Below are 57,347 nucleotides of genomic sequence, written 5' to 3' on the forward strand. Positions count from 1 at the left end.
GTCGCTAACCCACTTACCGGAGACCGCGCTCCTTTTCGATCACCGCCACACCGACGAACGGCCACCAGCCCGGCGGCTTACCAAACACGCCTTAGGCCCGCGTTCTTCCAGTTGCGACCGGCACTTCACCGACGACGAGAGCGAGCACCGATGGGCGCCCTGAAACCGTGGCATCTGCTGATCATGTGCGGTCTGTGCACCACCGTCACGATCGCCGTGGTCGTGCTGGTCGTCCTGCTCGTCAGGCGCCGCCGGTAGGTGGCGGTCAGGCCGGTGGCAGGGTGACGGCGATCTCGTCGCCGAGGGTGGCGCCGTGCAGGAGGTCGAGGTCGTCGCCGCTCCAGAACTTGCCGGGGTCGTACCAGTTGGCGCGGCGGCCCGTGGGGAGCAGACCCATCTCCTCGTACGTGACGGCGACGACCTCCGCGCAGTAGGCCGTCTCGAGGGACGAGTCGTTGCGCTTGCGGATGTTCGGCACACGGCCCTGGAACCAGCGGCCGGCGAGCCGGGCGGTCGACGGGAACGGGGTGCCGTCGAGGCGGGCGATGGTGCGCAGGACCGCCTCCTCCATCGCGGGGGTGACGTCGTGGTGCAGCTGGCGGAGCCAGGGGCGCTGGCCGTACCGGCGGCCCCACACGAGCACGGCGTCGCGCAGGTCGTGCAGCTGGACCCCGCGCTGATGGCCCCCTGTCCACATGTCGGGAAGGGATCTGCCCAGCTCGGCGTGCCACATGAGCGGCGGGAGGTCGTCGAGGACGACGGCCATGCCGACGTGGTTGACGGGGCTGTTGGTCAGCGTCTGGATCGCCCGGTCGGCCTTGGAACGGCCCCGGAACACCCAGAGGTCGCCCGTACGGGTCATGCGGACGGCGTCGTCGAGATCGATAGGTCCCTGCACGACCAGTACCCTAGAGGCCCATGAAGGCGAAGTGGTGGAAGGTCCTCGGCCTGGCCGGTGTCGTGGGTGTCGCGGCGACCGGGGTGGTCGTCGCGCGGGCGGAGCGCCGGCGGCGCGCGTACACGCCGGAGGAGATCCGGGCGAAGCTGCAGGAGCGGCACGCGGTCGCACAGGGCGGGACGAGTCGCGGGTCACGTACCAGTGACACGTGAGGTCACTTAGGGTAGGTGGGGTGCAGTCATTGACATCCCAGAGCGACCCCGTGCGGGTCCTGTTCCTCGAAAACATCCACCCCGTCGCGGTCGAGCGGATGCGGTCCGAGGGATATGAGGTAGAGACCCTCGGGCGCGCGCTCGACGAGGACGAGCTGATCGCCAAGCTCGACGGGGTCCACCTGCTGGGCATCCGGTCCAAGACGCAGGTGAGCGCCGCCGCCCTGGCCGCGGCGCCGCACCTGCGGGCGATCGGCGCGTTCTGCATCGGCACCGACCAGATCGACCTGCGCGCGGCGGCGGAGTCCGGGATCGCGGTCTTCAACGCGCCCTTCTCCAACACGCGCAGCGTCGTCGAGCTCGCCGTCGCGGAGATCATCGCGCTGACCCGGCGGCTGACGGAGAAGAACGCCGGCATGCACGCGGGCGTGTGGGACAAGGACGCCACGGGCAGTCACGAGGTGCGCGGCCGCTCGATCGGCATCGTCGGCTACGGCAACATCGGCACGCAGCTGTCTGTCCTCGCCGAGAACCTCGGCCTCAAGGTGTATTTCTACGACACCGCCGACCGGCTCGCCCTCGGCAACGCGCAGCGCTGCGACACGCTCGACGAGCTGCTGGAGAAGTCCGACATCGTCACCCTGCACGTCGACGGCCGCCCGGGCAACAGCGGCTTCTTCGGCGAGGAGCAGTTCGGCAAGATGCGCCCCCGCAGCATCTTCCTCAACCTGAGCCGCGGCTTCGTCATCGACCACGAGGCGCTGCGCAAGCACCTGGAGAACGGACACCTGTCCGGCGCCGCCGTCGACGTGTTCCCGAAGGAGCCGAAGGCGAAGGGCGACGAGTTCCAGTCCGCGCTGCGCGGCCTGCCCAACGTCATCCTGACCCCGCACATCGGCGGCTCCACCGAGGAGGCGCAGTCCGACATCGGCTCGTTCGTGGCGGAGAAGCTGCACAAGTACGTGCAGGAGGGCTCCACCACGCTCAGCGTCAACCTGCCGTCGCTCAACCTGCAGCAGGCCCCCGACACCCACCGCATCGCCCTGCTGCACCACAACGTCCCGGGCGTCCTCGCCGACGTCAACAGCATCCTGGCCGGGCACAAGGTCAACGTCGAGGGGCAGATCCTCGCGACCCGCGGCGAGTTCGGCTACCTGCTGTCCGACATCGCCATCGACTACCCGGCGGAGATCCTCGCCCAGCTCTCCAACATGGCGACCACGGTCCAGCTCCGCGTCCTGTCGTAGCGGCGGGTCTCAGCTCGTGACAGCGGCCCGCCGGCTCATGCCGGCGGGCCGTTCTCGCGCCGGGTGACGGCACCGCTCCGGAGCCGGGCGACCGCGCCGGTCTCCAGCGCGGTCCAGACGGCGCCGTCGGGGGCGACGGTGAGGCCGTGCGGTTCGGCGGACGGGACCGGCAGGTCGTGACCGGTGATGTCGCCGGACGGGCTGACGTGGCCGACGCGGTTGCCGCCCCATTCGGTGAACCAGCAGCCGCCCGCCGGGTCCGCGGCGATGGCGTGCGGGCGGGCGGCGCGGTCCGGCAGGGGGAACTCGGTGACCGTGCCGTCGGGGGTGAGGCGGCCGACCTGCCCGGCGGCGATCTCCACGAACCAGACGGCCCCGTCGGTGCCGGTGGTGATGCCGACCGGCGCGGCGTCCGGGGTCGGCAGCGGGTGGACGGTGAGCTCGCCGGACGGGTCGAGCCGGGCGACCGCGTGGGCCTGGTTCAGCGTGCACCACACGGAGCCGTCGGCGGTGGTCGTCAGCATCGACGGCATGGAGCCCTCCGGCAGCGGCACGACCGAGACGGACCCGTCCGCGGACAACCGGCCGATGTGTGCCGGTTGCATCGAGGTGTACCAGATGTCGCCGTCCCGGCCGGCGGCGATGCCGTAGGTGCCCTGGGTGTCCGGCACCGGGGTGAGCGCCGCCGCGCCGGACGGGTCGAGCCGCGCCAGGGCGCCGGTCCGCAGCAGTGAGCACCACAGCGCGTCACCGGCGGCGGTGATCAGGGCCGGTCCCGAGCCGGGCAGGTCGAAGCGGGTCGCGGTGCCGTCGGAGGCGATCCTGGCCACCGCGCCGGCGTGCACCAGCGTGCACCACAACGCGCCGTCCGGGCCGGTCGTGATGCCGTACGGGCCGTCACCGGGTGCCGCGATCGTGAACAGGTCCATGAGATCCACTTTATGCCACAGCGTGTGAAAAATTCTTCGCAATCGACGTGCGTCATACCTCGCGGGAAGTTTCGAGGTGGTTAAAACGTCGTCCGGGATTGAAGTGTGTCGTGACGACCCGCTACGGTGCTGTGCGGACTTGGACACGGACTGCATTCGCGGGGGCTGACTGTGCGGCACAAGTGGGAATGGCACGCGGTTGCTTGCTGACCACGCGCGCCGGGAGCCGATCGCCGACGACTTCTTCCGGCTCTGTCACGATGACCGCAGCGGCACACTGCGGCTTTCCGAGGACGCCACCCGCATCGGACTGGCGTCCGCATTGATCGGCGAACTGGGCTGGGCCGGCATCCTCGATGTCGAGAACGGCCTGCTGTACGTCCGCGGCGGATCCACGCCCGCGGATGCCGCCGCGCATGCGGTCCTGGACGACATCCGCGGCGAGCGCACGCCCCGCGACGTGCGCACCTGGCTCACATATCTGTCGATGGAGGCCTATGAAAGGGTCGCCCGTCGGCTGGTGTCGGCGAATCATGTGATTCCCCAGGAAGGGCGGCGGATGCTGCGCCGCTTCACCTTCTATCAGCCCACCGACACGAACGATTTCGTGTGGCCGAAGGTGCGGCTCGGCACCGCGCTGGCGCAACGCCGGCCGCTTGATCAGACGGACGTGCATCTGCTCGGAATCGCCGATGCGACCGGTCTCCTGCCGAGCATTCTCGACGGCGGCGGGCAGGCCGCGGCCGCGTACTTCGAGCACCTCGTCCAGCAGTCCCACACGGATGTGCGGACCCTCATCGAGGAAACGAGGGTCGTCATCGGCAACAAGGTGATGAACCGACGCTGAAACACCTCCCACCCCTTCCCCGGAGGATGTCATGCCTGTCTCCACCGCGCCGCCGGCAGGCGGTTACGTCAGCAAGGTCGACTCTGCCCTGGACCAGAACAAATTGACGGTCCTCACGGTCATTCTGATGGTGATCGCGGCCGCCGCGCCGTTCACCGTCATCGCCGGCGGCGCGACCGCCGGCTGGGCCGTCACCGGCGTGCTCGGCATCCCCGTCGCGTACGTCGCGATGGCCGTCGTCCTGGGCGTCTTCAGCGTCGGGTACACGGAGATGTCCCGGCACATCGTGAACTCCGGCGCGTTCTACGCCTACGTCGCCCAGGGGCTGGGCCGGGTGACCGGTCTCGGCGCCGCCGGGGTCGCCGTGCTCGCCTACAACTTCATGCAGATCGGCCTGTACGGCGGCTTCGGCCCGGTGCTCAGCGGCCTGCTCAAGACCCAGTGGAACATCGAGCTCAAGTGGTGGGTGTGCGCGTTCATCGCGTGGGCCGTGATCGGCGTCCTGGGCGTGCTGAGCATCGAGTTCAGCGGCATCCTGCTCGGCGTGCTGCTCGGCGCCGAGGTCGTCATCGCGCTGATCTTCTCGGTGGTGGAGCTGGCGCACCCGGCCGGCGGCACCGTCACGTTCGACACCGTCAACCCCGCGCAGCTGTTCAGCGCCGGCACCGGCGCGGCGCTCGCCACGGCCGTGGCCGGGTTCGTCGGCTTCGAGTCCACCGCCGTCTACAGCGAGGAGACCCGCAACGCGAAGCGGAACATCCCCCGCGCCACCTACCTGTCGCTGATCATCATCGGCCTGCTGTACGCCTTCTGCTCGTGGGCGATGTCGGTCGCCGCCGGGCCGGACAACATCATCGCCCTGTCCACCGACAACTCCAGCGAGACGATGTTCGTGCTGGTGAGCCCGCACCTCGCGGAGATCTGGCTGACCCTGGGCCACGTGCTGTTCGTGACGAGCCTGTTCGCCGCGCTGCTCGCGTTCCACAACACCGCGGCCCGCTACACGTTCGCGCTCGGCCGGGAGCGGGTCCTGTTCAGCTGGTTCGGCGCCACCGGCCGGCGCTTCCGGGCGCCGCTGTGGGGCTCGATCACGCAGTCGATCCTGGCCGCCGTGGTCCTGGCGGTGTTCGCCGCGAGCGACGGCCTCGACCCGTTCGTGCACCTGTTCTTCTGGTGGACCGTGACCGGCGGCTTCGGCGTGCTCATCCTGATGACCGTCACGTCGGTGGCGGTGCTGGCGTTCTTCCTGCGCAACCGCTCCGGCGAGATCGCCGAGGTGTCGCAGTGGCGCCGGTTCATCGCCCCGGCGATCGGCGCGGTGCTGCTCGCGGCGGTCCTGGTCGTGACCGTCCTGGAGTTCGACACGCTGCTCGGCGTCGCGCCGACCGGGCTGCCGCGGTTCCTGTTCCCGGGGCTGTTCCTCGCGGTGGCGCTCGTCGGTGCCGCGTGGGCGGCCGTCCTGCGGTCGGGCAGTCCCGAGACGTACCGTGGCATCGGCCAGGGCGTGAACGCGGCGCTGCTCACGGTCCAGCCCGACGAGACCGCCGCCCACCGGGCGGGTCCGACCCGATGACCCTAGAAACTCCAGCAGCCGGTGCGCTGCGAGACGCCGGGCCCGACCCGATGAGTTTCGCCTCCACGGTCCCGGCGGTGCGTGCCGCCGGGGCCGGTGACGCCGGCACGGTCGCGGCGGTGCTCGCGGCGGCGCTGGACGACACCGACATCGCCCACTGGCTGGTGCCCGACCGCGAGGAGCGGGTCGAGGTGTACCGGCGCTACTTCGACCTCGTGACGCCGTGGTTCGTCGAGCACGGCACGGTCCACATGACGGCGGACGGGTCGGCGGTGGCGGCGTGGGTGCGCCTCGACGGGAAGTTCGAGCCGGACATCGCCGACTACGACCGCCGGCTGGCGGCGGCGTGCGGGGCGGCGACCGGCCGCTTCGTCCAGCTCGACGAGGACATGCTGGCCGCGCACCCCGACGGGCTCACGCACGACTACCTCGCGTTCCTCGGCGTCGTCCCGGCCGCGCAGAACCGGGGGCTCGGCAGCCGCCTGCTGCGCGAGCGCCACCGGGTCACCGACGCCGACGGGCTGCCCGCCTACCTGGAGGCGACCGGGCGGCGCAACGCCGCGCTGTACGCCCGCCACGGCTACGCGGACACCCGGCCGGTCCACATCGGCGACGGCCCGCCGCTCTACGCGATGCTCAGGAAACCCCCATCGCGGTGACGTCCCACATGCCGTAGTACTGGTTCACGAACACGTTGGTGAGTTTCGGGTTGCGGTAGTTGAGCACCTTGTCGTAGGTCAGCGGCAGCATCGTCGCGGACTCCATGACGGCGGCGTCGACCTGCGACCACAGCTTCGCCCCCTCGGCCGGGTCCGTGGTGCCACGGGCCCGGTCGATCAGGGCGTCGATCGCGGTGTCGGACAGCTCCGCGTAGTTGTTGTTGCCGCTGGGCAGGATGAGCCGCCCGTCGACGAGCGTCGGGAAGAAGCCGTACCCGGTGGGGAAGTCCGCCGACCAGGCGCCCATGATCAGCCCGTACCCCCTGGAGTGCACGTTCGACGGGGAGCCGACGACCGAGCGGGCGTAGAGCGACGGGTCGGACGCGTCGATGCGGGCCTTGATGCCCACCGCGGCGAGGGACGCCTGGATCGCCTCCGCGGTCTTCGACGCCTTCGGGCTGTCGGTGGTCGCGATCACCGTCTCGAAGCCGTCCGGCTTGCCGCACGCGGTGAGCTCCTCCTTGGCCTTCGCCGGCTGCGGCTTGCCGCCCTTCGTCTGGAACGGGTCGAGCGCCGAGTCGTGCCCGGGGATGCCCGGCGGCAGCATCGACCCGGCGATGTCACCGCCGGCGTCCGGGCCGCCGCGGGCGGTCTGCACGCTGGTCTTGTCGATCGCGTACTGCACGGCCCGCCGGCAGTGCACGTCGTCGAACGGCGGCACCTTCGTGCTCATCGCCGCGTACTGGGTGAACCCGGTCGTCGGCTCGTCGGCGCGGGCCTTCAGCGCGGCGTCGAGCAGGACCTTCGGCTGGGTGGCGGTCTGCACCCCGCCCTGCCCGGCGTCGGCGTGCAGCTCACCGTCCAGCAGCTGCTGGTCGATCTCGTTCGGGTCGGTGCCGATGACCAGCTCGATGCGGTCCGGCAGCGCCCGGCGCACGGTGTCGGTGGCGCGGTCCCACTGCTCGTTGCGCACCAGGACGGCCTTCTTGCCCGCCTCGATCGACTCGAACCTGTACGGCCCGGAGGAGATTGGCTTGTCGCCGTACTTCGCGCCCGTGTCCTTCGCCACCGGTACCGGCGCGGCGACACCCATCGCGAGCAGGTACGGGAAGTCCGCGAACGGCTCCGCCAGCTTGAACGCGATCGTCGTGTCGTCGGGCGTCGTGATGCTCTTGAGCCCGGACTTGGCCGCCCACGGGCCGGGGTAGTGCTGGCCCTGGTCGAGCTGGTCGATCAGGTAGGTGGGCCCGCCGCTGAGCTCCTCCTGGGCGAAGAGCCGCTCGATGCCCTGCCGCACGTCCTTCGACGTCACCGGCGAGCCGTCCTCGAACTTCACCCCGCCGCGCAGCTTGAACGTGTACGTGAGCCCGTCGGCGGAGATCTCCGGCGCCGCCGCGGCGAGGTCCGGCACCAGCTTCAGCCCGTCCGCGCCCGGTTTGGCGTCCGGCGTCAGCAACGTCCGCGTGTACAGCCGTTGCAGGTTGTACACCGCCGTCACGTACGACCTGGTCGGGTCCCACGAGTCGACGTCGTGCGCGCTGGCGAGCTTCAGCGTCCCGCCCGCCTCGGTCGACGGGTTGACGACCCCGGTGAGCCCGGCGTTGAACCCACCGGTGGCGGTGCCCTCGCCACCCGGCTCGTCCTTCTTGGCGCACGCGCCGACGGTGAGGCTCAGACTGAGGGCCAGCAGACAGCGAGTGATCTTCACTTAACGCAGCGTAGCCGTCTTTGGTTGCGCCGCGCGGGCGATGCGGGCTAGTGGGCGATCAGGACCGCGGCCAGGGCGAGGGCGCCCGGGAGGGCCTGGAGGAGCAGGATGCGGCGGCTCGCGGTGGCGGCGCCGTAGAGGCCGGCGACGATCACGCAGGCCAGGAAGAACACGCGCAGCGCGAAGCCGACCGGGTCCGCGGCGAGCATGCCGTAGACCAGGCCGGCCGCGAGGAAGCCGTTGTAGAGGCCCTGGTTGGCGGCGAGCGCCTTGCTGGCCTCGGCGAACTCGGCCGTGGTGCCGAAGGCCGCCCGGGTCCGTGGTGCGGTCCACAGGAACATCTCCAGCACCAGGAAGTAGGCGTGGAGCGCGGCGACGAGACCGACGAGGACCAGGGCGGCGATGTTCACGGGGGCCACCCTATCGGCAGCCGGCGATCAGCTGGTCTGGACCCGGACCACGACCTGGGAGTCGGTGACGCTCTGCACGGTGATGTCGAAGCCCTCGGCCTGGGCGCTGCCGTCGACGGGCACGCTCACGGTGGTGCCGCCGACGTCGACCTTCACCACGCCGTTGTCGACGCCGATGAGCTTGACGTCGACGCCGAGGACCTTGGACTCGGCCTCCACCCCGCGGTCGAAGGTGACGGTGCACGCGCTGGTCGAGCACGTCACGTTGTCAGAGCTGCACGCGGTCAGCGCGCCCATCCCGATGACCAGGGCGGCGGCGACCGTGGCGAGGCGGTGGGTCAAGGTCGTCATGACTGGCGAGTGTAACCGGCCCGCGCACGCCACCGATGAGTCTCGCCCGCGGTCCTCGTACACCTTGCGGACCCTTCGAAGGAGGAAGCGCGTGAGGTTGCAGGTCGAGGCAGAGCGGGCGGAGCTGGCCGAGGTGTATTCGGGGCTGACGCCCGAGCAGTGGGACGCGCCGTCGTTGTGTGCGGGCTGGCGGGTACGGGAGGTCCTCGCGCACACGACGATGCCGTTCCGGATGGGTTTCGGCGGGTTCGTGTGGGAGATGGCGCGTTCCGGCGGGCGGTTCAACCCGATGGCGGACCGGGTCGCCCGCCGCGACGCGGCCAGGATGCCGGCCGGGGAGCTGCTGCGGTCGCTGCGGGACAACGTGGCGCATCCGTGGTCGCCGCCGGGCGGCGGTGCGGTGGGGGCGCTGTCGCACGAGGTGATCCACGGCCTGGACAGCACGGTCGCGCTCGGCCTGGACCGGCGGGTGCCCGCGGACCGGCTCATGATCGTCATGGGTTCGATGCGGCCGCGCAACGTGGCGTACTTCGGTGCCGGGCTCGACGGTGTGCGTCTCGAGGCGACCGACCTGGACTGGGCGTACGGTGCCGGCGAGCCGCTGCGCGGGCTGGCCCAGGACCTGCTGCTCGTCGTCTGCGGCCGGAAGCTGCCGCCGGGTCACCTGTCGGGCGCGCCCGCGGCCCGGTTCACCGGCTGACCGTCCGCCGGCGGCGCGTCGAACAGGGCGAGCTCCTCGGCGGTCGGCGGCTGGAAGTACGGCAGGTACACGTCGAGGAGCTCGCGGCTGATCGGCACCGCGCCCGGCTCGCCCGCCGCGAACCGGGCCTCGATCCGCCGGGCCAGCTCCTCGACCGGTGCCGTGAGGTACCGCAGCTCCACGTGGACGCCGAGCGCGCGGGCGGCGAGCCGCTTCTCGTCGCGCTCGGCCCTGGACCAGAACCCGGACTCGAGGACCACCGTCTGCCCCAGCCCGAGCAGGTCCCGCGCGTGCACCCAGAACCGGCGCTCCAGGCGGTCCCGGGTCGCCTCGTCGAACAGGTCGATCCCGAGGTCCGCCAGCCACTCGTCGGGGCACAGGCGCACGGCTGGCAGCTCGGCCGCCAGCCGCCGGGCGAGGGTCGTCTTGCCGGCGCCGGGCAGGCCGCAGATGAGGATCAGACGGGGCACAGCGCTCGATCATCACATACGGTCGTCGGCCGTTCGCCGGATGGTCACCGCCGCCGGCCATTCATAGACTCCTGTGCGAGGGAGTGTGGTCGGCGTGGGGCTCTTCGACACCGCACTGCGCATCGACGCGCCGGGGCCGTCCGGCGTGCCGATCGTCAACAACTTCAAGCTGATCCGCGACTCGGCCCGCTTCCTGCTCGGCCGGGTCGCCCCGTTCGAGCAGCCGGTCGTGCCGGTCACGGCCGCCAACGGATCCGTCGTCGTGGTCCGCGGCCGCGAGGGCGTGCGGCAGGTGTTCACCGACAACGCCGCGTTCCACCGCGCCGACGGGCTGTTCGACCTGCCGCCCGGCCGGCCGTGGTCGGGGATGTTCGACGCGGTCGTCACCGCCAACGGCGCCGAGCACACCCGGCGGCGCAAGCTGCTCATGCCGGCCGTGCACCGCACCGCGATGGCGCACTACCGGGCGGTGTTCGCCGACACGTTCGAGCGGTCCCGGTTCGCGTCCACGGATCCCGAGCCGTTCGACCTGACCCGCGAGTGCCTGCGCATCTCGAAGACCAACCTGATGCGCTGCCTGCTCGGCCTCGACGACACCGTGGACGGCTCCGCCGGCCTCGGGGCGTTCGCCGACCGGATCGTGACGCTGGCCACCGAGGCGTCCGACCCGCGGGTGCTGCTGTTCAAGCGGGACCTGCCGTGGACGCCGTACGGGCGATGGCTGCGCCGCGTCGCCGGCGCTTACGAGCGGCTCGCCGACCTCATCGCCCGCCGCCGCGCCGGCGAGCCGCGGCCCGACGCGCTGTCGATCCTGTGCCACGCCGTCGACGAGGACGGCGACCGGCTCAGCACCGAGGAGATCGCGGGGGAGCTGCACAGTTTCTTCGCCGCCGGGTTCGAGACGACCGCGATGACGATGAGCCTCGCCCTCATCACCCTGCTCGGCAGCCCCGACCCCGGCGCCGCGCCGCCGGACGTGGGCACGGAGGACGACCTGGCGGTGGTGCTGAAGGAGTCGCAGCGGCTGCTGCCCGCGGTGCCGATCACGCTGCCCCGCCGGGTGACGCGGACGGTCGAGATCGCCGGGTCGCCGCCGGTGCCGAAGGGGGCGCTGCTGTTCATGTCCCCGCTGCTCGAGCACCGCGATCCGCTCGTGTACCCGTCCCCGCAGGTCTTCCGCCCGCAGCGCTGGCACGGCACGGGACCCCGGCAGTACGAGTTCATCCCGTTCGGTCTCGGGCCGCGCCGCTGCCTGGGTGCCGAGTTCGCCGACCTCCAGGTCCGCACGACCCTGTCGCTCATGCTGGAGCGCGGGCTGCCCGGCCTGGCCGCCTCCCGCGTCGACTACGGCATGGTCAACGGTGTCACGGCCGGCCCCCGCGGCCCGGTCCCGGTGCACGCCGGCCGTCCGAAGTGGACGGTCCTCACCGGCCCGGTCACCGCCCTCTGGAAACCGGCCGGCTGAGCGGGTCACCGGCCGTCTCCGGCTCCTGTTCCGGGGCGGGCGGCGGATCGGCCGGCGCCGGTGCGGCGCGACGCCGGTGCAGGATCAGGGCCGTCAGGGCACCGGCGACGAGCCCCCAGAAGGCGGAGCCGATGTTGAGGATCGTCATGCCCGAGGCGGTCACCACGAACGTCACCACCGCCGCCTCGCGGCCGTCGGGTGCGGTGACCGCGCTGGCGAGTGAGGCGCCCAGGGCGGACAGCAGCGCCAGGCCGGCGACGGCGACGACCAGGACGGGCGGGGACAGCAAAACGAGGGCCATCGCGAGGCCCGCGCCGAGACCGAGGGTCAGCTGGCCGAAGCCCAGCGCGGCCGTCGCCACCCAGCGGCGGCGCGGGTCGGGGTGGGTGTCGGGGCCGGCGGTGAGGGCCGCGGTGATCGCCGCCAGGTTCAGGGCGTGCCCGCCGAACGGGGCGGCGAGGGCGCTGGCCAGGCCGGTGGTGACGAGGACGCCGCGCAGGGGCGGGGTGTAGCCGTACGTCGCCATGACGGCCATGCCGGGGACGTTCTGCGCGGCCATGGTGACGAGGAACAGCGGGACGGCGATGCTGATCAGCGCCGGCAGGTTGAACGCCGGTGTCACGAGGACCAGCGACGGCGCGACGGAGACGCCGGTGAGGTGCACGCCTCGGACGGCGATCGCGACGACCGCGGCGAGCAGGGCGCCCGGCACGGCCCACTGGCGGGCGAAGCGGGTCAGCAGCGCCCAGGTCAGCACGACCGGGACGGCGAGGGCGGGCACGTCGACGACGGCCCGGACCGGGGCGGTGCACAGGCTGAGGATGACGCCGGCGAGCATGGCGCCGGCGATCGGGCCCGGGATGGCGGCGATCGCGCGGGCGAGCCACGGCGACAGGCCCGCGACGACGATGAGCGCGGCCGACACGATGAACGCGCCGACGGCGGCCGGCCAGCCGCCCTGCACGTGGCCGGTGGCGATGAGCAGCGCCGCGCCCGGCGTGGACCAGGCGATGCTGATCGGCATGCGGTGCCGCAGGGCGAGGAACACGGCGGTGCACGCGATGCCGGTGCACAGCGCCAGCAGCCCCGACGCGGCCTGGGCCGGGGTGGCGCCGACGGCGCGGAGGCCGGCGAGCACGACCGTGAACGAGCTCGCGTAGCCGACGACCGCGCTGACGAGCCCGGCCAGGATCGGCTGGGCGGCGTCGAACCGCCGCATGGGACACCCCCTCAGGTCGGCGTTCCGTATACGGAACGCAGTAGGAGGATGTCACCATAGCGGCGTGGAGACAAGTCTCGGGGACCGGCTGCGGGAGCTGCGGGCCGCGCGCGGGATGTCGCTGTCGGAGCTGGCGCGGGCCGCCGGCATCGGCAAGGCCACCCTGTCCGGGCTCGAGCACGGCACCAGGAACCCGACGCTGGAGACGCTCTACGCGGTCGCGGGGGCGTTGGGCGTACCGCTGACGGCGCTGGTCAGGGAGCAGCACGGCGAACCCGTCCGCGGGTCGGCGGTCACCGCGACGCTCCTGGAGGTGTTCGACGAGCCGGGGGTGACGTTCGAGCTGCTGCGGATGCGCGTCCGGCCCGGCGTGGTGCAGCACTCACCGCCGCACGCGCCCGGTGTCACCGAGCACGTCACGGTGTCCGAGGGTGTCCTGCGGGCGGGACCCGCCGGCGAGCCGCTGGTCGCGGGGCCCGGCGAGCACATCGCGTGGGCGGCGGACGTGCCGCACGTCTACGGCACCGTGGGTCCCGACGAGGTCGTCGCCACCCTGCTGATCAGGTCGCCGCGGGGCTGAGCGGCTATTCGGCCGTGGTCTCCTCGGTGTCCTGGTCCCTGTCGTGGCTGTGCCCGGTGATCCCGTCCACGATCGCGTCGATGGGCTGCCCGATGTAGTCGAAGTCCGGCACCGCGATCCGCTCCGCCTCGTCGCGGATGGTGTCGAGGTCCACGCTCTTGTCGACGTGCGGGACGCCGTGCCTGTTGTCGGTGTTGGTCATACTGCAGAGGTTTCCGGGCGGGGTCGCGGCCAAACCCGGACCGTGGCATATTCACCCCGGTGAAGGTCCGCGAAGCCCTCGCCGAGGACGCCGGCGACCTCGTCAGGCTGCACCAGGTGGCCCGCCGCACGTATTACGGCGACCTGGACATCCCCGACGACACGGCGCGGCTGCGCGAGGCGTACACCGTCAGCATCCAGGCGGCGGACCGCCTCGTGCTGTGCGTGGACGCCGAGGACGGGCGGCCGGCCGGGTTCCTGTCGCTGGGCCCGCCCGCGCGGCTGGTCGGCCTGTACGTCGACCCGGCGCACTGGACCCGCGGCATCGGCGGCGCCCTGCACGACGCGGGGGTCGCCGCCTGGCGCGCCGCCGGGGTCACCGAGGGCACCCTGGAGGTCTGGGCCGGCAACGAGCGCGCGAAGGCGTTCTACCTGCGGCGCGGCTGGCGGCCGGACGGCGAGCGCCGCGAGGGCCCGCTGGGGCGTGACTTCGTCGACCTGCGGCTTACCATCCAGGGGTGATCGAGGCCCTGCGATCGGTGTGGCGCGAGCCCCGTCCCCCGGGCACGCCCGCGCTGGACCGGGTGGCCACGGCCCTTCTCGTGCCGCTCGCGGTGCTCGAAGGGCTGCTGCGCCCCGACCTGCCGATGCGGGTGCCGTCGGTGCTCGCCGTCCTCGCGGTCGCCGCCGTGCTGCCGTGGCGCCGCCGGCAGCCTCTCGTGGCGGTCGCGGTGGCGTTCGGCGCGACCGGCCTGCTGCCGCTGGTCACGGGCGAGGCGATGGGCAACTACGCCGCCGTCGCGGTGCTGCTGACGGTGTACGCCCTGACGCGGTGGGGCTCCGGCCGCGAGATCCTGCTGGGCGGGGCCGTCGTCGCCGTGAAGATCGGTGTGGCGGACCAGGTCGTCCACGTCCCCGCCGGTGACACCGTCGCCGGGCTGGCCGTGCTGTCCAGCGGGCTCGCGCTCGGGTTGACGCTGCGGTACCGCGCGGGAGCCCGCCGCCGGGAGCTTGCGGGCATCCGCGCGCTGGAGCGGGAACGCCTCGCCCGCGACCTGCACGACACCGTCGCCCACCACGTGTCGGCGATGGCGATCCGGGCCCAGGCCGGGATCGCGACCGCGGCCCTGCACCCGTCCGCGGCGACCGACGCACTGCGCGTCATCGAGGCCGAGGCGACCCAGGCCCTCGCCGAGATGCGGGCCATGGTCAGGGTCCTGCGCGGCGACGAGCCGGCGGCCAGGACGCCGAGCCCGTCCATCGGCGACCTGGCGGCCCTCGCGGAGGACGGCGAGCGGACCGGCCCGCCGGTCGACGTCGGGCTCACCGGCGACCTCGACGGCATCCCGCCACCGGTCGGCGCCGCCATCTACCGCCTCGCCCAGGAGTCGGTCACCAACGCCCGGCGGCACGCGCGGCACGCGACCAGGATCGAGGTCCGCGTGCACGCCGACGACACGTGCGTGCGGCTGCGGGTCAGCGACGACGGCTCCGGCCCGGCCCGCCCCGCCGCGCCCGCCGGGTACGGCCTCCTCGGCATGATCGAACGCGCCGGCCTCCTCGGCGGCACCTGCTCGGCGGGCCCGACCCGGGACGGCTGGACCGTCACCGCCGTCCTGCCACGCACCGGGATCCCGCAGTGACCGTCCGCGTGGTCGTGGCCGACGACCAGGAGATCGTCCGGACCGGACTGACGATGATCCTCAACGCGCAGCCGGGGATCGAGGTCACCGGCGTCGCCGGCGACGGCCACCGCGCCGTGGAGCTCGCCCGGCGGCTGCGCCCCGACGTGTGCCTGTTCGACATCCGCATGCCCGGACTCGACGGCATCGAGGCGACCCGCGCCCTCGCCGGCCCCGGCGTCGAGGACCCCCTCGCGGTCGTCGTCATCACCACGTTCGACCTCGACGAATACGTGTACGCGGCGCTGCGCGCGGGCGCCCGCGGCTTCCTGCTCAAGGACGCCGGGCCGGCACTGCTCGCGCAGGCCGTGCACGCCGCAGCCAACGGCGAGGCGCTGATCGCCCCGGCGGTCACCGCACGGCTGCTGCACGCCTTCGCCGGCGCCGGCCCCACCCCCGCCCGGCGGCAGCCCGTCGAGGCGCTCACCGACCGGGAGGAACAGGTCCTCGCGAAGGTCGCCGCCGGCCGCAGCAACGCCGAGATCGCCACCGACCTGCACATCACCCTCAGCACCGTGAAGACACACGTCGCCAGCCTCATGACGAAACTCGGCGCCCGCAACCGGGTCGAGATCGCGATCTGGGCCTACGAGACCGGCCGGGGTCGTAGTACTTAAGCACGGCTCGCGGCTCGGTCAGAGTATCGATGTGCCACCCCGGGGATTGCCCGACGATCGACGCATGACCAAGGCCACCTGGCTCGTCCCCACCGGGCTCATCGCGATCAGCTTCGTCCCCATGGTCGCCGGTGCCGTGCGCCTCGCCGAACTGGGCGGCGGCGGGACCCGCACCCCCGACAACGCCCGCTTCTTCGACCAGCCGCTCCCGGTCGTCCTGCACATCCTCAGCGCCACCGTCTTCCTCCTCCTCGGCGCCTTCCAGTTCTCCCCGGGCTTCCGCCGCACCCGGATCCGCTGGCACCGCGCCGCCGGCCGGATCCTGATCCCCTGCGGCATCGTCGCGGCACTCACCGGCCTGTGGATGTCCGTCGCGTACGACCTCCCGCCCTTCGACGGCACCCTGGTCATGCTGGAGCGCCTCCTCTTCGGCACCGGCATGGCCGTGTCCCTGGCACTCGGGTTCACGGCCGCCCGCCGCCGCGACATCCCCGCCCACAGCGCATGGGTGACCCGCGGCTACGCGATCGGCCTCGCCGCCGGCACCCAGGCCTTCACCCACGCCCCGTGGTTCCTGTTCGCCGGCGACCCCGGCCCGTCCGCGAGAGCCTTCCTGATGGGCGCCGGCTGGGTCATCAACCTGGCTGTCGCGGAATGGGTGATCCACCGCCGTCGCCGCACCCCCGCCCCAACCCGCCAGCCGGTAGCCGCCCACCCGTGACAGTTTCCCGCCCGCCTGCCATGTGCTCCGAATGGTCGGCGGCGCGCCCCTGGCGAAGCCCGCTCCAGCCATCCGCCGTGCCAGTCCGGCACCCGGTGCTTGTTGATACGCCGCGGCCCACCCGGCGGCCGGACCTGCAGTGGCGCAGGAGGTGTTGGTGCTCCGCCCGGTCGGCGGCGCGCCAGTGGTGGAAGCCCGGTTCAGGTGGTCCCGCACCGGAGCGTCGCGGACGACGGGGCACCGGCGGCCGGACCGGCGGTGGCGCAGGAGTGTTGGTGCTTCGCCCGGTCGGCGGCGTGCCAGTGGCGGAAGGTCGGTTCAGGCATCCGCGTAGGTGGTGCGGCCCCCGGTTGTGTCGGGGCGCACCCGGCACGCCGTCGGCAGGTCGGCGGCGCGCCTCTGGCGGAAGCCCGGTTCAGGTGGTCCGGCACCGGAGCGTCGCGGACAACGGGGCACCGGCGGCCGGACCGGCGGTGGCGCAGGAGTGTTGGTGCTTCGCCCGGTCGGCGGCGTGCCAGGTGCCGGAAGGCCGGTTCAGGCGTCCGCGTGGGTGGTGCGGCCCAGAGCGGCCGTAGTGCTCGATCTGGGCGACGACGACCTCGGGGTCGTCGGTGTCGCGGACGAGTGGCGTTGTGGACACACCGGCGGCCAGCGGCGCGCCTCTGGCGGCAGGCCGACTCAGGCGCCCACGCGTTCGCGCACCATCCAGTAGGGCCTCGCGGACTCGGCGGCATGGTCGGACGGTGGCGCAGAGGCCATGGCCCGTCGTCTGGTCATCGGCGAGACAGCGACGGAGGGCCGGTTCAGGCGTTCGCGCAGGTGGTGCGGCGCCCGGTGGCGTCGGGGCGCACCTGGCACGCCGGCGGCGCGCCACTGGCGGTGGACCGACTCAGGCACCCGCGTGCTCGCGCACCATCCAGTGGGCTGTGCGGTTCCGGAGAGCGCGGCCGGGCGGAAGGGGCCATGGTCCGTCGTCCGGTCGTCGGCGGCGGGCCGGTTCAGGCATCTGCGCGCTGGTGCGGCACCCGGGTGGCGTTGTGGACGCACTGGCACGCCAGCGGCTGGTCGGCGGCGTGCCTCTGGCGGAGGCCCGACTGGGGCACCTGTGCGCTCGCGCACCATCCGGTGGGGCTTTGCGGACCCCGCGGTCCGGCGGCCCGGCCGGATGGTGGGGCAGTGGGCCATGGTCGGGCCGTCGGGCCGTCGGGTCGGCGGCGCGCCGGCGGGCGAAGGGTCGGTTCTGGCGCTCGCGCAGGTGGTGCGGCACCTGATGGCCTTGTGGGCCCGTCGGTGCGGTATCGGCGGATGCCTTGTGCAAGCAGAGGACCGGCCGGGATCCGCCACCGCCGCGCAACTCGCCGCCGACAAAGTGTTGGTCCGGGCAAAGCGCCGGGTGCGGGTGCGGGTCGGGGACCCTGTCGCGGGGACCCGCCGCGCCGGCCACAGCACCGGGGAATCACTCTGGCGGCCGCGATCGGCACGAGGGCCGATCCACCCGCAGGCGCCGAGCCGGATCCTGTTTGCGCCCGGCCGCCGGTGGACCCCGATCCTGAGGCACTGTATTCCCATAGGTCGCGCGCGAGTCTGAGGTGCACGACGGCAGGCGCGAGCTCGGCGAGGAGCCGCCGGTTGAGACAGGTGACCGGCCGGATCCGAGCCAACTTCGAGGCCCTGCAACAGAAGCGCGTCGCGCAGGCGGTACGGACGCTCATCACCCGGCGCATGCGGACCTCATGACCGCGGCCGGGCCGGCCTTGGCCGTGAACGGTGCGCTCGCAGCCGCTTGCTCTCCCCGCGATGGCAGCGACCCGGCCCGGAGTGGCATCACAGAGGCGCCGTAACACCAGCCGTGGAGCACGCGGACCACACGCTCGCGGACCGTCCTCGCCGTTCGGTGAGGAACTTCGTTGTTATCGCGACCCGTCTGACGCGGCAAGGACGACGAGACGACGGCATGCCGATCGCCCGGGTCGCCCCACGCTTGCCTGGCCTCGGGTCGGCCGGCCCCGGCCGCTGCACCGCATCCGGGGTCGGGGGCGGGTCACCCATGATCCGGAAAACATTTCGTCGTCCTGGCGACAACAACTCTTCCGGATCATGAGGAACACCGCGATGGCCGGGGCCCTCGGGACAGCGGATCGGGTCGCGCAGGATGGCCGGGCCCGGCGGGGCGTGAGAAGGGGGATGCCGACGATGTGCCGCTGCGTCCAGGGGGTGCGCGGGGGAAACGGCTCGCAGCCGCGAGGCAATGACCGGGGCGGCAAGAACGGCCATGCGCGGTGGCATCGATCCGGGCCGGGGCGCGAGCAAGAAGGCCGCAGAGCGGTTCTGGGTGCTGCGCCTGGGCGGGCAGGGCCGGAGATCGGGTGAGTCGGTCAGGGCGGCGGGAAACGATCGATGCGGGAAGTGAGTGGTGCCGCCGGAAGTGATGGCGCGGCTGGAAGTGATGGTGCCGCCGGAAGTGGTGGTGCGACTGGAAGTGGTGGTGCGGCGTTGTGCCTGGGGATGAGCGGTCGGGCGGTCCGGCGCTGGGCGTGGATGGTGAGCACGGCGACGGAACAGATGGCGCCGTGGAGTGCTGCGCAGCGGGTGGTAGCGCGGAATTGGCCTGGCGCAACAAGGAAGCCTATCGAGTCGTGACGCTGTGGCGAGGATGGTCCGCCTCGAATCCGTCGCCGACAGACACGATCATCGGCCCCGCCAGCGCCGAACCCAGGGTTCGACGCGGCACGCGACATCGGGTGGAAGTGGTGGTGCGGCGTTGTGCCTGGGGATGAGCGGTCGGGCGGTCCGGCGCTGAGCGTGGAAGGTGAGCACGGCGACGGAACAGATGGCGCCGTGGAGTGCTGCGCAGCGGGTGGCAACGCGGAATTCGGCCTGGCGCAGCAAGGAAGCCTGTCGAGCCGTGGCGCTGTGCCGACGAAGGCTCACCTCGGCCAGCCGCCCGCGTCGGGCTCGCGGGGTGGAGAAGGATCGGCAGGCGTCACTGAGGTGAGGAACGCGGCGCCGTGACAAGAGGCCCAGCGCCGCCCCCTGGGCCGTTGCGGTGCTTCCGGGCGGAGCTTGTCCACAAGTGAACCGGCGGCCGGCGGCAGGTCCGGCCGCAGGCGGGTCGGTCAGTCCAGGTACCAGGCGTGCATGGCCGCTCCGAGCGTCGTGTGGTGGGCGGCGAACACCGCGGCGGCGGCGAAGCCGACCACGAGAAGGCGGCCGCGCTGCCAGGGGGTGAGGCTGCGCCCCCACAGGCCGAGCCCGACGGCGACCGTGCCGAGCAGGGCGGCCCCGTATCCGGGGTCGGCGTGGAAGAGAGGTTGCCCGGCGGCGGTCACGGCGAGCAGCGAGACCATCGCGAGCAGCAGCCCGGCGACCGTGAGCCGGAGGTGCCTGAGGCGGAGGCCGACGACGGTGCCGGCCAGGCCGACCGAGGCGGCGAGGAGCCAGCCGCCGGCCAGGGCCACATAGGCGCCGAGTGTCAGCGAGAGGATCAGCGGGAGCAGGATCCAGAACAGCGCGCCGGAGGGCCAGAGGCTCTTGGGGTCGACGAGGCCGCCGCCGGTGGCGGCGATGCGGCCCGGGATGTCGAACAGGAAGTAGGGCAGCGGCACGATCAGGAGCCAGGACAGCACGGGCCAGCCGAGCCCGGCGGTGAGGACCCTGGCGGGGGCGGTGAGCGCGCCCGGGACCGTGACCGGGGCGTGGTGCAGGCCGGCGCGCCGGGCGGCGGCGTGCAGCGCGGGCAGGGTGCGGGCGGCGCCGGACATGTAGCGCCAGCGGCCGGAGGGCAGTGCCATCAGGTCGGCGGTCCACTCGCCCCGCTGCCGGGCGCGGAACCCGGCCGGCAGCAGCAGCGTGAGCACCGCGACGGCGAGGCGCAGCGGCGCGGACAGGGCGGCCGGGGCCGTGCCGGTCACCATGCGAGGCGTCCGATCCGGGAGGAGGAGCGGCGGGCGAGCGCGGCGCGGGCGGCGGTCACGCCGTCGGCGGTCAGCAGGTAATAGCGCCGGCGGGGGCGGCCCGCGGCGTGCACGTCGATCTCCTCCTCGCGGCTGGACAGCCAGCCGGCGCCCTCGAAGGCGACGAGGATCGGATAGATCGTGCCGGGCTCGAGGCCCGCCTCCGTGGCCAGGTCGAGGCCGTAGCGCTCGCGCCCCGGGTCGTCGAGCAACGCCCTGAGCACGAGCAGCCGCGGTGTGGTCAAACGCAGCGCACCCATGGCCGAACTCTACACAGCTATTCCTAGTTCTGCATAGGGTCGGAGGCCAGGATGCTCATCAGGTACATGTCGAACCACTCCCCGTCGCGGCGGAAGCACTGGCGGGCGCGGCCCTCCTCGATGAAGCCGGCCTTCTCGTAGACCCGGCGGGCGGCGACGTTCTCGGTCACCACCCACAGGTGGATGGAGTGCAGGCGCATGTCCTCGAAGCCGTAGCGGCACATGAGGCGGGTGGCCTCGGTGGCGTACCCGTGCCCCCAGCTGTCCTTCTCGCCGAGGTAGATGTCCAGCTCGGCGCGCCCGATCTCGGGTTCGGCGCCGCTGAGCCGCACCAGGCCGACCAGCCGCGGCGACGCCAGGGTCTCGATGCCGAAGAGGACGTCGGCGTACGTGTTGGGCCCCCGCTCCTCCCCGCGGGCGGTGTACCGCGCCAGGGTCTGCCGGTAGCCGTCGTTCATCCAGCGCATCACCTCGCGGTCGTTGTTCCACCGCCACAGGGCCTCCCACTCGGCCGGCTCGATCGTCCGCAGCCGTACGAGGTGTCCAGTCGTCATCGCCGCAGGCTAATCGTCGGCGGCCGATCTGTGCGGCCGATTGAAGGACCCGGCACGAAACAGTAAACTGCAAACGGTGTTCGCAGATTTTGGGGAGGGTGCGATGCTGGCCGAGAAGCTCAGCGAGGGCGTCACGGTGTATTCGATCGGTGCCGGGCCGGGCGTGGTGATCCTGCACGGCGGCGGCGCCCAGGTGCGCGACTACCACCGGCTGGCGAAGGCCCTGTCGCGGCGGTGCGCCGTCCACCTGTACAACCGGCGCGGCCGCCGCGACTCGGCGCCGCTGACCGGCACGGAGACGGTCGGCACGGACCTCGCCGACCTCGCCGCAGTCCTGGAGCACACCGGCGCCCGCGGGATCTTCGGCCACAGCGGCGGCGGGTTCACCGCGCTCCGGGCCGCCCTGAGCCCGGGGATGGTCGACAGGGTGGCGGTGTACGACCCGGCGGTGGCCCTCGAAGGCCGGCCGTCGGGGGAGTTCGTGGAGGAGTTCGCCCGGCTCGTGGCGGCCGGTGACCACGCCCGTGCCATGACGGTGATGGCGCGCGCGACCTACCCCGACGGCCTCGCCGCGAAGATGCCCTTCGGGGCGGCGCAGGCGATCACGAAGCTGTTCCTGCGCACCGGCATCGGCAAGCGGTTCGTCGAGCTGATGCCGACGATCCCGCCGGAGGTCCGCCGCATCCACGAGCACGACGGCCCGGCGGGCGACTACGCCGGCATCACCGCCGAGCTGCTCCTCGCGGCCGGTGGCCGCAGCCCGCGGTACTTCACGCGGAACTGCGAGGCGATCGCCGCCGTCACCCCGAAGGGCCGGGCGATCGTCATCCCCGGCACGTCGCACAACGCCGCGAACATCGCCCGGCCGTCGTTCGTGCGCCCGTTCGCCGACTTCTTCGCGGGCTCGCCCGGATAAGGCGAAGGGCCGCCCCGAACCCGGGGCGGCCCTTCGGAAAGAAGCGTCAGTGCACGATCACCGGCGTCGCGGCGCCGGTCTGGCTCTCGTCGCCCGCCGTCTTCGGGTCCTTCTTGCGCGGCAGGAAGGCGATCGGGATGAAGGTCAGCAGGACCAGCGCGAAGCCGACCCAGAACGTCGTGGCGAACGACTCCGCGACGAAGTCCAGGCCCTTCTCGAACAGCGGCGGCGGCACCTGCGCCTTGATCTGGTCGGAGTGCTGCGCCGCGATGGCCAGCTGGGCCTCGGTGACCGGCGGGTTGGAGCCCGGCACCAGGTCCGACTCGTTGAGCTGCCTGGTCAGGATCACCGACATGACGGCGCCGCCGATGGAGCCGCCGATCTGCTGGAGGATGTTGACCAGCGTGGAGCCGCGGGCGACCTCGGCGTGGCCGAGCGTCTTGAGCGCCGACGTCATGATCGGCATCATCGTGCCGCCCATGCCGAGGCCCATGACGAACAGCGAGCCGCACAGCAGCCAATACGACGTGTCGGCGGTGACCTGCGTGAACGTGAAGAAGCCGGCGGCGATGAGCGCCATCGCGAACGGCACCGTCCGGCCGACCGGGACCTTGTCGGCGAGCATGCCGGCGATCGGCATGGTCAGCATCGCGCCGATGCCCTGCGGCGCCATCAGCAGACCGGCGTGCAGCGTGGACTCGCCGCCGACCTGCAGGAAGTAGCTCGGGAACAGCAGGCCGGCGCCCATGAACGCGATGATGAACACGAACAGCGTGATCGTCGCGACCGTCAGCTTGCGGTTGCGGAACAGCCGCAGGTCCAGCAGCGGGTGCGCCGGTTTGAACGAGTAGAAGACGAAGCCGACGACGAGCAGCCCGCCGATGAGCATCGGCAGCCACACCTTCGTCGCGGAGAACGTGCCGGCCTCCGGCCACGACGACACGCCGAACAGGAACAGCGCGAGGCCCGGGGACAGCATCAGCATGCCGAGGAAGTCGAAGGACTCCGACGGGTGCGCCTCGTCCTTCGGCAGCGCGAGCGCGGCGTAGACCAGCGCGATGGCACCGATCGGCAGGTTGATCAGGAAGATCCAGTGCCAGCTGTAGTCGTCGATGAGCCAGCCGCCGAGGATCGGGCCGGTGATCGGGCCGAGCAGCATCGGGATGCCGAGGATGGCCATGAGCCGGCCGATCCGCTCCGGGCCGGCGGCCCGGGTCAGCATCGTCATGCCCAGCGGCATGAGCATGCCGCCGCCGAGGCCCTGCACGACCCGCCAGCCGATGAGCTGGCCGATGGAGTCGGCCGTGGCGCACAGGCCGGAGCCGATCGTGAAGAGCGCGAGCGCGACCATGTACAGCCGCTTGGTGCCGAAGCGGTCCGCCGCCCAGCCCGTGAGCGGGATGACGGTGGCGAGGGCGAGGGTGTAGCCGGTCATCGTCCAGGCGACCGTCGCGTATGACGCGTTGAATTCGGTCTGGAAGGTCGGCAGCGCGACGCTGACGACGGTGATGTCGAGAATCGACATGATCGCACCGAGGACCACGACCCCCGCGATCTTCAGTACCGCGGCGTCGATCTTGGTCGATGCCGTGGCCGTTGGATTCGTCACTAAACCCCTCCTGATCGAGGTCACCGTCCGTGAAAAGGCCGGTGACCAGCCTACGCGGCCTCGTTACAAGTCGAGCACACGTTCGATTGCCGCTTTGGACAGGGGTGCGGCTACGCGAGCTGCCGCAGGTCCAGGGCGTGCCATTTGTCCGGATCTGGGCTGCCCGTCGACCACCAGACGAGACCGCCACGCGCTGTGACCACCCCCACATCACCCGCGAGGACGATCGTGCGGCCCGTCGGCAGGTCGTACGCGAGCAGCCGCAGCGACTCGCCCCGCACGCCCGTGAGGAGCTCGAACCGGTCCAGCAGCCCGGTGTCCACGCCGATCGTGTTGAGGTCGGCGGGGATGCGCCTGCGGCCGCTGCCGTCGGCGTGCATCACGTCGATCAGGCTGCGCCCGCCGGCGGTCTCCGCGATCGCCCGGCACCACTCCGGCGTGCACAACACCTGCTCGGCGGCGGTGGCCGGCACCTGCCGGCGCTGCCCGTCGGTCCGGTTCAGCAGCACCGCCGCGCCCGGGTCGACGCTGACCAGCCACGGCCACGACGTCCACCGGAACCGGCCCTCGATGACCTCCGTCGATACGGCACCGCCGGTGAGGGCGACGGACCGCACCTCGGTCTTCGGCGCGTCGTCGGGCGTCGCCGCGACCCAGTGCACCCGGTCCTCGGCGACGACCAGATCGTGTTGTGAGTCGAAGAACACAATCGCGCCCGTGTCGGCCGTCAGCGCGACCGCGGCACCCCCGGCGACCGGCGCGCGCCACACCCGGGTCTCGTACGGACCGGCGGCGGTCGCCACCGACTCGGCCCAGTACAGGACGCCGTCCGCGGCGGTCAGCCCGAGCCACTGCGGGAAGCGCTCCCTCGGCAGGCTGCGCAGCTCGCGCGGCGCCCCGGCACCGCGCAGCAGCAACCGCTCCGTCTTGCCGTCCGGCGTCGGCGCGGTGCCGACCGAGGTGCCCGCGTCCAGGTACAGCAGCGGCGTGTAGACCGCGCCGTCGGCGAGCCGCGCGGGCATCTCACCGGGCTGCAGCGTCGCCGTCACCGTCCCGGCACCAGAGGGGGCGACCGTCGGCTGCGGCGTGTCGTGCGCGGACGGCGAGAACAGCAGCCAGCCGCCGACGGCGAGCGCGGCGGCGAGAGCGATCAGCGGTCGGGCCCGTCTCACGGGGCCCAACCTTACGCAACAGTCCCGCCGGTGCCGGCCATAGTGCTGTGTGACCACCGAACTGCGCGACACGGACGAGGCCGGCGACACGGCGGCGTTCGGCCGGCTCTTCGACCGCCACCACCGTGCCGTGTACAACCACGCGTTCCGGCTGACCGGGTCGTGGTCGCAGGCCGAGGACGTCACCCAGGCCACCTTCCTGGTGGTGTGGCGCCGCCGGGAGCACGAGCGGGACCTGCCGTGGCTGCTGGTGACCGCAGGCAACATCGTGCGCACCGAGTGGCGGTCGGCCCGCCGCTGGCGGGCCCTGCTGCACCGGCTCCGCCCCGGCGAGGACATCGAGCCCGACCCGGCCGACGACGTGGCGGGCCGGCTCGACGACGAGGTGCGGATGCGGCGTTTGATCGCGCTGGTACGACGGCTGCCGCCGGCCGAGCGCGAAGCGGTCGCGCTGTGCCTGTGGTCCGGTGTCGGCTACCCGGAGGCCGCCGCCGCGCTCGGGGTCACGGAGGCGGCGGTCCGGTCCCGGGTCAGCCGCGCCAGGGCCCGGCTCGCCAGGATGATCGAGGAGGATCACGCATGAACGAGCTCGTTCCTGCAGAGCGGGACCTGCCCCCGGGCCGTGCGGCGGACATGCGACGTGCGCTGCTGACCGCGCCGCGCCGGCCACGGCGCGCCCGGACCGGGCTCGCTGTCGCTTTCGCCGCGGTGCTGCTGCTCGCTGCCGGCTCCGCCGTCGCGCTCACCCGGTCCGGGGTGGCGGGCCGGCTGGCCTGGCCGGGTCCGTCCGGGCGCTCCGCGCCCGCTGCCATGTACGTGCTCGCGATGGGACCGGACGAGGTGTCGCCCCTGCTCCGTGAGACGGCCGACTGGTGCCTCACCTTCTACCTGACCACCGACCTGGGCCGGCCGCGGATCACGGCGACCATGGGCGATCTGACCGTCACGGCTCAGGTCGACCGCCGGGTGGCGGTGCTGTTCGTCAATCAGGCGGGCTACGTCACGTGCGAGATGACCTGGGGACGCAACGGCTCGAAGGGCGGTGCGCTCGGCGGCGGGCCATGGGTGCAGCGCGACTGGCTGCCCGGGCCGTTCCAGGTGCTGTCGCACGGCAGCAGCGACCTGCGCGGCGGGGAGGTGGCCGCCACCGGCCGGGTCAGTGCCCGTGTCGCGCGGCTCGTGCTGGACCACGGCAACGGGCGCACCACCGACGCCCGGCTCCGTGACGGCGTGTTCGGTCTGCTCAGCGCCGGATCGGCAGTCACCTCCGCGGCCACCGTCGTCGCCTATGACGCCGCCGGCGCCGAGATCGGCCGCAGGCCGCTGTTCGACGTCGGGGCGTCGCCGCCAGGCTGCTACGCCGACCCGTCCGGTGTCGTGCGGTACGGGGCGCCCGGCGGGACCGGGTGTCTGGCCGCCGAGCCGTGGCGGTGAGAGTTTCATCCCCGGCAAGGTCGTGACCTGCGGCGGGACATGCGGTTCATTGACCCGGGACAGTGAGCGCTCACACCATGCGGCCCATGCGAACCAAGCTGAGAGGGCTCGTCGCCGGGCTGGCGGGGGCGGTGACGGTCGTCGCCGTCGGCGTCGTCGTGCAGACCGCCACCAGCCCCGCGCAGGCCGCGGCCGCGGACCCGTACGCGCTCAAGAACGTGCAGATCGAGGGCGGCGGCTTCGTGCCGGGCATCATCTTCAACCAGAAGCAGCAGAACCTGGTCTACGCGCGCACGGACATCGGCGGCGCGTACCGGCTCGACGCCGCCACGAACCGGTGGATCCCGCTGCTGGACTGGGTCGGCCAGGACAACTGGGGCTACAACGGCGTCGTCAGCCTCGCCACCGACGAGGTCGACCCCAACAAGGTGTACGTGGCCGCCGGCATGTACACCAACAGCTGGGACCCGAACAACGGCGCGGTCCTGCGCTCGTCGGACAAGGGCGCCACCTGGCAGACGTCGCCGCTGCCGTTCAAGCTCGGCGGCAACATGCCGGGCCGTGGCATGGGCGAGCGCCTCGCCATCGACCCGAACAAGAACTCGATCCTGTACCTCGGCGCGCCGAGCGGGAACGGGCTGTGGCGCAGTACCGACTCCGGCGTCACCTGGGCGAAGGTCACCGCGTTCCCGAACCCGGGCAACTACGCCCAGGACCCGGCCGACCCCAACGGCTACCTGACCGACAACCAGGGCATCACCTGGGTCACGTTCGACAAGCGTTCCGGCACGCTCGGGAACACCACGCAGGTGATCTACGTCGGTGTCGCCGACAAGCAGAACACCGTCTACCGCACCACCAACGGCGGCACCACCTGGGAACGCGTCGCGGGGCAGCCGACGGGGTACCTGTCGCACAAGGGCGTCCTGGACACCGCCGGCGGCAACCTGTACATCGCGACCAGCGACACCGGCGGGCCGTACGACGGCGGCAAGGGTGACGTGTGGAAGTACAACACCGCGACGGGCGCGTGGACGCAGATCAGCCCGGTGCCGTCGAGCAGCTCGGACGACTACTTCGGCTACAGCGGCCTCACGATCGACCGGCAGAACCCGAACACCATCATGGTCGCCACCCAGATCTCGTGGTGGCCGGACGTGATCTTCTTCCGCAGTACCGACGCCGGCGCCACCTGGACGCGGATCTGGGACTTCACGAGCTACCCCAACCGCAGCTTCCGCTACAAGATGGACGTCAGCCGCTCGCCCTGGCTGTCCCTCGGCGCGAACCCGCAGCCGCCGGAGGTGTCGCCGAAGCTCGGCTGGATGACCGAGTCCATGGAGATCGACCCGTTCAACTCCAACCGGTTCATGTACGGCACCGGCGCCACCATCTACGGCAGCACCGACCTCAAGACCTGGGACACCGGCGGCCAGATCACGATCAAGCCGATGGCCGCGGGCCTGGAGGAGACCGCGGTCCTGGACCTCATCAGCCCGCCGACCGGCGCGCCGCTCGTGTCCGGCCTCGGCGACATCGGCGGCTTCCGGCACACCAACCTCGACGCGGTGCCGCCGATGATGTTCCAGCAGCCGTACTTCACCAGCACCACCAGCCTCGACTACGCCGAGCTCAACCCGAGCGTCATGGTCCGCGCCGGCAACTTCGCCGACAGCGACCGGCCAAACGACAGCCACGCCGCGTTCTCCACCGACGGCGGCGCGAACTGGTTCCAGGGCAGCGAACCCGGCGGCATCAACGAGGGCGGCACGATCGCCGCCGCCGCCGACGGCGCCAGGTTCGTGTGGGCGCCGAAGAACAGCGCCCCGGTGTACACCGTCGGCTACGGCAACACGTGGACCCAGTCGTCCGGCCTGCCGCAGAACGCGGTCGTCGAGTCCGACCGGGTGTCGGCGAGCACGTTCTACGGCTTCTCCGGCGGCACCTTCTACCGCAGCACCAACGGCGGCGCCACGTTCACCGCCGGCGCGACCGGCCTGCCGGCGACCGCCACCTTCAAGGCGGTGCCGGGCGTCGCGGGTGAGATCTGGCTCGCGGGCGGCACCTCGGGGCTGTTCCGGTCGACCGACGGTGGCATCACGTTCGCCAAGGTCGCCTCGGTACAGGCGGCGAACGCCGTCGGCTTCGGCAAGGGGGCGCCGGGCCGGCCGAACCTGGCCGTGTTCGCCGTGGCCCAGGTCGACGGCAAGAAGGGCGTGTACCGCTCCGACGACTCCGCCGCCTCCTGGCTGCGGATCAACGACGACCAGCACCAGTACGGCAACATCGGCGACACCATCACCGGTGACCCGCGCATCTACGGCCGGGTCTACCTCGGCACCAACGGGCGCGGCATCATCTACGGCGACCGCACCGGCGCCCCGCCGACGTCGTACTCCGCGTCCCCGTCCGCCTCTGCCTCGAGGTCGGTCTCCCCGTCGGTGTCGGTGTCGCCGTCCCGCTCGGCGTCCTCGTCACCCTCGGCGTCGCCCTCGTCCTCGTCCTCCGCGGCCTGCACCGTGGCCTACTCGGTCACCGGCCAGTGGGGCGGCGCCTTCCAGGGCGCAGTGAAGATCACCAACCGCTCGGCCACCCCGGTCAACGGCTGGAGCCTCAAGTGGACCTACGCCAACGGCCAGGTCATCAGCCAGATCTGGGGCGGCGCCTACACCCAGTCGGGCGCGAACGTGACCGTCACCAACGCCGACTACACCAAGACGATCGGCGCCAACGGCGGCAGCGTCGAATTCGGCTTCATCGCCTCCTGGAACAACGCCACGAACACGAAACCGGTGGCGTTCACCCTCAACGGCACGAGCTGCGCCGTCGGGTGACCGGCTGACCGGCTGTGGGCGGCGGCGGGGCATGCCGTCGCCTACAGCCGGTCCCGCAGCTCGCGCAGGGCGGCCAGCTCGCGGTCGACCCACCCCTCACCCACCGACTCCGTCCCCCGCAGCGCCACCTTGTCCCGCAGGTGCCACGCGATGTTGCGGACCAGCTCCACCACCCGCAACGCGACGATCGGGTCCGTCTGGATCGGCCGCATCATCGTGTACCCGTCGAGAAACGCCTCCCAGTGCGCCCCGCCGTACGGCCCGGTCAGGTCTGCCGCCCGGGGTCCGACGCCGGTGAGGTCGAAGTCGTGCCACAGCAGCACCCCGCCCTCGGTGACCTGGATGTTGTCCAGGCTCGCGTCCCCGTGCCGTACCCCGATGTCGCCTGCGCTCGCGTTCGTCAGCTGTGAGCGGGCCGCGGCCGCGATCTCGTGCACCATCGGGTCGGCGATCCACCGCAGCGAACTGTCCAATGCGGACAGCGGATCTCCGGTCCTGGCGGGGTGGTCGCTGACGAAGCTGTCCCCGGCGAGGTGCAGCCGGGCCAGCGCGGCACCGTAGCGGTGGAACAGCTCATCCGACCAGGGCGGCCCCGGCCTGGTCCCGTCCACCCACGCGGTGACGGTGAAGGGCCGGACACCTTCCGGCGCGTCGACGGTGCCGACGAAGACACTGCCGGTGGTGCTGTCGCCGCTCAGCGGCACGGGCACCGCCGCGGTGACCCCGTGCGCCGCCAGATGCGCGGCGAGGTCCTGCTCCCAGGCGACCTCCGCGACACTCCACCGCCCGGCGCCGTACACCTTGCACGCGACGTCACCGCCCGGTGTCCTGACCCTGTAGACGTCGTTCGTCAGCGAGCGGACCAGCTCGCACGCCGTGACCGTCAGCCCGCACCGCGCCGCCACGATCCCCCCGACGTCCTCGGGCGCCGCGACGGCCCGCACCCACCGCACGCCGCTCACCACCCCGGGCCACGGCCGACGCCCGCGAAAGCCCGCACGCGGCACACGCTGCTCACCGGCCCAGGATACGGACGCCGGACGTGGGCGCCGGCCAGGGATGCGGGACGATGGTGGCGAAGACCGCTTGTGACGCACGGCGGTCGCCGGCCGAGGACGCGGGTTGCGAGGGATCGCGTCCACCGCGCGCCGTTCACCGGTCCGAGACGCGGACGACGGTGAAGGCCGCACGCGGCGTGCGTCGCCACCGGTTCGAGACGCGGGCGACGGTGGTGAAGGCCGCACGCGGCGTGCGTCGCTCACCGGCCCGGGACGCGGATGACGCTGCGGGGATCGCATCCACGGCGTGCCGTTCATGGGCCTGGAATGGGGAAAGTCGGTCGCAGGGATGTCCGCGGTGCGGTGGTCGCGGACGCAGGCCGTGAGGGCGCCGCGCTGCATGCTGCTCGCCGGCCTGGGTCGCGGGCGATGGTGAAGGCCGCTCGCGGCGCGCGCCGCCCACCGGCCCGGGACGTGGACGACGCTGCGGGGATCGCACCCCACCCACTGGTTGCCGTTGTTCGGTCCGGGATGCGGGCGTCGGTCGCAGGGGATGTTCGCGGTGCGGTGGTCGGCGGGTCGCGGACGCCGGCCATGACGGGCCGCGCTGCATGCCGCTCACCGGTGTGGGATGCGGGCGATGGTGGTGAAGTCCGCTCGCAGCGTGCGTCGCTTACCGGCGCGGGGCGCGGACGACGCTACGGAGGATCGCATCCACGGTGTGCCATTCGTGGCCCGGGGGATGCGGACGTCGGTCGCAGAGGATGCTCGCGGTGCGGTGGTCGCCGGCCACGAGGAGGTTGCACCGCATGTTGCCCACCAGCCCGGGACATGGGCGTCGGCCGCGGAAAGGCCGCATGCAGCGCATGGTGGTCGCCGGTCGAGGACGCGAGGAGGTCGTGCTGCATGCCGCTCGCCGGCCTGGGACGTGGGCGTCGGTCGCGAAAGACCGTAGGCGGTGCACACTGCTCTCCGGCTCGGTCGTGAACGCCGACCGCGAGGGATCGCACCCGCCGCGTGTCCTTCGCGGGCGCGGGCGTCGGCCGCGAGGGAATGGCATCCGTTGCACACCGCTCACGGCGCGGGATGCAGACGATGGTCGCGAGAGACCGCACGCGACGCACGGTGGTCGCTGGTCAAGGAAGCGGGCGAGGGTGACGCCGCGAGGGGATGGCATCCGCTACATACCGGTCACCGGCGTGGGATGCAGACGATGGTCGCGAGAGACCGCACGCGGCGCAGCCCCGGTCGCTGGTCGAGGACGTGGGCGAGGGGGACGCCGCGAGGGGCCGCGTTGCATGCCGCTCGCCCGCCCGGGATGCGGATGATGGTCGCGACAGGCCGCACGCAAGGCACGGTGATCGCTGGTTGAGGGCCGCGAGGGGCCGTGCTGCATGCTGCGCGCCAGTCTGGGGGTGGGCGTCGGCCGCGAAAGACTGAACGTGGCGCACGCGGGTCACCGCCCCAGGACGAGGGGCGCCAGCCGCGAGGGATCGCACCCGCCGCGTGTCCTTCGCCGGCCCGGGATACGGGCGTCGGCCGCGAGGGGATGGCATCCGCCACAGACCGTTCGTGGTCAGGGATGCAGACGATGGTCGCGAGAGAGCGCTGTGGTCGAGGACGTGGGCGAGGGCCGGGAGGGGGCGCGCTGCATGCCGCTCACCGGCCCGGGACGCGGACGATGGTCGTGAAAGGTCGCGCGGGCACGCTGGGCAAGGCGTCGCGAGGGGATGGCATCCGTTGCACACCCTTCGCGGCCGGGATGCAGACGATGGTCGTGAAAGGCCTCACGTGGCACACGGTGGTCGCTGGTCGAAGACCTGAGCGAGGGCTGCGCCGCATGCCGCCCACCGGTCCGGGACGCGGAGGTCGGTCACGAAAAGGGCGCACGCGGCGCACGGTGGTCGAGGACGCGAGCGCGGCAACGAAAGGCCGCACGAGGCGCGGCAGCCCTCCCGCCACGCCGCGCCGCCGGTTTCGGTGCCGGTCTCGCCCCTTTATGTAGCGTCCATAGTGGCCATCAGGACAGGACGAAGGTGATCTCGCCCCGGTCCGTGGGGTCGTGGACCCACACCTCGATCGTCGTCGGGCCCTCCGGCGCAGGCACCCAGTGGTCCACCGCGCTGACCGTCGTGCCCACGTCGAGTCCGTCGGTGCCGACCAGCAGGCGGGCGGTGTGCACGAGTGTCCACCCGGTCAGGTCGGGCCGGCCGTCATACACCTTCACGGCCACCGGGCCGCGGTCGTCCGCCCACGTCGTGACCAGGATCGTCGCCGCGTCGGACACGGCGCCGGAGGGGTCGGGGTGCGGGTCCGGTGCGCCGTCCCGGTCGGGGGCTGTGGGGGTGCGGCCGGTCACGGACAGCCTGATCTGGGCGTGTTCCGCGGCGACCCCCGTGTCGAGCAGCAGCGCCATCGCACGATCATGCACCTTCGTGGTCATGACAGGAACAGGGCGGCGAGGCGGGGGAGCCGGCGGTGCTGCTCGGCGTCGTCCTCGACGTCCCAGCGGTCGCCGCGGGCCGGGGACGGGCGCTCGGTGGGGGCGGTGAACGCGGCGTCATAGCCGGCCGGGTCGCCGGTGCGGCGCTTGTACGCGGTCCTCGCGACATAGAGCATCTCCTCGCAGCCGAGCCAGCCCTTGCCCGTGGCCGCCATCCGTCGCACCACCGGCAGGTCGGCGAGGGAGTCGGGGTCTGCGGCGGCGGTCTCGAACACGGCCCGGCCCTGCAGCATCAGCCCGGCGCGGAAGTCCATGAAGCCGTCGTCGCCGCAGCCGCCCTCGATGAGATAGGCGGCGGCCCACAGCGGGGCCAGGTAAGCGGCGTCGAACACCGTGGAGAACCGCTGACCGAACGCGATGATGTCGGGCGGCGGCAGGGCCGCGACCCGGTCCAGGACCGCGCCCGGCAGCGGGTCGCCGGGCGTGTCACGATCCCCGGCCGGCGGCCCGCACGCCGTGCGCGCCGACTCGATCAGCTCCCACCACCGTCCCAGTTCCATACCCGAGACGGTAGCCCCGGGGTACGACAAAAAGCCGGCTACTCGAAGCGCAGCCCGTCGGGGCGCATCAGCCGCCACAGTGCCGGCAGGCTGGCGGCGGTGACGAGCAGGACCACGCCGCCGGCGATGCCGCACACGATGGCGATGCCGGCCAGGTCGGCGGCGAACGGCACGTTGACGGTGGCCAGGAGCAGGGCGCCGAGGCCGAGGCCGAGCGCGGCCGCCAGGGTCAGGCCGAGGACCACGGGGATCAGTGTCTGCCACAGGATCGACCAGCCGAGCGTCGAGCGCCTGGCCCCGAACGCGACCAGCGCGGCCAGGGTGCGGCGCCGCTCGCGGAGCTGTTCGACGGTACCGACGAGCAGGCTCAGACCGACGAGCAGCAGCGTGACCGTCGCACCCGCGAAGAGCCCGCGGCGGATGCCGGCGAACGTGTTGTCCGACGCGCGGGCCCGCAGCGCGGTCACGTCCATCGTCGGGCTGATCGCCATGGCGGTGTTGCGCAGCCGCTCCCCGGCGTCCGGGTCGCGGGGGTCGAGCCGGACGAAGGAGACGTACGAGGGCCGGACCGGCGGCGCGGCGGACGGGGTGACGAGCAGGCCGTCGGTGGTCGAGCCGAACGGGTCGCGCCGCGCCTTCACGGTGCGCGCGCCGGTCGGGACCGTCCACTGTGGATGTGGCCGCTCCTGGGCCGGGTCGCCCATGGTGACGGTCTGGCCGGCCAGCTCCGGCTCGTCGATCACGAACACGTCGCCGTCGGTGCACGAGGGCAGGTCGGCGAGCTCGCGCAGCACCGCGCAGCCGGCGACGGCCACCATCGCGAAGCCGTCGTCGCCGTAGTGGGCGACGTCGCGCTGGTACGTGCTGACCGCCGTCGCCCCGCCGGCCAGCAGGCGGGCGTCGAGCGTGGCGCCATCGGTGACGGTGGCCAGCGGCGACAGGGAGAGGGTGGTGACCGCCTGCGCGCGGGCCGGGTCCTGGCCGGTGTCTCCGGTGTACTCGGCGGACGCGGCGGCGAACAGCATCTGCAGCGCGATCGTGCCCGCGGCGGCGACCGCGATCGCGCCGACGGCCCGCACGGAGCTGCCGCCGGACAGCTGCAGCCGGCGTACGGCCATCTGCCAGGCGAGGCTGCCACCGGCGCCGAGCCGGCCGACGAGCCGGTCGAACACCCACGGCAGCAGCAGCGCGACGCCGAGCAGCACGAGCGACACCCCGCCGACGGCCTGCCACGGGTTGAACTCGCCGCGGCGGCCGGTGAGCGGGACGAGCAGCGCGACCCCGGCGACCGGGGTGAGTAGCCGCCACCACAGGCGGCGGTGGGTGCGGGCGGTGGCGCGGCGCACGACGCCGAGCGGCTCGACGACGACCCGGCGCAGCGCGACGAGGCTCATCGCCAGGGCGGCGGCGGGCACGGCGACGATCAGCAGCGCGAGCAGCGGCAGCGGTGGCTGTACGTCGGAGCCGTACACGCTGACGTCCGCGACCGTGAAGTACTCCACCACCTGGCGGCCGGCGAGGAAGAACACGGCACCGGCGGCGAGGCCGAGGACGGCGCTGACGACGGCCTCACCGGACGCGATCCGGCGGGTCATGCCGCTGTCGGCGCCGACGAGGCGGACCGCGGCGAGCCGCCGGTCGCGCTGCTCACCGCCGAAGCGGGTGGCGGCGGCGACGAACATGGCGACCGGCATCAGCAGCACCACGAAGATGACGACGACGAGCATGAGCAGGAACGGGTCGAGCGGGTTGTCCGGGCTCTGGCTGCCGTAGCCGTCGAGGCGCTGCACGTTGGGTTGGCCGATTTCCAGGTCGCCGCGGACCGCGAAGTACGCCAGCTCGGCCGGACCTGAGAGGCCGGCCTTGCCGATGGTGCCGGCGACCTTGCCCGGCATCCGGTCGCGCAGCAGCGCGCCCTCGTCGGAGGCGAGCAGGTCCCGCAGGGCGGGGGAGACGAGCATCGTGCCCGGCGCCGGCATGGCCGTCACGCCCGGTGGCAGCACCGGGTGGGCGCCGTCGGGACGCACGAGGCGGCCGCGGACGCCTTTGCCACGGTACGGCGTGTCGATGTTCAACGTCAGCACGGTGGTGTCACCGGGTGTGACGGGCTCGGCACTGTACCGGTTGTCGTCGCGGGCGTTGTTGCGGTCACTGCGCGCGCTCAGCATCGAGGGCACGGAGACGGACAGCAGCAGCACGGCGACGCCGAGGCCGACGCCGACGGCGGTCAGGGCGGTGCGCAGCAGGCCCTCGCGGCCGCCGGTGAGCGCCAGCCTGGCGCCCAGCCCGACCTCCGCCGCCCACCGGCGCAGCCGCCCGGTGCCGGGCGGGGCGTGCCGCGGACCGGCGGCGACCCTCGCGGGCGCGCTCATGCCGCCACCTTCCGCTGCGCTCCAGGCGTCGGCCTGAGCCAGAACCTGTCACATGATGAGCGGCCCGAGCCGCTTCGCCGGCCGCTCATGCCGCCACCTTCCGCTGCGCTCCAGGCGTCGGCCTGAGCCAGAAGCTGTCACATGATGAGCGGCCCGAGCCGCTTCGCCGGCCGCTCATGCCGCCACCTTCCGCTGCGCTCCAGGCGTCGGCCTGAGCCAGAACCTGTCACATGATGAGCGGCCCGAGCCGCTCCGCTGGCCGCTCATTGGTGCCTGGCCAGGTCGAGGGCCTTGCCGTCGCGGACCACGATCTCGCGGTCGGCGTAGGCGGCGACGCGCGGCTCGTGCGTCACCAGGACCACGGCCGCGCCGCTGTCCCGGGCGGCCTCGGTGAACAGGCGCATGACCCGCTCGCCGTTGAGGGAGTCCAGGGCGCCGGTCGGCTCGTCGGCGAACACCACCCGGGCGCCGGTGACCAGGGCGCGCGCGACCGCGACCCGCTGGCCCTGCCCGCCGGAGACCTCGCCGGGCCGCTTGCCGGCGACGTCGGTGATCTCCAGGCGCTCCAGCCACTCGGCCGCCCGCCGCTGGGCGTCGCGCCGGCGGTGCCCGTCGAGGCGCAGCGGCAGTGCCACGTTCTCCAGGCAGGTGAGCTCGGGCACGAGCTGGCCGAACTGGAACACGAAGCCGAACTCGCCGCGCCGCAGCGCGCTGCGCCGGGTGTCGGACATGGCAGACATCTCCTGGTCGCGGTAGACGACCCTGCCGCCGTCGGGGCGGGCGATCCCGGCGAGGCAGTGCAGCAGCGTCGACTTGCCGGAGCCGGACGGCCCCATCACGGCGACCACCTCGCCCGCGGCGATCGACATGGACGCGCCGGACAGCGCCTGGGTGGACCCGAACGACTTGGTCAACTCGACCGCCGCCAGCAGTGCCGTGCTCATGGGCGCACCTTCCCGGCGAGCTCGTCGAGGCGCGCGGCGGTGAGCTCCAGCCAGCGCAGGTCCGCCTCGAGGTGGAACAGGGCGTGGTCGCAGATCAGCTGGTCGGCGAGGTCGCCACCGGTCTTGCGGCGGGTCAGCTCGCGCATCAGCCGCAGGTGCTCGGACCGCTGGGTGTCCAGCAGCTCCGCCGCGGGACGGCCGGTGAGCAGCGCCAGGATCACCTTCGTGTAGAGGGTGTTCTGCAGATACGGCTCGGGCTTCTCCGGCTGGGACAGCCACTGCTCGACGTCCGCGACGCCGGCCGCGGTGATCGCGTAGCGCTTGCGGTCGGGGCCCTCGCCGGGCTCGACCCCGTCGACGGTGACCAGGCCGTGCTTCAGCAGCCGGGACAGGGTCGAGTAGACCTGGCCGTAGGCGAGGGGGCGGTCGCTGCCGAACCGCTCGTCATAGGCACGCTTCAGGTCGTAACCGTGGCGGGGCTGGGACTCGAGCAGCCCCAGAAACGCTTGACCGATGGACATGACGGCGACTCTACACCATGTGTATACCTAGTGTGTATACACGGCTTGTACAGCCTCTGAGCTGGGCCTACGCAAAACGTCTCATGCGTCTGTACGAGAAAATGTGCCAACCGGAGCGCCGCAATGTGGTCCAGGTCACACCTCTGCTGATTTGTCCGGTTCTCCCGACAAGTCGGTCTGTAGGTTCGCCCGGACACGCCGCTGATCACCCCATTTCTCCCCTCGGGATGACGGCGGCGTGTGCCGAGCAACCAAGACCGAGAAGGAGAGCCGGTGCGCCTGCCGAACCTGTCCAACAAGGCCAAACTCGCTGCCGTCGCCGCGATCGTTGCGGTCCCCGCCGTCGCCCTGCCGATCGCGTTCGCCGGAAAAGACGGCGGCCTGCCGGGCGTCGTATCCGGCGGCGCCGACGCCGCCTACGCGTTCCCCGCCACCCCGGACCACATCCCGGACACCCCGGTGCGGGTCAACCAGGTCGGCTACCTGCCGGATGGCCCCAAGCGGGCCACCGTGATCAGCGACTCGAGCACCCCGCTGCCGTGGCAGCTCAAGGACAAGGCCGGAGCCGTCGTCGCCTCCGGCGAGAGCACCCCGCACGGCATGGACCCCAGCTCCGGCCAGGGCACGCACACCGTCGACTTCAGCGAATACAAAGGTACCGGCAGCACGTACACCCTGGAGGTCGACGGCAAGGCCAGCCTGCCGTTCGACCTGGACCCGAAGGCCTACCGTGCGCTCGCGGTCGACGCGATGTCGTTCTACTACCCGCAGCGCAGCGGCATCGCGATCGACGACAAGATCGCGCCCGGCTACGGCCGCGCCGCGGGCCACACCGCCGAGACCTCGAACGGCGGCGACACCAAGGTCCCGTGCGCGCCCGGCAGCTGCGACTACACGCTCGACGTGACCGGCGGCTGGTACGACGCCGGCGACCACGGCAAGTACGTCGTCAACGGCGGCATCTCCGTCGCGCAGCTGATGAGCGCCTACGAGCGCTCCCCGAAGGCGTCCCAGGCGCGCACCCTGCGCCAGCCCGAGGCCGGCGGGAAGACCCCCGACGTGCTCGACGAGGCCCGCTGGGAGCTCGACTTCCTTATGAAGATGCAGGTCCCGGCCGGGCAGAAGCTGGCCGGCATGGCGCACCACAAGGTCCAGGACGTCGCCTGGACCGGGCTGCCGACCGACCCGGCCGCCGACACCCAGCCGCGGGTGCTCAAGCCGCCGTCGACCGCCGCGACCCTCAACCTGGCCGCCGCGGCGGCGCAGGGCGCCCGGGTGTTCAAGGCGTACGACCCGGCCTACGCCGAGAAGCTGCTGACCTCGGCCCGCGCCGCGTTCGCGGCGGCGCAGGCGAACCCGAAGGTCTACGCGCCGGACTCCGACTCCACCGGCGGCGGCGCGTACGGCGACACCGACGTCGACGACGAGTTCTACTGGGCCGCGGCCGAGCTGTACATCACCACCGGCGAGAAGAAATTCTCCGACGCTGTGACGGCCTCGCCGGTGCACAAGAACGACGTGTTCGCCAACGCGTTCGACTGGCGTGCCGTCGGCGCGCTCGGCCGGCTCGACCTGGCGACGATCGACAACAAGCTGGGCGACCGGGAGCGGGTGAAGGCCAGCGTCGTCGCCGGCGCCGACAAGCACCTCGCCACGATCGCCTCGCAGGCGTACGGCCAGGCGTACGCGCCCAACGGCGGCTACGACTGGGCGTCCAACAGCCAGATGCTCAACAACCTGGCCGTCGTCGGCACCGCGTTCGACCTCACCGGTGAGGCGAAGTACCGCGACGGCGTGCTGACCGGCATGGACTACATCTTCGGCCGCAACGCGCTCAACCAGTCCTACGTGACCGGGTACGGCGAGAAGGCGTCGAAGAACCAGCACAGCCGCTGGTACGCCAACCAGCTCGACCCGAAGCTGCCGAACCCGCCGCGCGGCACCCTCGCCGGCGGACCGAACTCCTCGCTGCAGGACGAGGTCGCCTCGGCGGCGCTGAAGGGCTGCAAGCCGCAGCTGTGCTACATCGACGACATCAAGTCGTGGTCGACGAACGAGCTCACCATCAACTGGAACTCGTCGCTGTCCTGGGTCGCCTCCTTCGCGGCCGACCAGACCTGACCCGCAACGCCCCGTAGGCCCGGCCGCTGATCCCTCCAGCGGCCGGGCCTCCGGCGTCTCCCGCCGGTTATGCGAAATTTCGCATGAAATGGGAACGGGCGGGAACTGTGGAGGGGGTGGAGCCCGCCGCCGCGAAGCCGCTGGAGAGCACCGAGGCGGGCCCCATGGGCATCGTCATCGGCGACCGCTACGGGTGCGCGACCTACGTCAACCCGCGCCTCACCGAGATCACCGGACTGCCGGCCGGGGAACTGCTCGGCGACGGCTGGCGGTGCTGCCTCGATGAGGAGTACCGCTGGAAGCCGCGCACCGGCGACCGCCACCAGGAGCGGGTCGTGCTCGGCGGCGTCCCGCGCCGGCTGACGGTGCTGATCCAGGCCGTCCGCGACGGCGCGGGCACCGCCACCGGCTTCGTCGCGATGATCGACGACGTCACCGAGGTCGTCGCCGAGGAGGAGCGCCGCCACGCGGAGCGGCACGAGCGCGAGCGCGAGACGCGGCGGCAGGCGACCGCCCGCTTCGACAGCCTCGCCCGGCTCGCCGGCGGCGTCGCGCACGACTTCAACAACCTGCTCAACGTCATCATGTCCTTCGACGAGTTCGTGCGGGAGGCGGTCACGGAGGCCGGCGGCACGTTCCTCACCGCCGAGCGGGCCCGGGCGATCCTCGACGACCTGGAGCAGATCCAGCGGGCCGGGCAGCGCGCCGCGCACCTCACCCATCAGCTGCTCGCGTTCGGCGGGCGGGAGGTCGTGAAGCCGGTGCCGGTCGACCTGAACACCCTCGTGGAGCAGGTCCACGACATGATCGCCGGGACGATCGGCCGGCACGTCGCGATCAGCACGGCCCTCGCCCCCGGGTTGCGGCCCGTCCTCGCCGACGCCGGCCAGGTCACGCAGATCCTCATCAACCTGGCCGTCAACGCCCGCGACGCGATGCCCGACGGCGGCAGCCTGCACCTGACGACCGGCAACACCGCCGCCGACGTGTGCGAGCACCTCGCCGGGCTGCCGGCCGGGGACTACGTGCACGTCGCCGTCACCGACACCGGGCACGGCATGTCGGCGGAGGTGGCCCGGCAGGCGATGGAGCCGTTCTACACCACGAAACCCCGCGGGCAGGGGACGGGTCTGGGGCTCGCCACGTCGTACGGGCTGCTCAGGCAGGCGGGCGGGGACCTCGTCATCGAGTCGGACCCCGGCCGCGGCACGACGATGCACATCTACCTGCCGGCGACGGACCAGCCCGCGCGGGTGGCGGTCGCCGGTGGTACCGACGCGGCCGTCACGAACCGGACGGTCCTTGTCGCCGAGGACGAGGACGGTGTCCGCGACGCCGTCGTCCGGCTCCTGGTGCGGGCCGGCTACGAGGTGCTGCCCGCCGCGAACGGGCGGGACGCGCTGGCGATCGCCGAGCGGCACGACGCCACGATCCACGGGCTGCTCACCGACGTCGTCATGCCGGTGATGAACGGCCGGGAGCTCGCCGAGGCGCTGCACCGCATCCGGCCGGAGATCCCGGTGCTGTACATGTCCGGCTACGCCGCGCCGCTGATGACCGAGCAGGGGCTTTTCGACCCGGGGGTGACGGTGCTGGGCAAGCCGTTCACGAAGGCGGATCTCCTGTCGGCGCTGGACACGCTGATCGGCACGCCGGTGCCCGCCTAGGGCGGCCAGGGATCACCCCATTCGGCGTCCCGGGCGGCCTTGTAAGCCGGCCCCTCCCGCTTGGACACCAGCTTCGGGCCGACGGTCGTGTCCTGGTCGCAGACCTGCAGCGTGACGAGGCCCTTACGGAACGCGGGGTGCCTGACGACGCGGCCCCTCGCCGCCTGCGCCTGCCTGGTGACGGCGACGTAGGAGAACTTCTCGTCCTCGTAGCCGAGCTCGGCCTCCTTGAGCCTGCGGTGCAGGGCGGAGCGGTTGACGCGGGCGCTGAAGTGGCACCAGTCCTTGCCGGTCATGCCGCAGGCCTGCTGATGGGGGCACGGCGCCGCGACGGTCCAGCCCGCCTCGATGAGGCGCTGCCGTGCGTCGAGGATCCGCCGGTACCCCAGGGGAGTGCCCGGCTCGACGACGACCAGGGCCTGGCGGGCGGCGGCGGAGGCGTCGTCGACGAGCTGGTGCTGCGCTTCCTCGGTGAGCTCGCCCAGGACGTACGACACCATGACCAGGTCGGCGGGGGACAGCGGCTCGCCGAGGTGCCACTCCTGCCAATGCGCGGTCGGAAGCATGCGGCTGCCGAGCTTGAGCGCCTCGGTGACCTGGTCGAGGACCGTGGCCGTGCCGATCGTCGGGAACTCGTCGAGGGCCGCCCAGGTCGCCGCGCCCGATCCGCCGCCGACGTCGAGCACACTTTCCGGACTTATGCTGATTTGTCGTAGTACCGCGGCGACGGCGGCGTGGGTGGCCGGCATGCGGTAGGCGGCGTACGCGGTCGCGTCGACCATGTTGCGCAGCAGCGGCTCGTCGGCGGGGCGGCCGCTGCGGTAGTCGACGATGAGCCGCTGGACCGACTCGGTGAGCCGTTTCGGCGGGACGGCATCGAGGAGCCGGTCGAGTGCCTCTCGGAGATCGGTCACCGTTGCGCCTTCCTGGTCCAGAACCACCGCTGGGCCGCCAGGGTGAGAACGCCGGCGGTGATGATAGCGGCGAGGTTGAGCAGCAGCTGTACCGCGGAGCCACCCGCCTCGTCGGGGACCCGGTAGGCGAGCGCGACGGCGATGTTGGCCGCGGCGGGCACGGTCGTCACCGAGATGAGGACGCCGATCAGCGGTCCGGCCTTCGCCGACGTCAGCGACAGCATCCCGGCGACGCCGGCGAGGAAGCCGACGACCCAGGACATGGCGTCGGGGCGCCAGATGAAGTCGGTGAGCGGCCGCTCACGCAGGAGCATGTCCTTGTCGACGAGCCCGGCGAGGTCCAGCAGGAACGTGGTGCCGACCGTGGCGACGATGGCCGTCGCGAACCCGACGCTCAACGCGATCGCCGCCTTGCGGATGACCGCCGGCCGTCTCCGGACGACACCGACACACAGGCCCGCGAGGGGGCCGAACTCGGGGCCGACCACCATCGCGCCGACGATCAGGATCGGCTGGTCGAGCAGCACGCCGATGCCGGCGATGATCGTGGCGATGGCGAACATGAGCAGGTAGGTGCCGGACAGCTCGGTCTCGTCGCCGGTCTTCTGCTCGACCTCGTCCCACACCACGGCGTCGCCGGCCAGGCCGGGGGCGGCGTCGGCCGCCGCGGCCGCCACGCTGGACAGCGCCACCTGGACGTGCTCGACGGCGATCGAGCCGACCTCATGGATCTTGATCTTGCGCAGCGCCGACAGGACCGGGCTGCCGGCCTCCCTGACGACGTCGCAGAGCACCAGGTCGCCGTCGGGCTGGCGGGCGGCGCCGGGCAGCACGACCAGGTTCGTCGCGCCGGGCGCGGCCTCGATGATCCGCACGACCTCGGCGGTCCGGTCGGGTGGGGAGATGACCCGCAGATGCAGCACCCCTCAATTTTTGTCGGTGGTCGTCGCTACGCTGTCGGCGCCCCCTCGTTGCTTCGTGTTTGAAAGGCCGTGACCGATGCCCCAGACGACCTATCTCGAGCTGTCCGAGGACAGCGGCAGCGCCCACAAGTTCTATGAGGTGACCGTGGACGGCACCGAGATGTCGATCCGTTACGGCCGCATCGGCGACTCGGGCACGCTGAAGACCACCACCTATCCCGACAACGCCAAGGCGACCACCGAGGCCGCGAAGAAGATCGGCGAGAAGGTCCGCAAGGGCTACGCCCCGGCAGTCGCCGGCCAGCGCGCCAAGCGTTCCGTCTCCCGCCGCGTCATCGTCAGCGCCCGCTCCACCGCGAAGACCGCCCCGCTCCTGTGGCGCTACAAGTCCGGTTCGTCCGCGTTCGGCATCTTCGTCGACGACCGCGTCTGCATGGTTGGCAACGAGGCCGGCGTCGTCACCACCCTCTCCCACGACGCCGAGGTCCAGCGCCAGTTCAAGCTCCCCGACGGCGTCAAGTGCATCGTCGCCGACGACGACTGGCTCTATGCCGGCTGCGACGACGGCAACGTCTACGACCTCTCCGGCAAGATCCCGCGCCTGGCCTATTCCATCGCGCCCGACATCGACATCTACTGGCTCGACATCCACGACGGCGTCCTCGGCGTCGCCGACGCCCAGGGCGGCATCTGCAGCATCGACCACGAGGACGACTTCCTGTGGCGCCGCCAGGGCAACGGCTCCAGCGGCTGGATGGTCCGCTGCGACGACAACGCCGTGCACCACGGCCACAGCAAGGGCGTCACCAGCTATGACTGGCGCACCGGCCAGGAGCTGTGGAACCAGCCGACCCGCGGCGCCGTCCTCTTCGGCTGGCAGGAGCGCGACACCCTCTATGCCGGCATGTCCTCCAACCAGGTCCTGTCCTTCACCAAGAGCGGCCAGACCTCCGTCAGCTACCGCTGCGACAACACCATCTACTCCTGCGCCACCGCCCCCGACGGCCGCTACGTCTTCGCCGGCGACTCGAGCTCCTCGGTGTATTGCTTCGCGGCGGACGGCACCCGGCTGTGGAAGCTCGCCACCGGCTGCGGCAGCGCCTACTCGATGCAGTATCACGACGAGCGCCTCTACATCGTCACCACCGACGGCTCGCTCGCCTGCATCGACGCCAGTGAGCAGGCCGTCCGCGCCGCCGAGCAGGGCGTCGTCCCCGAATACGTCGACGTGAAGGCCCCCCGCATGGAGGCCGTCGCCCCCTCCACCACCGTCGAGGTCGCCACCGACCCGAGCGACGGCATCATCGTCGAATGCTTCGAGGACGGCGGCCGCCTGCGCATCCGCGTCGTCTCGCCCGGCTTCCACTCCGACTGGCAGGTCCAGTTCCCCAAAGGCATCCGCGAGCCCAACGCCCGCTACGTCGTCCCCGAGATCCGCGAGGCCAGCCGCGGTGGCTTCTATCGCGCCCACGGCGAGATCCGCCGCCTCGTCTGATCTAGCCCCGTCCTGCCGGCCGGCCGCCGCGCGGGGTCCGTTCGCCGTGGACCCCGCGCGGCCGCCCGGCCCTTCCACGCCCCGCATGCCCTTCGCCTGCCGTGCACCGCTTCGTCGGCGTCATCGGCTGTTCGTGGCGCTGCGTCGGCGAGGTCGTGGAGCAGTGATGTTCGAGCGGTTCACCCAGCGCGCCCGCACCGCGGTGCAGATGTTCCGAGGCCGTCTCCCTCGGGTCGGGTGCCGGCCTTTCGCGCCCGCGTCTGCGGGGGGCGTTGCCGCTCGGCGAGGACCTCGATCAGCGCGGCGCCGGTTGCCGACCCGGGCCCTGCGGCGGTCGCCCGGATTCATCGCTCGCCCTTCTGCGGCGGGCACGCCCTTCGGCTTGTTTCGGTGCTTTGCCGGCGGGAACTCCGCGGTGTCCATGCCCTCTGGCTGTTTGGATGCTTCGTTGGCGGAACTCCGCGGCCCGGATGTCCCGAGGGCGGCTCCTCGCTCTTCCTGATCCGAATCGGCGCGTGGATCCTCGCTGTCCCGGTCGGGCGCCGCCTCCACGGGTGAGTTGCGTATTGGAGGATCGTGACCACCATGGCGCCGGTTGCCGATTCCGGGGCTCCGCGACGGTCGCCCGGTTTCACCGCTCGCCGTTCTGCGGCGTGCATGCCCTTCGGTTGTTCGGTGCCTCGCCGGGGGCACTCCGCGGCCCGGGCGTCCCGAGGGCGGCTCCTCGCTCTTCCCGATCCGAACCGGTGTGCGGGGTCGTTGCTGTCGTGGTTGGGCGCCGCTTCCATGGGTGTGTTGCGCCCGGGGATCGTGACCAGTGCGGCGCCGGCTGCCGATCCGGGAACCGCAACGGCGGCCGGTGTCATGCCTTGCTCTTTCGCGCCGTGCATGCCTTTGCGCCGTTTCGGCCGTCCTGACCGTTTCGGCGGCGAGGATGCCGCCCTGTTCACCACCTGATCGAAGCAGCGCACGCAGAGGGATGGGCGCCTCTACAGGTGCGTTCTCGCTCGGTGAGGGGGCCGTGATCAGCGCGGCGTCGGCTGCTGATCCGGATTCGCGACGGCGGCCCGGGCTGCCTCTGGACCATCCCGGCGGTGTTGGCCGGTGCCGGGGGCGGTCAGGTCGGCCGCCGGTCACCGTCTCCTCCGCGGGACGGGCCGCTGTTCGCCGCGCCGTGACGCCGCATGCACGGCGGAAAACTACAAAGTGGTGGGTGAGGCTCCGCCCAGCGAAGCCGTGATGCCGCATGTCTGCCGGCCGTCGTCGTTGTGTCGGCTCGCCGCCGGCATGGAGATTCGTGACGGCAGGGGGCGGTGGTGACGGTTCGTGCGTACGGGTTCGGGGCGTATCGATCAATGTCGGTTGGCGGGTGGGCTGGGCGGGGGTGGCATACGCTGCGGGAATGGTGGCGTTCGAGGAAGCTGCACGGGTTGCGCTGGACGAGAACCGGTATGTGGTGCTGGGCACCGCGGATGCGAGCGGGCGGCCGTGGGTCTCGCCGGTGTTCTACACGATGAGCGGGTATCGGGAGCTGATCTGGATGTCGTCGCCGGAGACGGAGCATTCGCGGAACCTCGCGGAGCGGCCCGAGGTGAGTCTCGTGGTGTACGACTCGAGTGTGCAGGTCGGTGAGGCGTTCGCGGTGTACATGCGCGGCGTCGCGGCGGAGGTCACGGGCGGGGCGGTGGCGGCGGTCGCGGCGGCGTACGGGGAGGCGGCGCTGCCCAAGGGTGGGCGGCGGGTCAGGGTCGAAGAGGTGACCGGGGACGGGATCTACCGGATGTACCGGGCGACCGTCCGCGAGCACTGGGTCCTCGACCCCGACAGCCGCCCCGACGGGCGCGCCGTGGTCACGCTGTAGCCGGTGCGGGGAGCAGGGCGAGGACGTCGTCGACGGAGGCGGCCGGATCGGAGATCGGGAACTGGACCTCGCGGATCGTGCCGGTGGGGTCGGCGAGCAGGGTCAGGCGTTTGAGGCGGTCGACGCCCGCCGCGCGGAAGGTCGGCAGGAGCAGGCTCGCGGTGAAGGTGAGGTCCTGGTCCGACAGGAGCGGGAAGGGCAGGCGCGCGTGGGCGGCGAACGCGGCCTGCTGGTCGGGGCGCTGGGTGCTCACGCCGTACACCGACGTGCCCCTGGCGGTGAAGGCCGGGTGACGGGCGGCGTAGGTCAGCGACTCCAGGGTGCAGCCCGCGGCGCCGGGGATGTCGCCCCAGCCGGGTGGGTAGCCGTGGGCGCCGGGGGCGAAGGCGCCGGGGAAGCAGAACAGCACCGTCCATGACCCGTCGGCGCCGACAGCGGTGGCGGTGCCGTCGTGCGCGGTCAGCGTCACGGCGGGCAGGCGGCGGCCGGTGAGGGCGTGGACGCGGCGGGTCTCGGCGGAGGCGTCGTCCGCGGTCGCGGTGAGGGTGCCCGGGCCCATGACATGGCGGGTGCCCCAGTCCTGCAGGGCGACGAGGACCGGCAGCAGGCCCTCGCCCTTGGCGGTGAGCAGGTAGTCGTAGCGCGGCGGGTGCGCCGAGTACTGCCGCCGGTGCAGCACGCCGTGCTCGACGAGCCGGCCGAGGCGCTCGGTGAGGGCGCGGCGGCTCACGCCCAGCGCGCGTTGCAGCGCGTCGAAGCGGGTGGTGCCGCCGGCGATGTCGCGCACGATCAGGAACGTCCAGCCGTCGCCCATGACGCCGAGGGCCTGGCTGATGCCGCAGTCGGCGTCGGCGAGGGCAGCGCGGTCCATACCTGCCGACTATAGTGCGTTCCATTATGGAACTGACAGTGCAGAGGGACGTCACCACCGCCCGGGAATCCGTGTTCTGGACCTGGTGGGCGGCCGGGACCACCAGCTCCGTCGGGTCGGCGGTCGGGGCGGTCGCGCTCCCGCTGACCGCGCTGGTGGTGCTCGACGCGGGACCGTTCGCGATGGGGGTGATCGCCGCCGCGAGCTACGTCGCGTGGCTGGTCATCGGGCTGCCGGCGGGCGTGCTCGTCCAGCGGCTGCCGTTGCGGGGCGCGCAGATCGGCGCGGACCTGGCCCGGGCCGCCGCCGTCGGGTCGGTGCCCCTGGCCTGGTGGTGGGGGTGGCTCACCGTCACCCAGCTGGTCGTCGTCGGGCTGGTGGTGAGCTTCGCCAACGTGGTGTTCGACGTCGCCAACGGGACGTTCCTGCCGGAGATCGTCGAGCGGGAGCGGCTGCAGGCCCGCAACAGCCTCACGTCGGCGACGCACGCCGCGACGCAGCTCGGCGGGCCGTCGATCGGCGGGCTGTGCGTGCAGCTGCTCGGGCCGGTGGCGACGGTCCTCGTCGACGCCGTCAGCTACCTCGCCTCGGCGGCGCTGCTGCGGACGCTGCCCGCCCGGCCCGGCCGGAAGGCGCAGGGCACGCATCGGCACCTGATCCGGGAGGGCTGGCGGTTCGTGGTCCGGCACCCGGTGATGGGTCCCGGCATGTGGACCGCGACCGCGGTCAACTTCGTCTGCGGGGCGCAGCTGGCGGTGTACCCGCTGTACCTGGTCCGTGAGCTGCACGCGCCCGCCGCGCTGGTCGGGGTCCTGCTCGCCGCCGAAGGCGTCGGGTCGCTGGCCGGGGCGGCGCTGACCCCGTGGATCACCCGCCGGCTCGGCACCGCGCGCGCCCTGGTCAGGGCCGGGTTCGTCGCGGTCGCCGGCGCGGCGCTGGTACCGGCCGGCACCGGCCGGGCGGCGTTCGTGGCGTTCGCCGCCGGCAACATCGTGTTCGCCGCCGGCGTGGTCGTGCTGAGCGTGACGACGAGGACGTACCGGCAGATCGCCAGCCCGCCGGACCTCCTGCCGAGGGTCGTCGCCACGGTCAGGTTCGTGTCGTGGGGGGCGATCCCCGTCGGCGGGCTCGTCGCGGGCGCGCTCGCCGGCGCGTTCGACGGCCGGGCGACGCTGTGGCTGTTCGCGGCGGCCGCGCTCGCCGCCCCGCTCGTCCTGGTGTGCTCGCCGGTCCGGCGCCTGCGCGACCTGACGGACCATGGCGCCCCGGGCGTTCACAGCACGGGCGACGTCGATGTCAGGCACGTGTAACGGCGCGGCGATGATCGGCGTGACGTGCGTGTAACGCGCCGTCCTTAAGCTCACCCCGCAGCGTCACGGTCGACGCGTCGGTGTCGGCCGGGCGGAGGGAAGTGGTCGTGGGAGCACTCGGCACCCAGGTCAGGACGGTCTGCTCGTACTGCGGCGTCGGCTGCGGGATCGTGCTGGACATCGGGCCCGGCCCGGACGGCCGCGCCAGGGTGCTGCGCTCGGCCGGCGACAAGGCGCACCCCGCCAACCGCGGCCGCCTCTGCACGAAGGGCGCCACCAGCGCGGACATGCTGGCCGCGCCGGGGCGGCTCGGCACCGCGAGGGTCCGCCCGGAGCGGGGCGCCGCACCGCAGGACGCCGGCCTCGACGCCACCATCACCGAGACCGCCCGGCGGCTGCGGGCGATCATCGACGAGCACGGCCCGGACGCCGTCGCGCTGTACGTGTCGGGACAGATGACGCTGGAGGCGCAGTACCTGGCGAACAAGCTCGCGAAGGGGTACATCGGCACCAACCAGATCGAGTCCAACTCGCGGCTGTGCATGGCCAGCGCCGGCAGCGGCTACAAGCTGTCGCTCGGCTCGGACGGGCCGCCCGGGTCGTACGACGACCTCGACCACGCCGACGTGTTCCTCGTCATCGGCGCGAACATGGCCGACTGCCACCCGATCCTGTTCCTGCGGATGCTCGACCGGGTCAAGGCCGGCGCGAAGCTCATCGTCGTCGACCCGCGCCGCACCGCCACCGCCGAGAAGGCCGACCTGTTCCTGCAGGTCAACCCCGGCACCGACCTGGCGCTGCTCAACGGGCTGCTGCACCTGCTGGTGGAGGCCGGCCACGTCGACGAGGAGTTCATCGCCGAGCACACCGAGGGCTGGGCCGCGATGCCGGAGTTCCTCGCCGACTACACCCCGCAGCACGTGTCCGCCGTCACCGGCATCGCGGAGCAGGCGCTTCGCGAGGCCGCGAGGTACATCGGCGAATCCGGGAACTGGGTCAGCTGCTGGACGATGGGCCTCAACCAGTCCACCCACGGCACGTGGAACACCAACGCCCTGGTCAACCTGCACCTCGCCACCGGCGCCATCTGCCGGACGGGCAGCGGCCCGCTCTCCCTCACCGGCCAGCCCAACGCCATGGGCGGCCGCGAGATGGGGTACATGGGACCCGGCCTGCCCGGTCAGCGCTCCGTCCTCGCCGAGCAGGACCGCGCGTTCACCGAGGACCGGTGGGGGCTGCCCCGCGGCACGCTGCGCACCGACGTCGGCACCGGCACCGTCGACATGTTCCGGCGGATGGCCGAGGGCGAGATCAAGGCGTGCTGGATCATCTGCACCAACCCGGTCGCGTCGGTGGGCAACCGCCGCACCGTGATCGAGGGTCTCGAGGCCGCCGAGCTCGTCATCACGCAGGATGTGTACGGCGACACGGAGACCAACGCGTACGCCGACGTGATCCTGCCCGCGACGATCTGGGGCGAAACCGACGGCATCATGATCAATTCGGAGCGCTCCCTGACGCTCGTGCACCGCGCGGTCGACCCGCCGGGGGAGGCCCTGCCCGACTGGCAGCTGATCGCCCGCATCGCCACGGAGCTCGGCCACGGCGCCGCGTTCGCCTACGACAGCGCGGAGGACGTCTTCGCCGAGCTGCGCGAGTTCTGGAACCCGGCCACCGGCTACGACCTGCGCGGCGTCACCTACGAACGGCTCCGCGAGGGCCCGGTGCAGTGGCCGGCGCCGCCCGGCGGGGACGCCCGCAACCCGGTCCGCTACCTCAACGACGGCGTCAGCCGGCGACTCGTGGAGCGGCCCGACGGCACCCGGCCCAGGCTGGCGTTCGCGACGCCGAGCGGCCGGGCGGTGTTCTTCGCCCGCCCGCACCTGCCGGCGGCGGAGCTGCCCGACGACGACTACCCGTTCCTGCTCAACACCGGCCGCGTCCAGCACCAGTGGCACACGCTGACGAAGACCGGCCGGGTCGGCAAGCTCAACAAGCTCAACCCCGGCCCGTTCGTCGAGGTCAACCCGGCCGACGCGGCCCGGCTCGGGATCGGCGACGGCGACCGGGTCGAGGTCGCGTCCCGGCGGGGCCGCGCGGTGCTGCCTGCCGTCGTCACGGACCGGGTCATGCCCGGCGGGTGCTTCGCGCCCTTCCACTGGAACGACCTCTTCGGCGAGTACCTCAGCGTCAACGCCGTCACGAACGACGCCGTCGACCCGATCTCGTTCCAGCCCGAGCTCAAGGTCTGCGCGGTCGCCCTGACCAGGGTCGCCGACGCGCCCGACCGTGGCGAGGACCTGCGCGGTCTGCTGGGGCTTCCGGCGGTACCGCCGCAGCTGACCGACGACGAGAAACGCTACCTGGCCGGGTTCCTGGACGCGCTCACCGCTGCGCCGCCGGACCACACCACGGTGCCCGTCCTACCGGCGTCGGCACCCATCGCGCCGGAGCGGGCGCTGTGGGTGAACGGGCTGCTCGCCGGGCGCTACTCGCGGGTGCCGCCGGCCGTGCCCGCCGCCGTCGCGGTGGTGCAGGAGGCGGCCGGTCCGGCGGTCCAGGTGCTGTGGGCGTCGCAGACCGGCAACGCCGAGGACTTCGCCGGCGTCGTCGGCCGCCGCCTCGCCGACGCCGGCTGGCAGGCGAGCGTGCGGAGCATGGCCGACGTCGGCGTCGACACCCTCGCCGGGCCCGCGGACCTGCTCATCATCACCAGTACGTTCGGCGACGGCGACGCACCCGACAACGGCGCCGCGTTCTGGCAGTCGCTGGGCGGCCCCGACACGCCGCGCCTCGACGACCGCCGGTACGCCGTGCTCGCCTTCGGCGACTCCAACTACGACGACTTCTGCGGCCACGGCCGGCGTCTCGACGCGCGGCTCAGCGAGCTCGGCGCGACCAGGCTCACCGCCCGCGTCGACTGCGAACCGGACTATCAGCCGGCCGCCGGCGCCTGGCTCGACCAGGTCATCACCGCGCTGCGGGCGACGGCTCCGGCCGGGCGCGCCGCGGCTCCGGCGCCGACCCGCAACCAGCCGGTCACCGCCCGGCTCACCGGCAACCGCCTGCTGAGCCTGCCGGGCTCGGCGAAGGAGGTCCGGCAGTTCACGTTCGACGCGGCGGACGGTGTACTGCCGTACGAGGCCGGCGACGCGCTGGGCGTCTGGCCCGTCAACTGCCCGGACCTCGTCGGCGAGTGGCTCAAGGTGACCGGCCTGCGCGGCGACGACCCGGTCGAGCTCACCCAGCACGGCACCCTGCCGCTCGCCGAGGCGCTGCACCGCCGCCTCGAGATCGCGAAGGTGAGCCCGGACCTGCTGCGGTTCGTCGCCGAGCGCAACGGCGACCCGCACCTGAAGACCCTGCTGCGCCCCGACAACCAGGGCGAGCTGGCGAAGTGGACGTGGGGCCGGCAGGCGGTCGACGTCGTCGCCGAGTGGCCGGTCGACGCCACCGCCCAGGAGTGGGCCGGCGTGCTGAAGCGGCTCCAGCCACGGCAGTACTCGATCTCCTCGACGCCGCTGCTGGACCCGTCCCGGGTGAGCCTGACCGTGTCGGTGGTCCGCTTCCCGAACAGCCGCGGCCAGACCCGCAAGGGCGTCGCGTCCACGTTCCTCGCCGACCTCCCCGCCGACGGCGACGTGCAGGTCTTCGTGCAGCGTGCCCCGCACTTCCGCCCGCCCGCCGACCCGGCCACCCCCATGATCATGGTCGGCCCGGGTACCGGCGTCGCCCCGTTCCTCGGCTTCCTGCACGAACGCCAGGCGCGGGGCGCCCGCGGCGCGAACTGGCTATTCTTCGGCGAGCAGCGCCGCGCCACCGACTTCTACTACGCCGAGGAGCTGCTCGCCCTGCGCGACACCGGCGTCCTCACCCGCCTGGACCTCGCCTTCTCCCGCGACCAGCGCAACAAGGTGTACGTCCAGGACCGCATGCGCGAACACGGCGCCCAGCTGTGGTCCTGGCTGCAGGACGGCGCGTACTTCTACGTCTGCGGCGACGCCAGCCGCATGGCCAAGGACGTCGACCGGACCCTGCGCGAGATCGCCGTCACCCACGGGCACCTGACCCCGGACGCCGCCGAGGCCTACGTCAAGCAGCTCAGCACCGAGAAACGCTACGTCCGCGACGTCTACTGACGCAGCCGCACCGTGTGCGGATGCTCCGCCCCCAGGACCCGGGTCCGGTCGGCGATCAGCGCCGCCCGCTCTTCCGGCCGCCAGTGCACGAGGTTCTCCCGCACCTGCATCGTGTCCGGATGATCGGGCCCGAGCACGCGCACGTAGTCGGCGAGCACCGCGTCGAGCCCTGCGACGGCGGCCGCGGGGTCCCCGGCCAGCCCCCGCCAGTGCGCGAGACTCCGCCGCGTGTCGAGGGTGTCCGGATGGTCGGCCCCGAGGACCCGCTCCGCGTCCGCGAGAAGGCGGCCGCTGTCGTCGGCAGCGGCCTGCGGGTCCCCGGCCAGCCCCCGCCAGTTCGCGAGGTTGTGCCGCAGGCTGAGGACGGCCGGATCGTCGGCGTCGTTGATCCGGAGCCGGACCGCGAGGACCTCGGCGGTCTCGGCGGCAGCGGCGGCCGGATCGCCCGCGTGGCCGCGCCAATAGGCGAGGTTGCCTCTCGTGCGGAGCGTGTCTGGGTGCTCCGCGCCGAGTGCCGCGGTCTGATCTACCAGCAGCGCCTGCTGCGCCGCGACCGCCCCGGCGAAGTCACCGGCCTCGCCCTGCCAATATCCGGCCTCATACCGTGCCGAGAGTGTGGTGGGGTGCAGGTCTCCCAGCGTCATGCCCGCCACCAGCACACGCTGGGCGAACTGGTCGTGCGCGACGGCCGGAGCGCCGAACTCGCCGACGGTCCGGGCGATCTGCGCCGTCAGCGGATGCAGCGTGAACCAGGTGACGTGCTCCCAGTTGTCGAACGGCCCGGTGTTTCGCAACCAGGCCGTGCTGTTCGCCACGAACGCCTCCGCGCCGTGCCGCCACGTCTCCATCAGCGCGTCCGCGGCCGCCTGCAAGATGCGTCGCAGTGCGGGCAGTGACGTGGCCTCGAGTGCGGAGCGTTGGGTGAGCGCGTGCATCCGGACCGAGAGGAGCGGGTCGGCCGGGTTGTGTGAGACCAGGCTCAGGCGGTGGAGGTTGCGCAGGGTTCTCCTGGCGTCGGGCGCGTCGCTGCCGAGATACCCGCACGCCGCGGTGCTGGTGAGGACCGCCTCCGGGATGCCGTTGGGGTCCAGGGTCGCGGCGAGCAGCAGCATCGGGCGGGCCAGGCCCACCGGCGTGAGGGCGTCGGCGCGGTCGGCGGCCAGGGACCAGGTCGCGGCCAGCTCGTGGTCGTAGTCGTCTCCTGTCGCGTTGGGGAAGAGGTCGGCGAGGCGGCGGGTGCGGTCGGCGAACAGGGCTCTATATGCGGCGCAGGTCAGCGCGTCGTCGACGATCACCGCGGCGGCCTGCGCGAGGGCCAGGGGCAGATGACCCAGGTCCTCGGCGAGCGCGGGCGCGTCGGGATCGTCGTGGCCGAGCTTGGCCGTCAGGTACGACAAAGACTCCCGCGCCGTGAAGACGCCGACGTCGACCAGACTGCCCCGGGAGCGCAGGGCGGCGTCGCGGCGGCGGGTGGTCACCAGGAGCCGGCCGGTGGCGCCGGCGGGCCACAGCCCCCGCAGGTCGGCGGGGTCGGCGACATCGTCCAGGACGACGATCCAGGTCTTCGAGGTGCCCGCCAGCCAGGTGAGGAAGGCCGCGGCGTCGCGCTCGGCGTCGCCGGTGGACAGGCGCAGCGCCGCGGCCGCGTCCGCGTAGCCGGTCAGGGTCGCGGTGCGGGAGGAGGCGGTGACCCAGACCGCGAGCTCCACCGATGCGCGGGCCTGCTCGAAGAGCGCCGCCGCGAGCTGGGTCTTGCCCGTTCCGCCGTCGCCGGTCAGTACCGACGCGGCATCGGCGGCATCGTGGCGCCTCGGCTGGAAGGCGTCGGCGCGCAGCGGGGCACGGCCCACGAGGAGGGGCCAGGTCAGCGGGGGCGGCCCGCCGTAGTGGTTGATCTGCGTGTTGTTGTCGCCGACCTGTGCGCCTCGGACGTCCACGAAAATATCGTCGCACCCCGCCGATATGGTGAGGCCTCGGCGAAACGGGGAGGAACGACCGATGCGTGGATGGTTCGGTGCCGTGCTGGCGTGCGCGCTGCTCGCGGGGTGCGGCGGGGACCCGGTGCCGGTGCCCGCGTCGGCGGTGCCGCCGAAGGCGTCGGTCGCCGAGGAGCTCGCGGTCCTGGCCGGGGGCGGGATCGCGGTCCCCGCGGCGAAGCAGCTGCCGGCCGGTTCGGCGATCGGCGGGCCCGACTATGCGGTGCGCCTCACCGAGGTCGGCACCGCCGATCACCTGGAGCCGGCGGTGGTCACGCAGTTCGGCAGGATGCAGTCGGCGACCGGGGTCCCGCGCGACGCGTCCGGGCCGATCGCGGCGGGTGCGGGCAAGGAGTTCGTGTTCGCCAGGCTGGCCGAGGTGCCGGGCCGCAAGACCGAGCCGTCGCCGGAGGTGAAGGCGCGGCTGCGGGTCGGTGACAAGGCCCGGCCGGTCGAGGGCCTGGTGTCGCCGGACAGTGTCCTGGTCGCGCTGGTGCCGGCCGGGGCGCCCGTGACGCTCGTCGTCGCCGACGCGGACAAGGAGCAGACCGTCGACCTGCGCACCGGCGCCGTCGGGCCGGGAGCGGTGGCCGCCTATCTGAAGCCGCGGCCGTACGGTCAGACGTCCTACAAGCTGGTCGGACAGGTCAGCGGCGAGCCGCACCAGACCTATGTGGAGATCACCGTGTCGGCGGCCCTGGAGCCCTATGACCACCGCAAGCAGGGCACGTGGGCGCCGGCCGGGCGGACCTGGCTGCGGGTGTGGGTGGAGGCGAAGTTCACCGCGATCGGCCGCCTCGGCGGCACGATCGACATGCGGCAGAGCCTGCAGCTGACGGCCGGTGGGAAGGCGGTCACCGTGGAGGCGTCCGACGCGGCCGTCACCGCCGACTCGGCGCCGATGGGCGCCTACACGATCAGCGACGAGGTGCGCATGGAGGTCGCGGAGGGGTCGGCGCAGACACTGCAGTTCACCTTCGCACCGAAGGGCGCACTGACCCGCGACGACAAGCCGGCCACACTGAAGCTGACCGGCGCCGGCCAGAAGCAGCTCACGCTGAAGTAGCCGGGGGCGGCCAGAAGCCGCTCACGCTCAGGTGGCCTGCGGCGGTCGGAGGCAGCTCCCGTCGAGGTGACCGGTGGTGGGTGGAAGCAGCTTCAGGCTGAGGTGGCCGTCGGTGCTGGGTGCGGGTCGTCGTCCACTTGGTGAGCTGTGCTGCCGGGACGGGTCGGGGGAAGTGGTAGTCCTGGGCGGATCGGTAGCTGAGGGCCCGTAGTTGCTCGGCCTGCTCCGGCGTTTCGGCGCGTTCGTGTCGAAAGGCGCGCTGACCCGTGACGACAGGCCGGGCCACGTTGAAGCTGACCGGTGGCGGGCCGAGGTGGCTCACGCTGAAGTAGTCGTCGGCGGGTGGGAGCGGCTCGCGTTGAGGTGGCCGGTGGTGGGTGGAAGCGGGCTTCAGGCTGAGGTGGCCGCCGGGGACGGGGTGCGGGTCGTCGTCCACTCGGTGAGCTGCGCTGCCCGGACGGGCCGGGGGAAGTGGTAGTCCCGGGGCGGAGCGGTAGCTGAGCGGCCGCGGTAGCTCGGCCTGCTCCGGCGTTCGACACCTTCGCGTCGAAAGGCGCGCTGACCGTGACGACAAGCCGGGCCATGCTGAAGCTGACCGACGGGCAGAAGCAGCTCACGCTTGAAGTAGCCACCGGCGGGTGGAGGCGGCCCGCGTTGAGGTGGCCGGTGGTGGGTGGAAGCGGCTTCAGGCTGAGGTGGCCGTCGGCGATGTGGTGCGGGTCGTCGTTCACTTGGTGAGCTGCGCTGCCGGGACGGGTCGGGGGAGTGGTCGCCCTGGGCGGAGCGGGTAGCTGCGGGCCCGTAGTTGCTCGGCCTGCTCCGGCGTTTCGACGCGTTCGTATCGAAGGCGCGCTGACCCGTGACGACAGGCCGGGCCACGTTGAAGCTGACCGGTGGCGGGCAGAAGCGGCTCACGCTGAAGTAGCCGCCGGCGGGTGGGAGCGGGCCGCGTCGAGGTAGCTGGTGGAAGCAGTCTCAGGCTGAGGTGGCCGCCGGGGACGGGGTTCGGGTTGTCGTCCATTCGGTGAGCTGGGCTGCCGGGACGGGCCGGGGGAGGTGCTCGCCCTGGGCGGATCGGTAGCTGAGCGCCCGCAGTTGCTTGGCCTGCTCCGGCGTTTCGACACCTTCGCGTCGAAGGGCGGCGCTGACCCGTGACGACAAGCCGGGCCACGCTGAAGCCGACCGGTGGCGGGCAGAAGCGGCTCACGCTGAAGTAGCCGCCGGCGGGTGGAAGCGGCCCGCGTTGGAGCGGGCGGCGGGCCGTGCCACCGTTGCCGCTGGTCTGCCCGGGCCTGCTGATCCTCATCACGGTGCTGGGCTACGGCCGCTCGAACCCTGCCTTCGTCGCGGCGGTCGTGGCGATCCTGCTCATCGTGATCCCGATCGGGGCTGGTCGTGAGGCAATTGGAGCCGCTCAACGCCACCGGCGACGCCTGGAACGCGGATGCCTCACCACCCGACTGGACCGAGGTTCGGTGAAGGCGTCGGCGGCGTACGTTCTCACGCTGTTGTTCGTGCTCGTCGCCGCCGTCGCGGAGGTGCCGCTCGGTCGGTTGGCGGGCCGGATACCGCGCAAGACCGTGGCGGGGTGGGGTTCCTCGCGTCGCGGGTCGGGGTGGGGGAGTCGAGCGGTTCGCTGCTGGCTGATCTGTATCCGAGTGAGCGCCGATGCCGGGCGAACGCCGTGTTCATGCTCGGCTTCCCGATCGGGACGCTGCTCGCGTTCCTCACCATGGGTGGAAGCGGCTCAGGCTGAAGTGGCGGTCGGTGACGGGGTTCGGGTCGTCGTCCACTCGGTGAGCCAGCCGGGACGGGTCGGGGGAAGTGGTCGCCCTGGGCGGATCGGTAGCTGAGCGCCCGCAGTTGCTCGGCCTGCTCCGGTGTTTCGACATCTTCGCGTCGAAGGGCGCGCTGACCCGTGACGACAAGCCGGCCACGCTGAAGC

At 72.5% G+C, this 57,347-nt stretch carries 48 protein-coding genes; 24 read left to right on the forward strand and 24 right to left on the reverse strand.

Annotated features, from left to right (window positions below):
• Window positions 1-265 precede the first annotated feature (265 nt).
• The gene (locus tag ACZ6TV_RS37175; RefSeq protein ID WP_465303314.1) at window positions 266-862 is read right to left on the reverse strand and encodes a hypothetical protein; all 597 of its coding nucleotides are present in this window, start codon (window positions 860-862) and stop codon (window positions 266-268) included.
• A gap of 56 nt (window positions 863-918) precedes the next feature.
• On the opposite strand from ACZ6TV_RS37175, the gene ACZ6TV_RS37180 reads away from it, so the two are divergent.
• On the forward strand, window positions 919-1,110 hold the full coding sequence (locus ACZ6TV_RS37180) for a hypothetical protein (RefSeq protein ID WP_354783821.1): 192 nt from the start codon (window positions 919-921) through the stop codon (window positions 1,108-1,110).
• 20 nt (window positions 1,111-1,130) lie between these two features.
• Window positions 1,131-2,357 (forward strand): phosphoglycerate dehydrogenase, encoded by a 1,227-nt coding sequence (serA, locus tag ACZ6TV_RS37185; RefSeq protein ID WP_465302912.1) that lies wholly within the window; start codon window positions 1,131-1,133, stop codon window positions 2,355-2,357.
• Between the two features lie 35 nt (window positions 2,358-2,392).
• Here serA and ACZ6TV_RS37190 read toward each other — a convergent pair whose 3' ends face one another.
• Window positions 2,393-3,286: a Vgb family protein gene (locus tag ACZ6TV_RS37190; protein ID WP_465302914.1), complete on the reverse strand. Its 894-nt coding sequence runs from the start codon at window positions 3,284-3,286 to the stop codon at window positions 2,393-2,395.
• 199 nt (window positions 3,287-3,485) lie between these two features.
• Here ACZ6TV_RS37190 and ACZ6TV_RS37195 point away from each other — a divergent pair, with 199 nt between their 5' ends.
• From ACZ6TV_RS37195 to ACZ6TV_RS37205, 3 genes are all read left to right on the forward strand, one after another.
• Window positions 3,486-4,133: a GOLPH3/VPS74 family protein gene (locus ACZ6TV_RS37195; RefSeq protein WP_465302916.1), complete on the forward strand. Its 648-nt coding sequence runs from the start codon at window positions 3,486-3,488 to the stop codon at window positions 4,131-4,133.
• A gap of 31 nt (window positions 4,134-4,164) precedes the next feature.
• Window positions 4,165-5,706 (forward strand): APC family permease, encoded by a 1,542-nt coding sequence (locus ACZ6TV_RS37200; RefSeq protein WP_465302918.1) that lies wholly within the window; start codon window positions 4,165-4,167, stop codon window positions 5,704-5,706.
• Between the two features lie 77 nt (window positions 5,707-5,783).
• Complete coding sequence (locus ACZ6TV_RS37205; protein WP_465302920.1) at window positions 5,784-6,365, forward strand: GNAT family N-acetyltransferase; 582 nt, start codon at window positions 5,784-5,786, stop codon at window positions 6,363-6,365.
• On the opposite strand, the gene ACZ6TV_RS37210 is transcribed toward ACZ6TV_RS37205, so the two are convergent.
• From ACZ6TV_RS37210 to ACZ6TV_RS37220, 3 genes are read right to left on the reverse strand one after another with little or no spacing between them, the layout of a single operon-like run.
• Window positions 6,343-8,073, reverse strand: coding sequence for an ABC transporter substrate-binding protein (locus ACZ6TV_RS37210; protein ID WP_465302922.1), 1,731 nt, complete (start codon window positions 8,071-8,073; stop codon window positions 6,343-6,345). The genes ACZ6TV_RS37205 and ACZ6TV_RS37210 overlap by 23 nt on opposite strands.
• A 47-nt stretch (window positions 8,074-8,120) precedes the next feature.
• On the reverse strand, window positions 8,121-8,483 hold the full coding sequence (locus ACZ6TV_RS37215; RefSeq protein ID WP_465302924.1) for a DUF1304 domain-containing protein: 363 nt from the start codon (window positions 8,481-8,483) through the stop codon (window positions 8,121-8,123).
• Window positions 8,484-8,510: 27 nt separating this feature from the next.
• Window positions 8,511-8,834: a hypothetical protein gene (locus tag ACZ6TV_RS37220; RefSeq protein WP_465302926.1), complete on the reverse strand. Its 324-nt coding sequence runs from the start codon at window positions 8,832-8,834 to the stop codon at window positions 8,511-8,513.
• 91 nt (window positions 8,835-8,925) lie between these two features.
• Here ACZ6TV_RS37220 and ACZ6TV_RS37225 point away from each other — a divergent pair, with 91 nt between their 5' ends.
• On the forward strand, window positions 8,926-9,534 hold the full coding sequence (locus tag ACZ6TV_RS37225) for a maleylpyruvate isomerase family mycothiol-dependent enzyme (protein WP_465302928.1): 609 nt from the start codon (window positions 8,926-8,928) through the stop codon (window positions 9,532-9,534).
• Here the strand turns inward: ACZ6TV_RS37225 and ACZ6TV_RS37230 are convergent.
• On the reverse strand, window positions 9,495-10,004 hold the full coding sequence (locus ACZ6TV_RS37230) for a P-loop nucleotide/nucleoside kinase family protein (protein WP_465302930.1): 510 nt from the start codon (window positions 10,002-10,004) through the stop codon (window positions 9,495-9,497). The two genes, ACZ6TV_RS37225 and ACZ6TV_RS37230, sit on opposite strands and share 40 nt — an antisense overlap.
• A 94-nt stretch (window positions 10,005-10,098) precedes the next feature.
• On the opposite strand from ACZ6TV_RS37230, the gene ACZ6TV_RS37235 reads away from it, so the two are divergent.
• On the forward strand, window positions 10,099-11,469 hold the full coding sequence (locus ACZ6TV_RS37235) for a cytochrome P450 (protein ID WP_465302932.1): 1,371 nt from the start codon (window positions 10,099-10,101) through the stop codon (window positions 11,467-11,469).
• Here the strand turns inward: ACZ6TV_RS37235 and ACZ6TV_RS37240 are convergent.
• Window positions 11,441-12,688 carry a benzoate/H(+) symporter BenE family transporter gene (locus ACZ6TV_RS37240; RefSeq protein ID WP_465302934.1) on the reverse strand — a complete coding sequence of 416 codons (1,248 nt, stop codon included), beginning with the start codon at window positions 12,686-12,688 and terminating at the stop codon, window positions 11,441-11,443. The genes ACZ6TV_RS37235 and ACZ6TV_RS37240 overlap by 29 nt on opposite strands.
• Window positions 12,689-12,752: 64 nt before the next feature.
• Between ACZ6TV_RS37240 and ACZ6TV_RS37245 the strand changes: the two genes are divergently transcribed.
• Window positions 12,753-13,268 (forward strand): helix-turn-helix domain-containing protein, encoded by a 516-nt coding sequence (locus ACZ6TV_RS37245; RefSeq protein ID WP_465302936.1) that lies wholly within the window; start codon window positions 12,753-12,755, stop codon window positions 13,266-13,268.
• Window positions 13,269-13,272: 4 nt separating this feature from the next.
• On the opposite strand, the gene ACZ6TV_RS37250 is transcribed toward ACZ6TV_RS37245, so the two are convergent.
• A complete protein-coding gene (locus ACZ6TV_RS37250) occupies window positions 13,273-13,470 on the reverse strand; it encodes a hypothetical protein (protein ID WP_465302938.1) in 198 nt (65 codons plus the stop codon).
• Window positions 13,471-13,529: 59 nt separating this feature from the next.
• Between ACZ6TV_RS37250 and ACZ6TV_RS37255 the strand changes: the two genes are divergently transcribed.
• The 4 genes from ACZ6TV_RS37255 (at window position 13,530) to ACZ6TV_RS37270 (ending at window position 16,489) form a co-directional block, all read left to right on the forward strand.
• A complete protein-coding gene (locus ACZ6TV_RS37255) occupies window positions 13,530-13,991 on the forward strand; it encodes a GNAT family N-acetyltransferase (RefSeq protein ID WP_465302940.1) in 462 nt (153 codons plus the stop codon).
• Window positions 13,988-15,112, forward strand: a complete 1,125-nt coding sequence (locus tag ACZ6TV_RS37260; protein WP_465302943.1) for a sensor histidine kinase — start codon at window positions 13,988-13,990, stop codon at window positions 15,110-15,112. Before ACZ6TV_RS37255 ends, ACZ6TV_RS37260 begins: the two co-directional genes overlap by 4 nt.
• Window positions 15,109-15,768, forward strand: coding sequence for a response regulator (locus ACZ6TV_RS37265; protein WP_465302945.1), 660 nt, complete (start codon window positions 15,109-15,111; stop codon window positions 15,766-15,768). Before ACZ6TV_RS37260 ends, ACZ6TV_RS37265 begins: the two co-directional genes overlap by 4 nt.
• A gap of 64 nt (window positions 15,769-15,832) precedes the next feature.
• A complete protein-coding gene (locus tag ACZ6TV_RS37270; RefSeq protein ID WP_465302947.1) occupies window positions 15,833-16,489 on the forward strand; it encodes a DUF2306 domain-containing protein in 657 nt (218 codons plus the stop codon).
• 415 nt (window positions 16,490-16,904) lie between these two features.
• Here the strand turns inward: ACZ6TV_RS37270 and ACZ6TV_RS37275 are convergent, their stop codons facing one another.
• From ACZ6TV_RS37275 to ACZ6TV_RS37290, 4 genes are all read right to left on the reverse strand, one after another.
• Window positions 16,905-17,129, reverse strand: a complete 225-nt coding sequence (locus ACZ6TV_RS37275; RefSeq protein WP_465302949.1) for a hypothetical protein — start codon at window positions 17,127-17,129, stop codon at window positions 16,905-16,907.
• Window positions 17,130-19,605: 2,476 nt separating this feature from the next.
• Entirely contained in the window at window positions 19,606-20,403 is a 798-nt protein-coding gene (locus ACZ6TV_RS37280) for a hypothetical protein (protein ID WP_465302951.1), read from the reverse strand.
• Window positions 20,397-20,702 carry a PadR family transcriptional regulator gene (locus ACZ6TV_RS37285; protein ID WP_465302953.1) on the reverse strand — a complete coding sequence of 102 codons (306 nt, stop codon included), beginning with the start codon at window positions 20,700-20,702 and terminating at the stop codon, window positions 20,397-20,399. Before ACZ6TV_RS37285 ends, ACZ6TV_RS37280 begins: the two co-directional genes overlap by 7 nt.
• A gap of 23 nt (window positions 20,703-20,725) precedes the next feature.
• Window positions 20,726-21,256, reverse strand: a complete 531-nt coding sequence (locus tag ACZ6TV_RS37290; protein ID WP_465302955.1) for a GNAT family N-acetyltransferase — start codon at window positions 21,254-21,256, stop codon at window positions 20,726-20,728.
• Window positions 21,257-21,332: 76 nt separating this feature from the next.
• Between ACZ6TV_RS37290 and ACZ6TV_RS37295 the strand changes: the two genes are divergently transcribed.
• Window positions 21,333-22,172: an alpha/beta fold hydrolase gene (locus ACZ6TV_RS37295; protein WP_465302957.1), complete on the forward strand. Its 840-nt coding sequence runs from the start codon at window positions 21,333-21,335 to the stop codon at window positions 22,170-22,172.
• Window positions 22,173-22,218: 46 nt separating this feature from the next.
• Here ACZ6TV_RS37295 and ACZ6TV_RS37300 read toward each other — a convergent pair whose 3' ends face one another.
• Both ACZ6TV_RS37300 and ACZ6TV_RS37305 read right to left on the reverse strand, forming a co-directional pair.
• Complete coding sequence (locus ACZ6TV_RS37300; RefSeq protein ID WP_465303316.1) at window positions 22,219-23,796, reverse strand: DHA2 family efflux MFS transporter permease subunit; 1,578 nt, start codon at window positions 23,794-23,796, stop codon at window positions 22,219-22,221.
• 95 nt (window positions 23,797-23,891) lie between these two features.
• Window positions 23,892-24,953: a hypothetical protein gene (locus ACZ6TV_RS37305; RefSeq protein ID WP_465302959.1), complete on the reverse strand. Its 1,062-nt coding sequence runs from the start codon at window positions 24,951-24,953 to the stop codon at window positions 23,892-23,894.
• A gap of 49 nt (window positions 24,954-25,002) precedes the next feature.
• Here ACZ6TV_RS37305 and ACZ6TV_RS37310 point away from each other — a divergent pair, with 49 nt between their 5' ends.
• From ACZ6TV_RS37310 to ACZ6TV_RS37320, 3 genes are all read left to right on the forward strand, one after another.
• Window positions 25,003-25,536, forward strand: coding sequence for an RNA polymerase sigma factor (locus tag ACZ6TV_RS37310; protein ID WP_465302961.1), 534 nt, complete (start codon window positions 25,003-25,005; stop codon window positions 25,534-25,536).
• Complete coding sequence (locus tag ACZ6TV_RS37315; protein WP_465302963.1) at window positions 25,533-26,387, forward strand: hypothetical protein; 855 nt, start codon at window positions 25,533-25,535, stop codon at window positions 26,385-26,387. Before ACZ6TV_RS37310 ends, ACZ6TV_RS37315 begins: the two co-directional genes overlap by 4 nt.
• A gap of 86 nt (window positions 26,388-26,473) precedes the next feature.
• The gene (locus ACZ6TV_RS37320) at window positions 26,474-29,221 is read left to right on the forward strand and encodes a cellulose binding domain-containing protein (RefSeq protein ID WP_465302965.1); all 2,748 of its coding nucleotides are present in this window, start codon (window positions 26,474-26,476) and stop codon (window positions 29,219-29,221) included.
• Between the two features lie 41 nt (window positions 29,222-29,262).
• Here the strand turns inward: ACZ6TV_RS37320 and ACZ6TV_RS37325 are convergent, their stop codons facing one another.
• From ACZ6TV_RS37325 to ACZ6TV_RS37350, 6 genes are all read right to left on the reverse strand, one after another.
• On the reverse strand, window positions 29,263-30,174 hold the full coding sequence (locus ACZ6TV_RS37325; RefSeq protein ID WP_465302967.1) for a phosphotransferase enzyme family protein: 912 nt from the start codon (window positions 30,172-30,174) through the stop codon (window positions 29,263-29,265).
• A 2,065-nt stretch (window positions 30,175-32,239) separates the two neighbouring features.
• Window positions 32,240-32,635 (reverse strand): hypothetical protein, encoded by a 396-nt coding sequence (locus tag ACZ6TV_RS37330; RefSeq protein ID WP_465302969.1) that lies wholly within the window; start codon window positions 32,633-32,635, stop codon window positions 32,240-32,242.
• Window positions 32,636-32,658: 23 nt separating this feature from the next.
• A complete protein-coding gene (locus ACZ6TV_RS37335; RefSeq protein WP_465302971.1) occupies window positions 32,659-33,222 on the reverse strand; it encodes a DUF4240 domain-containing protein in 564 nt (187 codons plus the stop codon).
• A gap of 38 nt (window positions 33,223-33,260) precedes the next feature.
• Window positions 33,261-35,594 (reverse strand): FtsX-like permease family protein, encoded by a 2,334-nt coding sequence (locus ACZ6TV_RS37340; protein WP_465302973.1) that lies wholly within the window; start codon window positions 35,592-35,594, stop codon window positions 33,261-33,263.
• Window positions 35,595-35,857: 263 nt separating this feature from the next.
• Entirely contained in the window at window positions 35,858-36,538 is a 681-nt protein-coding gene (locus tag ACZ6TV_RS37345; protein WP_465302975.1) for an ABC transporter ATP-binding protein, read from the reverse strand.
• Window positions 36,535-37,059, reverse strand: a complete 525-nt coding sequence (locus ACZ6TV_RS37350; RefSeq protein ID WP_465302977.1) for a PadR family transcriptional regulator — start codon at window positions 37,057-37,059, stop codon at window positions 36,535-36,537. Before ACZ6TV_RS37350 ends, ACZ6TV_RS37345 begins: the two co-directional genes overlap by 4 nt.
• Window positions 37,060-37,332: 273 nt before the next feature.
• Here ACZ6TV_RS37350 and ACZ6TV_RS37355 point away from each other — a divergent pair, with 273 nt between their 5' ends.
• Window positions 37,333-39,180, forward strand: coding sequence for a glycoside hydrolase family 9 protein (locus ACZ6TV_RS37355; RefSeq protein WP_465302979.1), 1,848 nt, complete (start codon window positions 37,333-37,335; stop codon window positions 39,178-39,180).
• A gap of 83 nt (window positions 39,181-39,263) precedes the next feature.
• Complete coding sequence (locus tag ACZ6TV_RS37360; RefSeq protein WP_465302981.1) at window positions 39,264-40,847, forward strand: ATP-binding protein; 1,584 nt, start codon at window positions 39,264-39,266, stop codon at window positions 40,845-40,847.
• Here ACZ6TV_RS37360 and ACZ6TV_RS37365 read toward each other — a convergent pair.
• Both ACZ6TV_RS37365 and ACZ6TV_RS37370 read right to left on the reverse strand, forming a co-directional pair.
• Complete coding sequence (locus ACZ6TV_RS37365) at window positions 40,844-41,761, reverse strand: small ribosomal subunit Rsm22 family protein (protein ID WP_465302983.1); 918 nt, start codon at window positions 41,759-41,761, stop codon at window positions 40,844-40,846. The two genes, ACZ6TV_RS37360 and ACZ6TV_RS37365, sit on opposite strands and share 4 nt — an antisense overlap.
• Window positions 41,758-42,684, reverse strand: coding sequence for a DUF389 domain-containing protein (locus ACZ6TV_RS37370; RefSeq protein WP_465302985.1), 927 nt, complete (start codon window positions 42,682-42,684; stop codon window positions 41,758-41,760). The genes ACZ6TV_RS37365 and ACZ6TV_RS37370 overlap by 4 nt, the downstream gene beginning before the upstream one ends.
• A gap of 76 nt (window positions 42,685-42,760) precedes the next feature.
• Between ACZ6TV_RS37370 and ACZ6TV_RS37375 the strand changes: the two genes are divergently transcribed.
• Together ACZ6TV_RS37375 and ACZ6TV_RS37380 are read left to right on the forward strand one after the other, a co-directional pair.
• On the forward strand, window positions 42,761-44,179 hold the full coding sequence (locus tag ACZ6TV_RS37375; RefSeq protein ID WP_465302987.1) for a WGR domain-containing protein: 1,419 nt from the start codon (window positions 42,761-42,763) through the stop codon (window positions 44,177-44,179).
• A gap of 1,402 nt (window positions 44,180-45,581) precedes the next feature.
• On the forward strand, window positions 45,582-46,040 hold the full coding sequence (locus ACZ6TV_RS37380; RefSeq protein WP_465302989.1) for a pyridoxamine 5'-phosphate oxidase family protein: 459 nt from the start codon (window positions 45,582-45,584) through the stop codon (window positions 46,038-46,040).
• Here the strand turns inward: ACZ6TV_RS37380 and ACZ6TV_RS37385 are convergent.
• Window positions 46,030-46,911: a winged helix-turn-helix transcriptional regulator gene (locus ACZ6TV_RS37385; RefSeq protein ID WP_465302991.1), complete on the reverse strand. Its 882-nt coding sequence runs from the start codon at window positions 46,909-46,911 to the stop codon at window positions 46,030-46,032. The genes ACZ6TV_RS37380 and ACZ6TV_RS37385 overlap by 11 nt on opposite strands.
• Window positions 46,912-46,937: 26 nt before the next feature.
• Between ACZ6TV_RS37385 and ACZ6TV_RS37390 the strand changes: the two genes are divergently transcribed.
• Window positions 46,938-48,221 (forward strand): MFS transporter, encoded by a 1,284-nt coding sequence (locus tag ACZ6TV_RS37390; RefSeq protein ID WP_465302993.1) that lies wholly within the window; start codon window positions 46,938-46,940, stop codon window positions 48,219-48,221.
• A 107-nt stretch (window positions 48,222-48,328) separates the two neighbouring features.
• Window positions 48,329-52,360: a molybdopterin-dependent oxidoreductase gene (locus ACZ6TV_RS37395; RefSeq protein ID WP_465302995.1), complete on the forward strand. Its 4,032-nt coding sequence runs from the start codon at window positions 48,329-48,331 to the stop codon at window positions 52,358-52,360.
• On the opposite strand, the gene ACZ6TV_RS37400 is transcribed toward ACZ6TV_RS37395, so the two are convergent.
• Window positions 52,354-54,297: a tetratricopeptide repeat protein gene (locus ACZ6TV_RS37400; RefSeq protein ID WP_465302997.1), complete on the reverse strand. Its 1,944-nt coding sequence runs from the start codon at window positions 54,295-54,297 to the stop codon at window positions 52,354-52,356. The genes ACZ6TV_RS37395 and ACZ6TV_RS37400 overlap by 7 nt on opposite strands.
• 61 nt (window positions 54,298-54,358) lie before the next feature.
• Between ACZ6TV_RS37400 and ACZ6TV_RS37405 the strand changes: the two genes are divergently transcribed.
• Window positions 54,359-55,402: a hypothetical protein gene (locus ACZ6TV_RS37405; RefSeq protein WP_465302999.1), complete on the forward strand. Its 1,044-nt coding sequence runs from the start codon at window positions 54,359-54,361 to the stop codon at window positions 55,400-55,402.
• Between the two features lie 1,588 nt (window positions 55,403-56,990).
• On the forward strand, window positions 56,991-57,158 hold the full coding sequence (locus tag ACZ6TV_RS37410; RefSeq protein ID WP_465303001.1) for a hypothetical protein: 168 nt from the start codon (window positions 56,991-56,993) through the stop codon (window positions 57,156-57,158).
• Window positions 57,159-57,347 lie beyond the last annotated feature (189 nt).

The organism is Dactylosporangium sp. NPDC051087, assembly GCF_055586325.1.

Excerpts from the sequence above, each read along its gene's own strand:
- ACZ6TV_RS37270 (WP_465302947.1), top strand. The coding sequence starts at position 15,833 with ATGACCAAGGCCACCTGGCTCGTCCCCACCGGGCTCATCGCGATCAGC.
- ACZ6TV_RS37375 (WP_465302987.1), top strand. The coding sequence starts at position 42,761 with ATGCCCCAGACGACCTATCTCGAGCTGTCCGAGGACAGCGGCAGCGCC.
- ACZ6TV_RS37360 (WP_465302981.1), top strand. The coding sequence starts at position 39,264 with ATGAAATGGGAACGGGCGGGAACTGTGGAGGGGGTGGAGCCCGCCGCC.
- ACZ6TV_RS37345 (WP_465302975.1), bottom strand. The coding sequence starts at position 36,538 with ATGAGCACGGCACTGCTGGCGGCGGTCGAGTTGACCAAGTCGTTCGGG.
- ACZ6TV_RS37380 (WP_465302989.1), top strand. The coding sequence starts at position 45,582 with ATGGTGGCGTTCGAGGAAGCTGCACGGGTTGCGCTGGACGAGAACCGG.
- ACZ6TV_RS37335 (WP_465302971.1), bottom strand. The coding sequence starts at position 33,222 with ATGGAACTGGGACGGTGGTGGGAGCTGATCGAGTCGGCGCGCACGGCG.
- ACZ6TV_RS37285 (WP_465302953.1), bottom strand. The coding sequence starts at position 20,702 with ATGGGTGCGCTGCGTTTGACCACACCGCGGCTGCTCGTGCTCAGGGCG.
- ACZ6TV_RS37190 (WP_465302914.1), bottom strand. The coding sequence starts at position 3,286 with ATGGACCTGTTCACGATCGCGGCACCCGGTGACGGCCCGTACGGCATC.
- ACZ6TV_RS37385 (WP_465302991.1), bottom strand. The coding sequence starts at position 46,911 with ATGGACCGCGCTGCCCTCGCCGACGCCGACTGCGGCATCAGCCAGGCC.
- ACZ6TV_RS37340 (WP_465302973.1), bottom strand. The coding sequence starts at position 35,594 with ATGAGCGCGCCCGCGAGGGTCGCCGCCGGTCCGCGGCACGCCCCGCCC.
- ACZ6TV_RS37250 (WP_465302938.1), bottom strand. The coding sequence starts at position 13,470 with ATGACCAACACCGACAACAGGCACGGCGTCCCGCACGTCGACAAGAGC.
- ACZ6TV_RS37405 (WP_465302999.1), top strand. The coding sequence starts at position 54,359 with ATGCGTGGATGGTTCGGTGCCGTGCTGGCGTGCGCGCTGCTCGCGGGG.
- ACZ6TV_RS37390 (WP_465302993.1), top strand. The coding sequence starts at position 46,938 with ATGGAACTGACAGTGCAGAGGGACGTCACCACCGCCCGGGAATCCGTG.
- ACZ6TV_RS37330 (WP_465302969.1), bottom strand. The coding sequence starts at position 32,635 with ATGGCGCTGCTGCTCGACACGGGGGTCGCCGCGGAACACGCCCAGATC.
- ACZ6TV_RS37280 (WP_465302951.1), bottom strand. The coding sequence starts at position 20,403 with ATGGTGACCGGCACGGCCCCGGCCGCCCTGTCCGCGCCGCTGCGCCTC.
- ACZ6TV_RS37290 (WP_465302955.1), bottom strand. The coding sequence starts at position 21,256 with ATGACGACTGGACACCTCGTACGGCTGCGGACGATCGAGCCGGCCGAG.
- ACZ6TV_RS37315 (WP_465302963.1), top strand. The coding sequence starts at position 25,533 with ATGAACGAGCTCGTTCCTGCAGAGCGGGACCTGCCCCCGGGCCGTGCG.
- ACZ6TV_RS37180 (WP_354783821.1), top strand. The coding sequence starts at position 919 with ATGAAGGCGAAGTGGTGGAAGGTCCTCGGCCTGGCCGGTGTCGTGGGT.
- ACZ6TV_RS37350 (WP_465302977.1), bottom strand. The coding sequence starts at position 37,059 with ATGTCCATCGGTCAAGCGTTTCTGGGGCTGCTCGAGTCCCAGCCCCGC.
- ACZ6TV_RS37220 (WP_465302926.1), bottom strand. The coding sequence starts at position 8,834 with ATGACGACCTTGACCCACCGCCTCGCCACGGTCGCCGCCGCCCTGGTC.
- ACZ6TV_RS37200 (WP_465302918.1), top strand. The coding sequence starts at position 4,165 with ATGCCTGTCTCCACCGCGCCGCCGGCAGGCGGTTACGTCAGCAAGGTC.
- ACZ6TV_RS37240 (WP_465302934.1), bottom strand. The coding sequence starts at position 12,688 with ATGCGGCGGTTCGACGCCGCCCAGCCGATCCTGGCCGGGCTCGTCAGC.
- ACZ6TV_RS37320 (WP_465302965.1), top strand. The coding sequence starts at position 26,474 with ATGCGAACCAAGCTGAGAGGGCTCGTCGCCGGGCTGGCGGGGGCGGTG.
- ACZ6TV_RS37175 (WP_465303314.1), bottom strand. The coding sequence starts at position 862 with ATGACCCGTACGGGCGACCTCTGGGTGTTCCGGGGCCGTTCCAAGGCC.